Annotated in this window: 49 protein-coding genes (1 of these 49 only partly in view); 33 read left to right on the forward strand and 16 right to left on the reverse strand. The window is 65.3% G+C overall.

Features of this window, described 5'->3' with window-relative positions; genetic code table 11:
* Positions 1 to 158: 158 nt before the first annotated feature.
* Positions 159 to 419 carry a nucleotidyltransferase family protein gene (locus KBZ22_RS05925; protein WP_255021395.1) on the reverse strand — a complete coding sequence of 87 codons (261 nt, stop codon included), beginning with the start codon at positions 417 to 419 and terminating at the stop codon, positions 159 to 161.
* A gap of 666 nt (positions 420 to 1,085) precedes the next feature.
* Between KBZ22_RS05925 and KBZ22_RS05930 the strand changes: the two genes are divergently transcribed.
* From KBZ22_RS05930 to KBZ22_RS05940, 3 genes are read left to right on the forward strand one after another with little or no spacing between them, the layout of a single operon-like run.
* Positions 1,086 to 2,213, forward strand: coding sequence for a polysaccharide biosynthesis/export family protein (locus KBZ22_RS05930; protein WP_255021396.1), 1,128 nt, complete (start codon positions 1,086 to 1,088; stop codon positions 2,211 to 2,213).
* On the forward strand, positions 2,213 to 3,910 hold the full coding sequence (locus KBZ22_RS05935) for a Wzz/FepE/Etk N-terminal domain-containing protein (RefSeq protein ID WP_255021397.1): 1,698 nt from the start codon (positions 2,213 to 2,215) through the stop codon (positions 3,908 to 3,910). Before KBZ22_RS05930 ends, KBZ22_RS05935 begins: the two co-directional genes overlap by 1 nt.
* Positions 3,903 to 5,846, forward strand: coding sequence for a hypothetical protein (locus tag KBZ22_RS05940; RefSeq protein WP_255021398.1), 1,944 nt, complete (start codon positions 3,903 to 3,905; stop codon positions 5,844 to 5,846). The genes KBZ22_RS05935 and KBZ22_RS05940 overlap by 8 nt, the downstream gene beginning before the upstream one ends.
* Here the strand turns inward: KBZ22_RS05940 and KBZ22_RS05945 are convergent.
* Together KBZ22_RS05945 and KBZ22_RS05950 are read right to left on the reverse strand one after the other, a co-directional pair.
* Positions 5,836 to 7,236, reverse strand: a complete 1,401-nt coding sequence (locus tag KBZ22_RS05945) for a cytochrome P450 (protein WP_255021399.1) — start codon at positions 7,234 to 7,236, stop codon at positions 5,836 to 5,838. The two genes, KBZ22_RS05940 and KBZ22_RS05945, sit on opposite strands and share 11 nt — an antisense overlap.
* The gene (locus tag KBZ22_RS05950; protein ID WP_255021400.1) at positions 7,233 to 8,414 is read right to left on the reverse strand and encodes a hypothetical protein; all 1,182 of its coding nucleotides are present in this window, start codon (positions 8,412 to 8,414) and stop codon (positions 7,233 to 7,235) included. Before KBZ22_RS05950 ends, KBZ22_RS05945 begins: the two co-directional genes overlap by 4 nt.
* Positions 8,415 to 8,462: 48 nt before the next feature.
* Here KBZ22_RS05950 and KBZ22_RS05955 point away from each other — a divergent pair, with 48 nt between their 5' ends.
* On the forward strand, positions 8,463 to 8,966 hold the full coding sequence (locus KBZ22_RS05955; protein WP_254998546.1) for an SRPBCC family protein: 504 nt from the start codon (positions 8,463 to 8,465) through the stop codon (positions 8,964 to 8,966).
* Here the strand turns inward: KBZ22_RS05955 and KBZ22_RS05960 are convergent.
* From KBZ22_RS05960 to KBZ22_RS05975, 4 genes are read right to left on the reverse strand one after another with little or no spacing between them, the layout of a single operon-like run.
* Complete coding sequence (locus KBZ22_RS05960; protein WP_255021401.1) at positions 8,947 to 10,176, reverse strand: glycosyltransferase family 2 protein; 1,230 nt, start codon at positions 10,174 to 10,176, stop codon at positions 8,947 to 8,949. The genes KBZ22_RS05955 and KBZ22_RS05960 overlap by 20 nt on opposite strands.
* Before the next feature lie 10 nt (positions 10,177 to 10,186).
* Entirely contained in the window at positions 10,187 to 17,569 is a 7,383-nt protein-coding gene (locus tag KBZ22_RS05965) for a type I polyketide synthase (protein WP_255021402.1), read from the reverse strand.
* Positions 17,570 to 17,588: 19 nt separating this feature from the next.
* Positions 17,589 to 18,698 (reverse strand): MGDG synthase family glycosyltransferase, encoded by a 1,110-nt coding sequence (locus KBZ22_RS05970; RefSeq protein WP_255021403.1) that lies wholly within the window; start codon positions 18,696 to 18,698, stop codon positions 17,589 to 17,591.
* Between the two features lie 2 nt (positions 18,699 to 18,700).
* Entirely contained in the window at positions 18,701 to 19,960 is a 1,260-nt protein-coding gene (locus KBZ22_RS05975; RefSeq protein ID WP_255021404.1) for an MFS transporter, read from the reverse strand.
* 157 nt (positions 19,961 to 20,117) lie between these two features.
* Between KBZ22_RS05975 and KBZ22_RS05980 the strand changes: the two genes are divergently transcribed.
* Complete coding sequence (locus KBZ22_RS05980; protein ID WP_255021405.1) at positions 20,118 to 20,558, forward strand: hypothetical protein; 441 nt, start codon at positions 20,118 to 20,120, stop codon at positions 20,556 to 20,558.
* A 44-nt stretch (positions 20,559 to 20,602) separates the two neighbouring features.
* Here KBZ22_RS05980 and KBZ22_RS05985 read toward each other — a convergent pair whose 3' ends face one another.
* A complete protein-coding gene (locus KBZ22_RS05985; protein ID WP_255021406.1) occupies positions 20,603 to 21,451 on the reverse strand; it encodes a carbohydrate ABC transporter permease in 849 nt (282 codons plus the stop codon).
* A 174-nt stretch (positions 21,452 to 21,625) separates the two neighbouring features.
* Positions 21,626 to 23,269: a 2-isopropylmalate synthase gene (locus KBZ22_RS05990; protein ID WP_255021407.1), complete on the reverse strand. Its 1,644-nt coding sequence runs from the start codon at positions 23,267 to 23,269 to the stop codon at positions 21,626 to 21,628.
* An 86-nt stretch (positions 23,270 to 23,355) separates the two neighbouring features.
* On the opposite strand from KBZ22_RS05990, the gene KBZ22_RS05995 reads away from it, so the two are divergent.
* On the forward strand, positions 23,356 to 24,930 hold the full coding sequence (locus KBZ22_RS05995) for a glycoside hydrolase family 57 protein (RefSeq protein ID WP_255021408.1): 1,575 nt from the start codon (positions 23,356 to 23,358) through the stop codon (positions 24,928 to 24,930).
* 8 nt (positions 24,931 to 24,938) lie between these two features.
* Here the strand turns inward: KBZ22_RS05995 and crtL are convergent, their stop codons facing one another.
* Positions 24,939 to 26,216: a lycopene beta cyclase gene (gene crtL, locus KBZ22_RS06000; protein ID WP_255021504.1), complete on the reverse strand. Its 1,278-nt coding sequence runs from the start codon at positions 26,214 to 26,216 to the stop codon at positions 24,939 to 24,941.
* A gap of 43 nt (positions 26,217 to 26,259) precedes the next feature.
* Positions 26,260 to 28,959: a DNA gyrase subunit A gene (gene gyrA / locus KBZ22_RS06005; RefSeq protein WP_255021409.1), complete on the reverse strand. Its 2,700-nt coding sequence runs from the start codon at positions 28,957 to 28,959 to the stop codon at positions 26,260 to 26,262.
* Between the two features lie 47 nt (positions 28,960 to 29,006).
* On the opposite strand from gyrA, the gene KBZ22_RS06010 reads away from it, so the two are divergent.
* The 7 genes from KBZ22_RS06010 to rsmD all read left to right on the forward strand — a co-directional run bounded on the left by KBZ22_RS06010 (position 29,007) and on the right by rsmD (position 34,803).
* Positions 29,007 to 30,167 carry a homocysteine biosynthesis protein gene (locus KBZ22_RS06010; protein WP_255021410.1) on the forward strand — a complete coding sequence of 387 codons (1,161 nt, stop codon included), beginning with the start codon at positions 29,007 to 29,009 and terminating at the stop codon, positions 30,165 to 30,167.
* Positions 30,168 to 30,234: 67 nt separating this feature from the next.
* Positions 30,235 to 30,768, forward strand: coding sequence for a CAAD domain-containing protein (locus tag KBZ22_RS06015; protein ID WP_255021411.1), 534 nt, complete (start codon positions 30,235 to 30,237; stop codon positions 30,766 to 30,768).
* A 65-nt stretch (positions 30,769 to 30,833) separates the two neighbouring features.
* Positions 30,834 to 31,997, forward strand: coding sequence for a GuaB3 family IMP dehydrogenase-related protein (locus KBZ22_RS06020; RefSeq protein ID WP_255021505.1), 1,164 nt, complete (start codon positions 30,834 to 30,836; stop codon positions 31,995 to 31,997).
* Between the two features lie 211 nt (positions 31,998 to 32,208).
* A complete protein-coding gene (trxA, locus tag KBZ22_RS06025; protein WP_106501486.1) occupies positions 32,209 to 32,532 on the forward strand; it encodes a thioredoxin in 324 nt (107 codons plus the stop codon).
* 53 nt (positions 32,533 to 32,585) lie between these two features.
* Complete coding sequence (locus KBZ22_RS06030) at positions 32,586 to 33,620, forward strand: LOG family protein (RefSeq protein WP_255021412.1); 1,035 nt, start codon at positions 32,586 to 32,588, stop codon at positions 33,618 to 33,620.
* Positions 33,617 to 34,240 carry an imidazole glycerol phosphate synthase subunit HisH gene (gene hisH, locus KBZ22_RS06035; protein ID WP_255021413.1) on the forward strand — a complete coding sequence of 208 codons (624 nt, stop codon included), beginning with the start codon at positions 33,617 to 33,619 and terminating at the stop codon, positions 34,238 to 34,240. Before KBZ22_RS06030 ends, hisH begins: the two co-directional genes overlap by 4 nt.
* Positions 34,237 to 34,803: a 16S rRNA (guanine(966)-N(2))-methyltransferase RsmD gene (gene rsmD / locus KBZ22_RS06040; RefSeq protein WP_255021414.1), complete on the forward strand. Its 567-nt coding sequence runs from the start codon at positions 34,237 to 34,239 to the stop codon at positions 34,801 to 34,803. The genes hisH and rsmD overlap by 4 nt, the downstream gene beginning before the upstream one ends.
* Positions 34,804 to 34,830: 27 nt before the next feature.
* On the opposite strand, the gene petG is transcribed toward rsmD, so the two are convergent.
* A complete protein-coding gene (petG, locus tag KBZ22_RS06045; protein WP_094559756.1) occupies positions 34,831 to 34,941 on the reverse strand; it encodes a cytochrome b6-f complex subunit V in 111 nt (36 codons plus the stop codon).
* A gap of 75 nt (positions 34,942 to 35,016) precedes the next feature.
* Here petG and KBZ22_RS06050 point away from each other — a divergent pair, with 75 nt between their 5' ends.
* The 17 genes from KBZ22_RS06050 to KBZ22_RS06130 all read left to right on the forward strand — a co-directional run bounded on the left by KBZ22_RS06050 (position 35,017) and on the right by KBZ22_RS06130 (position 49,316).
* On the forward strand, positions 35,017 to 35,403 hold the full coding sequence (locus KBZ22_RS06050; protein WP_396094758.1) for a c-type cytochrome: 387 nt from the start codon (positions 35,017 to 35,019) through the stop codon (positions 35,401 to 35,403).
* On the forward strand, positions 35,400 to 36,149 hold the full coding sequence (locus tag KBZ22_RS06055) for an RNA methyltransferase (protein ID WP_255021415.1): 750 nt from the start codon (positions 35,400 to 35,402) through the stop codon (positions 36,147 to 36,149). The genes KBZ22_RS06050 and KBZ22_RS06055 overlap by 4 nt, the downstream gene beginning before the upstream one ends.
* A gap of 105 nt (positions 36,150 to 36,254) precedes the next feature.
* Positions 36,255 to 37,235 carry a serine hydrolase gene (locus tag KBZ22_RS06060; RefSeq protein ID WP_255021506.1) on the forward strand — a complete coding sequence of 327 codons (981 nt, stop codon included), beginning with the start codon at positions 36,255 to 36,257 and terminating at the stop codon, positions 37,233 to 37,235.
* Positions 37,232 to 38,695: a DUF3370 domain-containing protein gene (locus tag KBZ22_RS06065; protein WP_255021416.1), complete on the forward strand. Its 1,464-nt coding sequence runs from the start codon at positions 37,232 to 37,234 to the stop codon at positions 38,693 to 38,695. Before KBZ22_RS06060 ends, KBZ22_RS06065 begins: the two co-directional genes overlap by 4 nt.
* Positions 38,692 to 39,780, forward strand: coding sequence for a magnesium chelatase ATPase subunit I (bchI, locus tag KBZ22_RS06070; RefSeq protein WP_255021417.1), 1,089 nt, complete (start codon positions 38,692 to 38,694; stop codon positions 39,778 to 39,780). The genes KBZ22_RS06065 and bchI overlap by 4 nt, the downstream gene beginning before the upstream one ends.
* Positions 39,781 to 39,788: 8 nt before the next feature.
* Complete coding sequence (locus KBZ22_RS06075) at positions 39,789 to 40,412, forward strand: hypothetical protein (protein ID WP_255021418.1); 624 nt, start codon at positions 39,789 to 39,791, stop codon at positions 40,410 to 40,412.
* 56 nt (positions 40,413 to 40,468) lie between these two features.
* Entirely contained in the window at positions 40,469 to 41,260 is a 792-nt protein-coding gene (locus KBZ22_RS06080; protein WP_255021419.1) for a phosphatase PAP2 family protein, read from the forward strand.
* Positions 41,261 to 41,263: 3 nt separating this feature from the next.
* On the forward strand, positions 41,264 to 41,737 hold the full coding sequence (gene ruvC, locus KBZ22_RS06085) for a crossover junction endodeoxyribonuclease RuvC (protein WP_254935977.1): 474 nt from the start codon (positions 41,264 to 41,266) through the stop codon (positions 41,735 to 41,737).
* Entirely contained in the window at positions 41,734 to 42,318 is a 585-nt protein-coding gene (locus KBZ22_RS06090) for a 5-formyltetrahydrofolate cyclo-ligase (RefSeq protein ID WP_255021420.1), read from the forward strand. The genes ruvC and KBZ22_RS06090 overlap by 4 nt, the downstream gene beginning before the upstream one ends.
* Positions 42,319 to 42,432: 114 nt before the next feature.
* Positions 42,433 to 42,609, forward strand: a complete 177-nt coding sequence (locus tag KBZ22_RS06095; protein WP_255021421.1) for a hypothetical protein — start codon at positions 42,433 to 42,435, stop codon at positions 42,607 to 42,609.
* A 7-nt stretch (positions 42,610 to 42,616) separates the two neighbouring features.
* Positions 42,617 to 43,072 (forward strand): hypothetical protein, encoded by a 456-nt coding sequence (locus tag KBZ22_RS06100; RefSeq protein ID WP_254942488.1) that lies wholly within the window; start codon positions 42,617 to 42,619, stop codon positions 43,070 to 43,072.
* Positions 43,072 to 43,503 carry a SufE family protein gene (locus KBZ22_RS06105; RefSeq protein ID WP_254942489.1) on the forward strand — a complete coding sequence of 144 codons (432 nt, stop codon included), beginning with the start codon at positions 43,072 to 43,074 and terminating at the stop codon, positions 43,501 to 43,503. Before KBZ22_RS06100 ends, KBZ22_RS06105 begins: the two co-directional genes overlap by 1 nt.
* A 48-nt stretch (positions 43,504 to 43,551) precedes the next feature.
* Positions 43,552 to 44,865: a homoserine dehydrogenase gene (locus tag KBZ22_RS06110; RefSeq protein ID WP_255021422.1), complete on the forward strand. Its 1,314-nt coding sequence runs from the start codon at positions 43,552 to 43,554 to the stop codon at positions 44,863 to 44,865.
* 260 nt (positions 44,866 to 45,125) lie between these two features.
* On the forward strand, positions 45,126 to 45,350 hold the full coding sequence (locus tag KBZ22_RS06115) for a hypothetical protein (protein ID WP_254942491.1): 225 nt from the start codon (positions 45,126 to 45,128) through the stop codon (positions 45,348 to 45,350).
* Between the two features lie 25 nt (positions 45,351 to 45,375).
* On the forward strand, positions 45,376 to 46,998 hold the full coding sequence (locus tag KBZ22_RS06120) for an ABC transporter substrate-binding protein (protein ID WP_255021423.1): 1,623 nt from the start codon (positions 45,376 to 45,378) through the stop codon (positions 46,996 to 46,998).
* On the forward strand, positions 46,995 to 48,026 hold the full coding sequence (locus KBZ22_RS06125; protein WP_255021424.1) for an ABC transporter permease: 1,032 nt from the start codon (positions 46,995 to 46,997) through the stop codon (positions 48,024 to 48,026). Before KBZ22_RS06120 ends, KBZ22_RS06125 begins: the two co-directional genes overlap by 4 nt.
* Before the next feature lie 123 nt (positions 48,027 to 48,149).
* A complete protein-coding gene (locus tag KBZ22_RS06130; protein ID WP_255021425.1) occupies positions 48,150 to 49,316 on the forward strand; it encodes an ATP-binding protein in 1,167 nt (388 codons plus the stop codon).
* 3 nt (positions 49,317 to 49,319) lie between these two features.
* On the opposite strand, the gene KBZ22_RS06135 is transcribed toward KBZ22_RS06130, so the two are convergent.
* A complete protein-coding gene (locus KBZ22_RS06135) occupies positions 49,320 to 50,918 on the reverse strand; it encodes an alpha/beta hydrolase (RefSeq protein WP_255021426.1) in 1,599 nt (532 codons plus the stop codon).
* Between the two features lie 71 nt (positions 50,919 to 50,989).
* Between KBZ22_RS06135 and KBZ22_RS06140 the strand changes: the two genes are divergently transcribed.
* Positions 50,990 to 52,270, forward strand: a complete 1,281-nt coding sequence (locus KBZ22_RS06140; protein ID WP_255021427.1) for an MFS transporter — start codon at positions 50,990 to 50,992, stop codon at positions 52,268 to 52,270.
* A gap of 110 nt (positions 52,271 to 52,380) precedes the next feature.
* On the opposite strand, the gene KBZ22_RS06145 is transcribed toward KBZ22_RS06140, so the two are convergent.
* Positions 52,381 to 52,590, reverse strand: a complete 210-nt coding sequence (locus tag KBZ22_RS06145) for a hypothetical protein (RefSeq protein WP_255021428.1) — start codon at positions 52,588 to 52,590, stop codon at positions 52,381 to 52,383.
* Positions 52,591 to 52,651: 61 nt separating this feature from the next.
* Positions 52,652 to 53,743 (reverse strand): redox-regulated ATPase YchF, encoded by a 1,092-nt coding sequence (gene ychF / locus KBZ22_RS06150; RefSeq protein ID WP_254942497.1) that lies wholly within the window; start codon positions 53,741 to 53,743, stop codon positions 52,652 to 52,654.
* A gap of 85 nt (positions 53,744 to 53,828) precedes the next feature.
* Between ychF and KBZ22_RS06155 the strand changes: the two genes are divergently transcribed.
* Positions 53,829 to 54,953 carry an efflux RND transporter periplasmic adaptor subunit gene (locus KBZ22_RS06155; protein ID WP_396111756.1) on the forward strand — a complete coding sequence of 375 codons (1,125 nt, stop codon included), beginning with the start codon at positions 53,829 to 53,831 and terminating at the stop codon, positions 54,951 to 54,953.
* A 22-nt stretch (positions 54,954 to 54,975) separates the two neighbouring features.
* Here KBZ22_RS06155 and wecB read toward each other — a convergent pair whose 3' ends face one another.
* Positions 54,976 to 56,085, reverse strand: a complete 1,110-nt coding sequence (wecB, locus tag KBZ22_RS06160; protein WP_255021429.1) for a non-hydrolyzing UDP-N-acetylglucosamine 2-epimerase — start codon at positions 56,083 to 56,085, stop codon at positions 54,976 to 54,978.
* A 105-nt stretch (positions 56,086 to 56,190) separates the two neighbouring features.
* On the opposite strand from wecB, the gene KBZ22_RS06165 reads away from it, so the two are divergent.
* Positions 56,191 to 57,279 carry the 5' portion of a type IV pilus twitching motility protein PilT gene (locus tag KBZ22_RS06165; RefSeq protein WP_255021430.1) on the forward strand. The gene runs 108 nt beyond the window's last position, so the window shows 1,089 of its 1,197 coding nt (coding positions 1-1,089); its start codon is at positions 56,191 to 56,193; its stop codon lies beyond the right edge, outside the window.

The following is a 57,279-nucleotide window of genomic DNA, read 5'->3' on the forward strand; positions in this document are numbered from 1 at the left end:
GAATAGGCTCAAAGCTACTCTCAAAGAGTAAGAAGAAGGTAAATTAGAGCTGGATCACCCAGAAATCCACCTATCTGCAAAATTGCTCTGTGCTGCCAGCGTGAAACCCTCGTTGACCAGAGCTTCCTTAGAAAGACGGCCTCGGCGGCAACCGGTCGTCATGGCTTGGTCCAGAGGCAGCGGCCCATCCGCTGCACATGCTCTTCCAACTCGGCGGGCAGCACATGACGCAGCACCAGATCCACCTGCCAGGGCAGGCAGAGATCATCCACGGCGTTCATCAGCCGCAGACGATCGCTGTGGTTCAGCTGCGGGGCCTCTAGGCAGAGATCAAGATCAGACCCTGGCTGCTCACGCCCCATCGCCCGCGAACCAAACAGCCAGATGCACTGCACCTGCGGCTGTGCTGGGATGTTCATGGTGCTTCCTCCTCAACCCGTTGCTCCAGCCTGCTGCGCAGCTGCTGAAAACAGGGCAATAGGTGTATTCAAAGGCCTTGATCAGACCCAGCTGCTCGCGTTCATTCAACGCCGGAGGCTCCAGGAAATCCTCCAGGAGCTCCAGGGCTTTGCGGTAGTTGCTGAAGCGCTGTTGCCAGCGGATGTCTTCTGCCATTAGCTCACAACCAAGTGGTTGCAGGTCATCGGCTGGGGGAACGCGCTTGACCTGGAAACGGTGGTGGCGTTGGCCATGCTATTTCGCTCTAAAACACCCTTAGAGGTTCTGTATAGAGCGTACGGAAGCCTTAACTGTGCTTGGGGGCTCGTGCTCATCGCAGCGCCAACCTCATCAAGCGCCAGCCATAGATATACCTATGGCGTATGAACGCAGAAGGGAAGGGAGCAGAACTCAACCTTCTCGCCTCGGCTAGCCAAAGATCGCACAGCAACAGAGCCCGATCTCGTCTTGTGAGTATGTGTCTAATTCACAGGTTAAGACCTGTTCTCACCTCCCACCCGTCCCAGTCATCACAGCGGCACTGCTGCAGCAAATCTGCCCGCTCCGTTAGATAAGGTCGGAGTTACGAGTGATGTTCCATTCCGGTGCAAGCGTTGCAACGACGAGTTTGGTGGGTGGGAACAGCCGTGGCAGTGGCTGTTCTGGGCCTGCAACCCTGCCTGGCCAACACCCCAACCCCGGCGGCCGCCAGCCGCAGCCGCGTCGTATACGACAGCTACATCCTTGGCCCGGGCGACACCCTGCAGATCGAGCTGCTCGACATCCCCGAGCTCAGCGGCACCGTGTCGATAGGCCCAGATGGCACTCTCTACCTTCCCCGCCTGCGCGCCCTCTATGTAGAAGGGCTCACGGTGGAGGAGCTGCGCTACTTCCTCACCGAGCAGTTCAAGCGCTACGTGCGCCAGCCCGAGATCTACATCCGCCCGGTGGGCTTCCGCCCGATCCGCATCTACGTGGGCGGCGAGGTGAAGCGGCCGGGGTACTACACCCTCAGTGGCGCCCAGGAGCTGGGAAGTGTGTCCAGCGAAGCTGATGCGGCGATCCGTGCCAGCGGCGGCGATCAGCTCAACAGCAGGCCCGACAGCACTTCCTCGCCAGGTTCGGGCACCAGTAGCTCTGGCGCCGGCGGGATCACTACCTTCGGGGCCCTGTTCCCCACCGTGTTCGACGCGATCCGCACCGCCCAGGGGATCACCCCCTACTCCAACCTGGCAGAGGTGCAGGTGACCCGCCGCCAGCCCGTGAGTGCCGGCGGCGGCAAGATCCGCACCCAGCTCAATTTCCTCAGCCTGATCACCGAGGGTGATGAATCCCAGAACATCCGCCTCTTCGACGGCGACGTGGTGAGCGTGGCCAAAAGCCCTGTGGTGCTGCGCGAGCAGCTGCTCAAGGCAGGGCAAACCAACCTCAGCCCCCAGTTCATCCAGGTGTACGTGAGCGGCCGGGTCAAGACCCCCGGTGGCATCACCCTGCCCCAGGCTTCAGCCCTCAACCAGGCCCTAAACCTTGCTGGCGGCCCCTCCCTGCTGCGCGGCAAGGTGGAATTCATCCGCTTCACCCGAGAAGGTGAACTGGATCGTCGCCTGTTCACCTACAACCCCAACGCCGCCAGCGACTCGGCGGCCAATCCGATCCTGATGGCTGGCGACATCATTCGAGTTCAGGATTCAGCCCTGTCAGCCAGTATTGGGGTTATGAACGAGCTCACAGGCCCCTTCGTGGGGGTGTACTCGGTGTACAGCCTGTTCCGCTGATGAGCCCTTCCCTGCCCCAGCCGGCTCCAGCCGACGACGTGATCGACCTCGGCCAGATCGCCGCCTCCCTGCGGCGCCGCTGGCGCCTGATCGCCCAGGTGGCCGGCGGCACCCTGCTGCTCTCCGCTGTGATCACCCTGCTGCAGAAGCCGGTGTGGGAAGGGGAATTCCAGATCGTGCTGGCCGATCCCGAGAAGAAACAGGGCGGAGGGGCATCCCAACTGCTGGCCCAGAATCCGGCCCTGGCTTCCCTGATCGGCACCGGAGGTGGCGGCAAGGACAGCCTCGAAACCGAGGTGAAGATCCTCGAGAGTCCCTCGGTGCTCAAGCCGGTGTTCGACTTCGTCAAAACCAGCAAGCAGCGGGCCGGTGAAAACGTTGACCGGCTGCGCTACGCCGACTGGCTCAAGGACGACCTCGAGATCAAGCTCGAGAAGGGCACCTCCGTGCTCAACCTCGCCTACCGCGACACCAACAAGCCCCTGGTGCTGCCGGTGATCGATCGCATCTCCAAGGCCTACCAGGATTACTCCGGGCGCGACCGCGAGCGCGGTCTGGTGCGCGGCGTGGCCTACCTCGACCAGCAGATCGAGGTGTACCGACTCCGGGCCGTGGCCTCCCTGCGCGCTGCCCAGCGGTACGCCATCGAACAAGACCTCACCGCCCTCAAGGGTGGAGGCAAAGGGGACGAAGAGGTGGTTAATTCCCTCAACATCGAAGCCATTCGGGTGCAGGCCGCCAATGAGATCCGCAATATCAATGAACAACTCAAACAACTGAGATCCCTTGGCAGCGACCCAAACACCGTCATGTTCCAGGGCCTGCTGATTCCCGAGCTCGCCGCCCAAGGGCTTCCCCAGCGCCTCAACGCGATCGATAACCAGCTGGCTTTCCTGCGCTCAAAGTTCACTGAAAGAGAGGATTCGATCAGGACACTCAAACAGGAGCGGAGCCTGCTGATCGGCCTGCTGAAAACCAAAGCATTTGGCTTCCTAGACGCCAAGCGCAGTGCCGCCCAGGCCCGCCTCGCCGCCGCCGATCGCCCCAAGGGAGTGCTGATTCGCTACCGCGAACTGCTGCGGGTGGCCGCCCGCGATGAGGCCACCCTCAACAAGCTGGAAGACGAGCGCCGGGTGCTGGCCCTCGAGCAGGCCCGCAAACCCGACCCCTGGCAGCTGATCTCCACCCCCACCCTGCTCGACAAGCCCGTCTCCCCCAGCAAGGGCCGCAACCTGGCCCTAGGGCTCCTGGCCGGCCTAGTGCTCGGCTCCGGCGCCGCCCTGGTGGCCGAGCGCCGCAGCGGCCGGGTGTTCGCCAGCGACGAGCTGCAGGCCGCCCTGCCGGGTCCCCTGCTGGCCCGCCTCGATCCCGCCGCGCCTGAAAGTTGGGCCGCCACCCTGGCCCTGCTGGCTTCAGGCCCCCTGGCCGGGTCGTCCACCGTTGCCATGATCCCGGTGAACGGCCAAGGCGAACCTGAGCTGGCTGAGGCGTTGCAGCAGGTGCTCCAGCAGGCCACCCCCGGCGCCCAGGTGCTCTGCACCAGTGATCTGGTGGCCGCCGGCACCTGCCAGGCCCAGCTGCTGGTGGCCCGGCCTGGCGCCATCACCCGCCCCCAGCTCGACGCCCTAGGCCAGCAGCTCCAACTCCAAGGCCGGCCCTCCCTGGGCTGGCTGCTGCTCCAGAGCACTGATGCCTAGGCCTCTGGCCAAGCTGCTGCCCGTCGCCGCGGCCCTGCTCAGCCTGAGCTCCAGCAGCTTGGGGGAGCCCAGCTGGGCCCAGCCCCAGTGGCAGCCCCTGGCACCCGCCCCCGGCAGCGACGCCGCCAGCCCCCAGGGCTGGAACCCCGTGCCACCGACTACCGATCCTGGCCTGCCCGGTGCCAGCTGGCAGCCGTTGCCCCCCGGCGATCCCGGCAGCAGCACACAGCCCCAATGGGCTCCTGTGCCTGAAGGTGATCCCTCCCTGGCGCCGCCACCCGAGGCCAGCACCTCAGCCAGTGCCCCAGCTAGCGCCGCGGAAGCCGAGGCCGTGTTCGCCGGCCTGCTGCCCAACCGGGCCGACTACCTGCCCATGCTGCGCCTGGGCCCCCTGCCCACCGCCTGGTTCCTGGATGAAAGCCTGGCCCAGCTCAGCTTCCAGCAGGTGAGCCCCGGCGATGGTGGTGCCGCAGGCGGCAGCGGCAACCAGAACTACGGCTTCCGCGCCGATGTGGGCCTCTCCAGAGCGCTGCTGCTGTCGCTCACCTACACCTACGCCGACGACCCCCTCTACGCCGCCATCCCCAGCCGGCCCAGCCAGCCAGCCAACTACTGGAATGCCGCCGGCGCCAGCCTGCGCGGCCGCCTCGCCGGGGGCCCCAACTGGCAGCTCGCCGCCGAAGGAGCCCTAGAACTCTTCACCGTGGGCAGCGGCTGCGGCGGCACCGTGAGCTGCGATGGGCCCGGCACCCCGAACATCTTCAACGACTCCGGCCAGCTGGTGTTCACCCGCAACTGGGTGGGGGCCCTCTCCCTGCCCCTCACCTGGCAGGCCAGCCGCCAGCTGCAGCTCTCGCTGGTGCCGGCGGTGAGCTTCCTGCCCGACTCCCAGGGCTCCGGCCAGGGCGGTGCCGGGGAGTTTTACGGCACCACCATCAGCCTGGGCCTCGGCGCCAGCTACCGCCTCGGCAACCAGGTGCAGCTGTTCGCCTCGGGGCTGCTGCCCTTCGGGCCCGGCACCAATGCCTTTGACGGCGATCTGGTGTACTCCCGCGTGCCGATCCTCACCGCCGGCGCCAACATTGCGGTGAACCCCCGCATCGGCCTAGAAGCCAGCATCACCAACGGCTTTGGCCTCAGCCCGGCCACCGCCATCCTGGCCCTGCCCAGCGCGCCCACCGAGCCCATGCTCAATGGGCGCTTCACCTGGAATCCCGGCGCCATGGATTCCCCCAGCCCCCGCTATACCCGCCGCCAGGCCTCCCTGGCCCTCGGCGGCCTCAGCGTCAACACCGCCCTCACACCTGCCGATGGCACCACCCAGCTGTGGTTGAACGGCGACAGCCGCGGCAACCTCTTCGGCGGCGCCGGCTACTCAGTGTCCAACGACTTCCAGTTCCAGATCGCCGGCGGCCTGTTCAACGGCATCGAGCCACGCAACAGCTACGTGAACACCTTTGCCGGAAACGGTGGCCTCAACCTGCGCTTCGGCGGCAAGGCCATGGTGTTTCGGCCCAGCAAGAAGCTGCCCCTCTGGGCCGCCGGCCGCATCTCCGTTGGCCGCAACGAAGACGAGAGCAGCAAGCAGGGCTACCTCTTCTTTGAAACCATGAACACCTGGGAGGCCTCCCCAACGCTGGCCTTCCACCTCAACCCCAAGCTCGCCCTGAACGGCGACGGCACCAGTTGGGGCGTGGGCCTGGCCGCCAACCTGCAGCTGGGTCGCCGCTTTCAACTAATCCCAGAAATCAACCTTGTAGCAACCGATCTCGGCGGCGACAACGGCTCCAACGGCAGCCTGGCGCTGCGCTGGCTGGCCTCGGCATCCACCACCCTCGACGTCTACGTTTCCAATGCCGCCGGCCTCTACGACCTCGGCCAGCTGCTCGGCAACGACCAGGTGCGCGTGGGAGCCCGCCTGGCCTTCAGCTTCTAGCTCTCAAGCGCACCCGAATGCCGTTGCGGGAGCGCAGGGTGAGCCGCGCCACCAGCTCCGGCTCGTGCTCAGGATCGGGCAGCACCTCAAAGCGGCGCACCAGCTCGGCCAGCACCAGCAGGGCTTCCTGCTGGGCAAAAGCCGCTCCCGGGCACTTGCGCGGCCCCAGGCCGTAGGGCAAAAAGGCATCGCGGGCCCAGCGCCGATCGTCTGCATTGGCATCACTCAGGAAGCGCTCAGGCCTAAAGGCGTTGGGCTCGCTCCAGTGCTGCTCGTGGCGCTGGATTACCCAGGGGGAGATCGTCACCAAGGCCCGCATCGGGCAGCGGCTGCCCGCCAGCTCGGTGTTGGCCTGAGACTCGCGGCTGAAAAAACTTAGCGGTGGGTATAAACGCAGGGTTTCATTAAAAATTGCGGCCCCGTAGGAGAGCTGGCGCAGATCCTCAAAGCCCAACGGTCGATCCGGCGCGCCGGCCCGGGAGCCCAACACCTCCAGCACCTCAGCGCGCAGGCGCTGCTGCACCTCGGGGAAACAGCCCAGCAGATACACCGCCATGCCCAGGGCACTGGCGGAGGTTTCGTGGCCCGCCAAAAACAGAACACACACCTGATCGAGCAACTGCTCGCGGCTGAAGCAGGCACCAGTTTCCGGATCGCGGGCTTCGATCAGAGCAGCCAGCAGGTCGCCAGGAGTGTGGGCAGCGGGGGCGTTCAAGCGGGCATCGATCGCAGCGGCAAGCCAGGCGCGGATCGGGGCGGCATCCCTGGCTAGGTAGCCCTGCAGGCGCCGGCGCGGCAACCGCAGCAAGCGCAGCATCAGCGCCCGACCAGCGCGCTTCTGGTAGCGAGTGAAGGCCGCAAAAATCGCCTCAGCCTCCGCCCCTTCCAGCGACCGAGACAAAATTGTCCGCACGATCACATCGGCTGTCACCAGGGTCATCTCGGCATCGGCATCCACCGAGCGGCCAGCCACCAGATCACCAGCCACCTGGGCCTCCAGCCGCGCCAAACTTGCCTGACAAGCTGCTGCCATCTGAGGCATGACCCGCTGCAGCTGGGCCATTTGGAAGGCCTGGTCCAGGAGCCGGCGCTGCTGGGCCCACTCCTCGCCGTTCACCGCAAAGATTCCCCGACCGATCAGGGGCTCCAGGATCCAGAGCATGTAGGGATGCTTGGGGAAAGCCTCCACCTCGCTCACCATCACCTGGCGCACTGCCGCCGGCTCGTTCACCAGCAACAGGTTCAGGCCCATGAATCGCAACGCCCCCACCGGAATGCGGAAGTCCCATTCATTGAGCAGGCCAAACCAGGAATAAAGGCCCCGGCGGATGCGCCGCAGAAAATTCGGCGTGTAGGGCTCTGGCGGCGGATAGACGGGCTCTTGGGTCATGGCGCCAGCAGCTGCTCGATCAGATCAAAGCCACCGCTGCGCCCTGGCTCCGCGGTGCGCAGGTACTCAAAGTGCAAATCAAATTGGTGGCTGAGCAGATCAACCAGTCTGCTGAGGCCCTGGCGCTGGGCCAGGGGGATTAGCCGCAGCTCCGGGTAGGCCTCGGGGCCCTGGCGGGCCACGCCGCAGCTGAGGTAAGGGTCAACCGCCGCGAAGCAGAGGTAGTCGTCGCGGGAGGTGATATCAAGCCAAGGCAGCCGCGGTTCCTCTGCTATCAGAGCCAGATCGTCATGAAAGGCGCGGGCCTTGCCATGCACAGCCAGGTTGGCCAGGTTCTGGCCCAGGCTGAGCAACTGCAACCGCCCGGCCAGCTGCCGGTCCACACCCTGGCGGCGCAGTTCTGCAGCCAGCATCGCCATCACGAAGGAGCCGCTGCTGTGGCCTACCAACAGCACCTCAGCAGCAGGATCACTGGCCTCCAGCTCGCCGATTCGCTGAGCCAGCTCCGCCACCCGGCGCCGCAGATCGCCGTCACGCGCCTGACCCAGCCGGTGGGTGAAGCGAATTGAGCGAAACAACCACACCACGCCGAGGTGGTTGGCCAAGCGCCAGGCCAGCACGCAGCCGGAAAGCACGACAACCAGCTGCAGGAGCAACAGCAAGCTGGCTGGCAGCAGCTGCAAATAGCTCAATATTCCCAAAAAACTGCAGGCAATAAGCAGTACCAGCAGCGTTGTGCCCACGTAGAGGACTGGATAGAGGCCACACAAGGCCACCTGCTCCGACAAGCGGCGCATCTTTAAATATCCACCAGCAAAGACGTACCAGCTATAGATGCTGATGCCATCGCGCAAAAGCACCAGTGGATTCTTGGGCCAATGGGCCCGGGCGATGTCGTCCCAGTGCAGGAAACAGAAATCCAGCCGTAAGGCCAAATCTTCCTGCACCTGCCAACTGCTGATCAGGTGGTCCTGCTTTTGGCCACGACGGTGGCTTGTCTTCAAGCAACGGCCGCTCCAATGCTTGAGCTGACGCACCTGCTCGCCAAACATGCGGTAGTAAAAACTGGCCCCGCGGGGATCGAAGCCACTTAAAAAGTAGACGCGCCGACGGGGGCCATCCTGGTCAAGAATGTCGGAACCGCTCCTAATGCCGTGCTCGCAACTTTTCTGCCGCAACGACTCTGTCTCCCGTTCGCACTGGCATTAGTAGCATCTCAGCAGGCAATGCCGATACTTGCCTCACCCGCTGCTCGAGTCAACCTGAAGGGAAGCCAGGGAAATTACACCGCATCCGTCATGGTGCCGGTGTCAGCCCAGCAAGCCTGGAGCGTGCTCTCCAACTACGAATCCATGCCAGGGCTGATGCCCGACATCCAGCAGACCAAGGTACTGAGCCGCTCGGGACGCCATATTGAACTCTCGCAAACTTACAAAGCCCCATACACCTTTGGGCTGAGCATTAAGGCAAACCTCCAGGTGCAAGAGACTCCTCCCACCAAGATGAGTTACTCCCTGATCCGCGGCGACCGCATCAAGCAATTAAGCGGTAACTGGACGATTACCCCGGTCAAAGGCGGCGTGCTGCTGAAGCACCAGCTGCAGGTGGTGCCCCAAATTCCCGGCTTCCTGCTGGGCACCTACTACGAACTCACCGAAACCAACCTGCGCCAATCGATGCAAATCCTGGCCAAGGCGATGATTAATAGCGTCAACCGCGCACCCTCCTAACCCCGCGCCCCAGCACCTCGTAGTGCACTCCGCGCCACTCCACCCTCCTAGCCAGGGAGGCCCGCAGGGTGGCCAGGCCATATACCCACTGGGCCAGGGGCAGCCAGCGCAACAACTGCCAGGCGTGGGCGAGATCTTGCCGGGGAAGCTCTCTCCCTAGAGGGCGCAGCGACCGGCAGGCCACCGACTCGATCAACAGCAGCAGGGCAACACAGCCCAGCTCGTAGGCCAGCAGGGCAGCCAACAATCCGGCTGCCGCAGACCAGAGACCCAAACAAAGAGCCACCAGCAGCGCCGCCAGCACAGCTAGCAGCAGCAGCCAGCTACCCAAGCCATGCAGTGCCACTAGGGGCCAGGCGGGGTGGTGCAGCCGCGCCGTTAATAGCTGGCGGCTGATCCAGCGCCGCAGCGGCCGCAGGCCAATGCTGTCGTCGCGGTCGAGGGCGATCAACTCCGGCCGGAATTCGTAGCGCCAGCCGCAGCGGGCCAGCGGGGCGGGCAAGGCCGTGTCCTCACAGAGGCTGGTGGCAAGCGCCGCTCGCCAACCACTGGGCTCGATTAATTCGCGTCGCACCGCCAGCGATCCCCCCCAGGGGATGCCCAGCAGGGTCATCAGCACCAGGGCGCCGCCGTTCCAGATCGCCCGCACCAGCCCGGGGCCACTGCCCTGCTCCGGGGCATACCAGCGGTTGCCCGACACCGCCCCGACGCCATCCTGGCCGCAGCCCGCCGCCAGGGCCGCCAGCCAACCGGGCGCCACCACCGCATCGGCATCCACCAGGGCCACGAGCTCGGTGGCTGCGTCTAGCTCGCCGAAGGCCTGGCGCAGCGAGGCGCTTTTGAGCGAGCCCTGGGCCGGCCGGGCCGCCAGGGGGGTGAGCCGGGCCGCCTGCCAGCCAGCCTGGCCCGCCGCCTCCAGCCGGGCGATCGTTTGCTGGGCTAGGGGCCAGGCCGGATCCTGGCGGGAATCGACCACCACCAACAGTCGCCAGGGGCCCGGGTAGGTCTGGCCCGCCAGAGCCATGAGGGCAGCAGCCAGGCTGGGGTCGGCTCCCCGCAGGCACAACACCACTTCGGCCGCCGGCGCTGGCTGGGCCAGGCCGGGGAGCCGCCGCAGCCGCCGCCGCACCACCACCGCGAAGGCGAGCGTGAGCAGCAGCTGCAAGCCGAGGGTGGCCAGCAGGGCGCCGGCTAGAAGCGCTGCGATCACAGACAATTGATCACAGCGAGGCCATGCCGGTGATCAGGCTGCGGGCATAGGGGCCGATCAGTTCCTCGAAGCCCGGGCAGCGCACGCCATGGGCCGCCAGAGACGCCACGGTGGCCAGGCAGCTGGGCCGGGCCCGCACCCCGGCCTGATTGAGCTCGGGGTAGGTGAGCTGCTCGTCGCCCCAGCGCCGCACGAAGAAGGCGCGAATGCCGTGCAGGGGGTTGGCCGGATCAGCATCGATCGCCTCCAGCCAGCGCTCCATCGACACCAGCTCCAGCGGTGCCCCCCGCTCGATCAGTTTGCCAAGCAGATCGGCCAGCAGCATCGGCTGGGGGTGTTGCAAGTGCACGTTGCGGCCCACCGCTTCCGTCGTCCAGGCCAGAGCCGTAACCGCATCGGCCACGTAGTCCACCGGCACCAGATCCAGCTCCCAGGGCAGATCGGGCGCCATACCCAGAGCTAGGCAACCCCGCAGCAGCCGGTGCAGCAGGTCGTCCTGGTGCCAAGCGCCTGTCTTGGAATGGCCCCCAATTAGGGGCGGGCGATACACCGTGACCGGCAACCCGGCAGCCCCAGCGGCCAGCACCAGCCGCTCACTCACCCATTTGGTTTGGGAGTAGCCCACATGGATGCCGCGCCACCCCGACACGTCGTCGCTTTCCAGCACCGCCCGGTTGCGGTAGGCGGCCGCCTCAAAGACCGCCACGCTGGAGATCAGCTGCACGGGCAGGGAGCCGATGGCGGCCGGATGCACCGCCAGGTCGAGCACCGTCTTGGTGCCGCCCACATTGGCCGCCTCCAGTTGGCTGTAGGGGGCCATCTGGCTGAGCTGGGCACCGTTGTGCAGGATGCCCCCTAGGCCTTGAGCCAGCTGAGCAAAGCCATGCTCCGAGAGACCGAAGCGGGGCTTGGCCAGATCGCCGGGCACTGCTATCAGACGTTCGCTCCAGCTGTCCTGCCAGAGACCGTAGTGATCAAGGTTGGCGCGAATCCGCTTCAGCCCCTGGGAGGGATCGCTGGCCCGCACCAGGCACCGCACCCGCACTTGATCCCAGCGCTGCAGCTGGCCCGCCAGCAGGTATGCACCCAGGAAGCCGGAAGCGCCCGTAACCAAAATCGCCTCCCCTGGGCCTGCTGCTGCGGAGGAGGTAGTGGTGGAGACCGCTGGCAAGCTCCAGTGAGATGCCAACTGGGCTTCCCGGCCCAAATCCAACACCCGCTCTGCCCCAGCCTGGGGATCTACCAGAGCCTCTAGCAATACCGCCGCCAGGGCTTCGATCGTGGGATCGCCAGCGAGGGATTCAAGCTCCAACTTCACCCCCAGGTCCCGCTGGATCCCTGCAGCCAGCTCCACAGCCATGAGCGAATCGAGGCCGATGTGGAACAGGGAATCACCGGAATCAAGACTGCGCCCATCCTCCAGCCCCATCACAATCGCCAAGCGCTGTTGCAGCAGCGCAACCACCAGCGCCGGGCGCTGGTCAGAGTCGGCCTCGGCAAGCTGGCGGCGCAGGATCTCACCCTCGCCCCCTTGATCGCCGCGGCCGTCAACATCAAGCAGCGGTTGCAGCATGGCCGCCTGACGGTTACCAAGCTGGGCTGCCAACTTCGGCCAATCATTATTGAGCACGGCTACGCAACCAGACCTGCCCCGCTCCAACAGCAATCCCAGGGCCCCAAATGCCTGAGGAGGTGGAAGCAGACCAACCCCCAGGGCGGCAAAGCGGCGCTCAAGACCCTCCGCCATACCGGCCCCACCCCAAGGCCCCCACTGCACCGAGAGCAGAGGCCAGTCGTTTGCAGCGGCAGCCAAGCCGTCGAGAGCGCCATTGGCCATGGCATAGCTGGTTTGCCCGGGGGATCCGAGCAGAGCGGCCATCGATGAAAAGGCCACTCCAAACTCCGGCTGGCAGTTGGCCAGCCGGCAGGCCAACTCCAGCTTCTGCCAGCCAGCCAATTTGGGCGCAATCACCGCCGCCTGGCGAGCGGGGGTCTGCCCCTCCAGAAGACCGTCATCCAAATGCCCGGCGGCATGGAATAAGCCGGCCAAGGGTTGGCCCCGCAGAGCCTCGGCTAACCGCTCTACCGGATCGGCAGCCAGATCGAAGGCGACCACTTCGCAGCCAACCCCTTGGGCCTGCAAGCGCTCCACCAGGGTGGGGTCAGGTGTGCGTCCTAAGAGCAGAAGGGAACGAGCACCTTGCTCAGCCAACCAGAAACAGAGCTGCTGGCCGATTGCACCGAAAGCCCCCGTCACCAAATAACAAGCCTCAGGGCGGATCGCCCAGGCAGCCGGCCGCTCTGGCTGGGTGATCACGACCTTGCCCACGTGCCGGGCCTGGGCCATAAGCCGAAACGCCTCCACGCCGCGCTCGATCGGAAACGCCTGCAGCGTGATGGGGGCGTAGCGGCCGGCCTCAAGATCGGCCAGCAGCTCCAGCAATAAGCCGCGCACAAGGCCGGGGTCGGCAGCGGCCACCTCCAGCAGATCGAAGGGCAGGTAGCTGCTGTCGGGCCGGCGGCGGAGGGCCTCCTCCCGACTCCAAATCTCAATTTTGCCAAGCTCCACAAAACGGCCGCCGTCAGCCAGGGCAGCAAAACTTGCCTCCACCCAGTCACCCTTGAGGCTGTTGAGCACCACATCCACTCCCCGACCCCCTGTGACGGCCAGCACCTGCTCGGCAAAGTCGAGGCTGCGGGAATCAAACACAGCCTCAACCCCCTGCTGCAGCAGACCCGCCTGCTTAGCCGCACTGGCGGTAGCGAACACCCGCGCACCGCAGCGTCGGGCCACCTGCAGGGCCGCCTGACCAACCCCCCCAGCGGCCGCATGGATCAGCACAGTGTCACCAGGGAGCAGCTGGGCCAGGGTCTGGAGGCCGTAGATAGCTGTGAGGAAAGCCGTGCTGACGCTGGCCCCCAGGGCCGGATCGAGCGCCGGTGGCAGTGGCACACAAAGGGCGGCGCGGCAGACAACGTGGCTAGCCAGGCTGCCCACCGCCAAGGCGGCCAGCAGCCGCTCACCCACCAGCCCCGGATCCACACCAGGGCCAACGGCCACCACCCGACCCACACATTCGCCGCCATAGGGCATGCGGGCATCAGCATCCATGCCAAGTTCACGGCTGTAGCCCGCCAGCAGTCCCAGAGCGTTCAACACATCGCGGAAATTGAGGCCCGTGGCCTCTACCGCCAGTTCCAGTTCCCCGGGGCCAGGCGACCGCCTCTCCAGGGGCACTGCCCGCAGCGTCTCCAGGCTGCCCAACGAACCGCTTTCCAAGCGGAAGGGGGCATCGGCCAGGGGCTTAAGACGCTGCACCCAGGCCCTGCCATCACGCCAGGCCAGCAAAGGTTCGCGCTCACCTAGCGCAAACAGGGCTGACCAATCGGCAGCAGCTGGCGGGCTGCCTTCTTGAATAAGAAGCACTGTCCAACCCAGGGCGGTCTGTTCAAGCGCAGCCGAACGCCCAAACGCTGCCAAGCCGGCAGCGAGAGGCCCCTCTCCCTGCAGCACAAGCCAAACAGGCCGGGGCGGGACGGCTGCCAGCTGCTGGGCCCAAAGCAGCATTTGGGCTGCCAACGCCTCCAACTCACAGGCAGGCTTAGTGAGATCAGGCCAGAGCAAAAGCGGCCCTACTCCTGGGGGGATCACCTCACCTTCAGCAAGTCTCAGCGGTGCGGGGCCTGGCAGCGGCTGTGAATTGGAGTTCGTTGCCTCCTGCCAATTTGTTTCCAGCAACCAGTTCTGCGCGCCTGGCTGGGGGTTAGCCGCCGGCAGGGGAAACAACCACTCCATCGCCTGCCTAGGCAGACGCCGCAGCCGGAAGCCCCGAATCCAGCCCAAGGGAGCGCCGTCCTCATGGAGCACGAGGTCAGCGAGAACGAAGGCCGGCTCCTGACTCGGCTGAAGCCGCACCTGACATTGCAAACGATCAGGTAGGGGCAAGGCCGCCAGCCAAAGCTGCTCCAGCCCCACGGGGAGAAGCAGCTGGCCTTCCCGGGCCGCTGGATCCAGGAGCACAGCCACAGCCTGGAAACAACTGTCGAGTAGCCCCCGGTCCTGGCCCCTCTCCGGTCGCTCCAGCTCAGCCCAGGCTTGCCCTTCCGCCAGCTTGAGTTGCCGCAGGCCGCGATAAGTAGGGCCGTACTCCAGACCCACCTGCGCCAAGGCTTCGTAGAAGCTATCAAGCTCCACCTCTTGCACCGAGTCCGGCGCCGGCGACAGGGCAAATGGCGGCTCTACCGGCAAGTCCCCAGCTAGGGAGACCTCGCCATGCCGCTGCCAGGGGGAGAGCTCGGCAGCATCGGGCCGGCTGTAGAAAGTCAATCCATCGGTGCACCAATGGCCCTGGAGCCAGGCCGCTGCACCTGGAGCGACCAACTTCAGCGGCTGATCCAGTTTCATCGAACCCAGCCTCAGGGGCTGCTCGGCCTGATCCAATAGCGCCAGTGCCGCCAAAATGAACCCCGCTGCCGGGAACACCGCCTGAGTGCGAATCAAGTGGTCGCTTAGGTCGGTTCCCTCACTACACAAACGCGTCTGGTGCACCTCCGTTTCGCCAGGCAGATCGATCCGAGTGAACCTTTCAGCAGCAGCAGAACGCGAACCACTGGAGGATGGCCTATCCACTCCAGGCTGGAAAACAGGGGCTTGAGGCGTGCTGTTTAAAGCCGTGATCCCCAAATGGTCGAGCCAGAAGCCACCTGGAGCTGGGCCCTCTCCCTGGCGGCTCCACCAATGGCGCTGCCTCTCAAAGGGGTAGCCGGGCAGGGTGATGCGGAGGGCAGGGAAGGGGCGATGGAATCCGGCCCAGTCAATGCCGTAGCCATCGCGCCAGAGGCCACCGAGGCTCGTGAAAAGCACCTGCCAGTCAGACTTTCCCTGCTCCAGGGAAGGCCAGTGGGTGAGGGATTGATCCTGAGTGCATTGACGCGCCATGCCAATGAGCGTGGGGCGAGCACCAATCTCAAGAAACACCTGGGCACCTTGTGAGACAAGGGTGTCAATACCTTGGGCAAATTGCACAGGGCTGAGTATTTGGTCACACCAGTAGTCCGGCTGGGCAATCTCCGCGCCAGCTAGCAAACCAGTGAGGTTGCTCACCAGCGGCTTACTGGGGGGCGCATAGCTGAGCTGGCGCAGTTCGAGCTCGAAGGCCTCAAGCATCGGAGCCATTGCCCGGGTATGAAAGGCATGGGAAACAGACAGCTGACGGGCGTTGCAGCCAACTGCATCAGCATCCGCCAGCAGCTGCCGCAGGGCAGCGCTGGGTCCAGCCACCACCGTGTTTAACGGGCCGTTGTAAGCAGCCACCCCCAACTCTGGGTGGCGCGCTAGCAAGGCTTGGACCTGGTCAAGCGGAGCCAGCAAAGCCACCATCCCGCCCCCTGAAGGCAAAGCCTGCATTAGTCGGCCACGAGCCGACACCAGGCGACAGGCATCCTCCAGGGAAAAAACACCGGCCAAGTGCGCGGCGAGGACCTCGCCAATGCTGTGACCCATCAGCAGATCAGGTCGCACTCCCCAGCTTTGCCAGAGCTGGCTGAGGGCATAGCCCACCGCAAACAGAGCTGGCTGGGTAGCTCCGGTCTGATTAAGCAGGGCCGCAGCCTCGGCCTCATCCCCATCCCGGGGCGTCAAAAACTCGCGCAGGGGTTTATCTAGCTGTGGATCCAGCAGAACCGAAACCCTTTCAAAAGCCTCAAGGAAAGTGGGATGGGCCAGTAGCTCTTGGCCCATGCCAAGGGCCTGAGAACCCTGCCCAGTAAATAGCCAAGCCAGCTTGCCAAGGCGCCTTGATGCGGTAGCGCAGTAGACGCCTTCAGGAAGAGGACGTCGGTCGCTTGCCAGGGATTGGAGCTGGGACACCAGATGATCCTTATCTCGAGCCAGAAAGACCGCCCGCCTTCGAAAGCCAGTGCGACCGAGGTTTGCGGAAGCGGCCAGATCGGTGAGCTTGATGTTGGGCTGCTCCTGCAACTGCTGAACTAACTCGAAGGCAATCCTGTTGAGAGCCTCAGGGGTACGAGCCGAAAGGGTGATTAGCTGCAGCGGCATGCGCGCGCCAAAGCGAATAGGCGCGCTCTGGCGGGGAGCATCTGCCAGCACGACGTGGGCATTGGTTCCACCGAAACCGAAGGAACTAACCCCCACCACCAAGGCTCGATCCTGATGGGGGAACGGCTCCAGTTCGGTCTGAACCTGCAACTTTAGGCCGGCAAAATCAATGGAAGGATTTGGGCGGAGGCAATGCAAGCTGGGGGGTAGTTGTCGCTTAGCTACGCAAAGGGCCGCCTTGATCAATCCGGTTATGCCAGCGGCAGTTTCCGAGTGACCAAGGTTGGTTTTCACCGAACCCACGCGGCAGGTCTCCCCCTCTGAACGCCCTTCGCCAAGCACGGTGCCGAGAGCCCGAAGTTCAATCGGATCTCCCTGGCGAGTGCCCGTACCGTGAGCCTCGACGTACTGGGTAGCCGATGGGTCAATGCCTGCCTTGTCAAAGGCCGCGCGCACGCAGGCGATCTGGGCCCGAGCATTGGGGGCAACCATGCCATTGCTGCGGCCATCAGAATTGACGGCTGAGCCATGGATAACCGCGTAGATCGAATCTCCTTCTGATTGGGCAGCGGCTAGGGGCTTGAGCAGCACCGCCCCGGCTCCCTCCGAACGCACATATCCGTCAGCACTGGCATCAAAACTCTTGCAACGCCCATCCGGCGCTAGCAGACCTGCCTTGCAAAAGCTCATCTGAATGCCGGGGTGAATCAACGCCTGCACACCACCGGCGAGGGCAGCCTCGGATTCGCCCCGCCAGATGCTTTCGCAGGCCAAGTGCACCGCTACCAGCGAGGAGGAGCAAGCGGTGTCGACAGTGAAGCTGGGGCCCTTGAAATCAAAGAAATACGAGAGACGGTTTGCAGCTATGCAGCCCGTATTACCTGGCAACACGAATGGCTCGTTGTCGGGAGTAATGAAGCGCTCCCGCGAAGCCCAAAGCAAGGAGCTGTAGTCGGAGCTGGAGATGCCCATAAACACCCCCACCGCTGAGCCGCGCACATGCTCGAGGGGCTTGCCTGCATCCTCGAGGGCCCGCCAAGCCACTTCAAGCAAAAGCCTCTGCTGGGGATCCATACACACCGCTTCCCTGGGCGTAATGCCGAAAAAGGCCGCATCGAACTGATCGATGCCCTCTACAAAACCGCCGTGGCGCACATGCTGAGTGAGCGGATGGCCAGGGTCAGGGTTGTAGTGGAGATCCAAATTCCAGCGGTCGGGGGGCACCTCTGTGATCGCCTCACGACCTTCCCTTAGAAATCGCCAAAAACTTTCAGGTGAATTGATACCCGCCGGAAGCCGGCATCCCATGCCCACGATTGCAATCGGCTCTGGCATGGGGCCTGTCAAATTCATCTCATTGTTGCTTAAGGGCTAAGCGCTCGAGGATTGTGACCGGATCGGCCGACAGGCGGTGCTGCTGATAGCGATGCCGTAGGGCCAAATACGCAGGTGGATTGGTCAGCCATTGGTGCACCAAGGTTGACAGCTCTTTAGGCCGTCTAATGGCAGACTCCAATTCTCGGGCATGGAAATACCGGGGGGCTAGCAATTCCTGAGGCATGGTTGTGCCGTAATGGTTAAAAACCAGTGGGCATCCCATAAACAGAGCCTCAGTGGCAGTTCGGGCACCTGGGCGGCTAACCATGGCCCAGGCGCGACGATAAAGATCAGCCATCGCCGCCGGTCCCTGATAGTCGAGCACCTGAACAGCCAGCGCTGGGTGCCGATCTACCCAGGCTTGCACTTCCTCCCGCACAATCTGTCGTCGGCCGCATAGGGCCGCCACCGTCAGCTGACCAGCAAACGGCAGTAGCTGCTCCAGCAGGGGGATATGGTTATTTGCGCCATTTGAGCCCGTGCCGAGCACCAACAGGGGCAGGCCTTCAGCAGCAGCAGGCGCCGGCCCACCATCGTGATAGTCCGGGTAAAGGAGGGGCCCAAGCAGCTCAACTGGAACCCCTGGACGTCGTCGCCGCACTTCCTTGACTACCTCCTCTGTAAGGGCCCAGAACAGATCGGTTCTGCGACTGAGCCAGTTGCGGCTAAAGCCAAAACCACCATCGAGCTCAGTGCAGCAAGTGATGCAACGAAGCTGGTTACCCAAAACCCTTTTAGCCAAATCGAAATGGCCACGATTGGTGTGAGGGTGGGTGGAGATCAGCACATCCGGGCGGAAGTCCAGAAGCTCACGAATCAAGTATCGGCGCCCGAATAGAACGGTACCTGGCTTGACCAGATCTTCCAGTTCCATAGCCCGCCAGTAGATCTGGTGCAGCCAGGGGCGTCGGCGTTGGATCCAGTTGTAGAGCTCTACGCCACCTCGATAGGTGCTACTCGAGCGCTCCAACACCTGATCGACACGCACTTCGATATTCGGCCGCTCACGCTCCAACCAATGCCGAATTGCCTCGGCGGCCGAGTCGTGAGCAGTGCCGCCACTGGATGTATAAATCAGAACTTTCATCACTATCTATTTTCATCCAGTTGAAGGCGTCCCAGCGGACGCCAGAGCCGCCAAAGAGGAATCAACAAAACCCAGCCAAGCAGGCCGATCGCCATCGCCGTCGGGCGCCCCGGGCCCCGGCCAAGAGCGTCCAGCAGCCAAGCGGGCCAGAAGCTCCCCCGGATCAGCGGGGATATCACCCCATCGGCCAGCAAGCTCATCCCCAGCAGAGCTCCTAGACGGGAGATCCACTCCAGGCCATAACGGCCGACAAACAGCCGCGGCTGTAAAGCCAAAGGCACCCAGCACAACCAAAGACTCTGGAGGGCGCCAAGAGCAACAGGAACCGCAGCAGCAAATAGGGCCACGGCCAAAAACCACACCCCCTGCCACTGCTGAAAGCACACCAGCCCAGCCCCGGTAAGTAGCACCGCCTGGAGCAGCAAGACGATGCGCAGCCAGTCCAGCCAATGGCAGCGAGGCACCCGGGCCCATAGCCAGAGCCCACCGGCATAGCCCAATCCGGCCAGGGCCAAAGCCAGGATCAGGCGTTTGGAGCCGCTTGCCGCCACCACCCAGGCAGGGAAAGCGATCTCCACGGCAGCAAACACTCCTACCACCACGCTATTGATCAATAACAGGGGGCGCCAGCGCCGATTGCTCCACAACTTGCTCAGGGCATGGCGCACCCCTAGCTGAGGGGAAGCCTCAAGACCAGCAGCCGTAGTGAGCTGGGCTGAAAACGACTGCGGCCAAGCCACCAGAAGCGTGCAGGCCGCAGCAATAAGTGACGTAAGGCTGTCAGTGACGAGTACACCAGGCAACCCGGCCGTCGCCGCCAGCACAGCGCCGAGTAGAGGAGCTGCCATCACCACAGCGCCATCCGACCCAGCGAAGAGCCCGCTGGCCGCTCCCAGCTGCTCTGTAGACACAAATCTGGCAAGTTGGCTGGACCAGGTCACCACCAGAGCCGCCTCTGCTGCCGCTGCCAGCCCAATGCAAAGCAACACCGGTAGCAAGGTGGCTGGACGCATCATCAAAGTGAAGGCCAGGCCCAAAGTGCAGGTGCTGCCGAGGCCGTTAGCGGCAAGCATCACCCGTCGTGGCGGCCAACGATCCAGTTGACGGCCCAGTAGCGAAAGGGATGCCAACTTGGCCAGCTGCACCACAACCGCCACCGCAGCAAAGGCACTCAGCTGGCCGTGCTGCTGGAACAGCCACAGCCCCAAGGCGTAAAGACTCACCTGAGTGCCGAGGTTTGAGAGCAGCTGGCCCGCCCACATGACCAGAAATGGCCTTGGCAGCGACCTAAGTTTTGAGCCAGCCACCAGCACAGTGAGCTCTCCTTTTCCAATACATTCACCCTCCCACAGGAGTTCACATCCCTGACAAAAGTCCTGCTTGCCGGCAGGATCGAAGCATCCTCGGCACCTTGCCTTGATGACCCCAGCCCCTGACCAAGCCGCGATCAGCACCGAAGCCAGCTCCAACGGCGCTTCCCTCGCCTGGGTGCCCTGGCTGCAGGCCGGCGTCACGGCAATGCTGGTGGTGCTTTTCTTTGTGATAGTTGGTAAATCCCGCCAGCAGAACGCCACCATCCGCCAGCTGCAGGAGCGGGTGCAGGGGTTGGAGAACAGCCGGGCCCTTGATCGCACCACTGGCCTGGAACAGCAGCTGCGCTCCACCGTGGAGCGGCTACAGGCGGTGGAGCGCAACGGCACCCGCATCGATGGGCTGAGCCGCGAAACCGCCAACCTGCGGGCCGAGCTCAGCAAGTTGCGCGCAGCCCGCCCCAGCGAAACGACTGACCCGAAAACCGATGAGCTGCCTTTGGGGGTGCCCCCCCTTCCGCCTGTGCGCCCCCCTGCAACTGCTAACTGATCAGGTTTTCAACCTTTCACTGGTTTTCAACCTTGGACTGGTTTTCAGCCTTTAACCGCATCGCCGGCGGCGCTGGGCAGGATGTAGCGCTGCAGGCCGATAAACACCACCAGCACCGGCAGGATCGAAATCACCGCTCCGGCTGCCACCAGTCGCCAGTCGAGCGAAAAGCTGCTGGCCAGCTGCTGCAGCCCAAGCGGCAGGGTGTAGAGCTCGGGTTCATCGAGGATCACCAGGGGCCAGAGAAAATCGCTCCAGGTGCCGATAAACACAAACATCGCCAGGGTGATCAGGTCGGCCCGGGCCGCTGGGATCATTACGTTCCACCACTCGCCCACCGGCGTGCAGCCATCGCAACGGGCCGCCTCCTCCAGCTCCACCGGCACCCCCAGGAAGCTCTGCCGCAGCAGGAAGATGCCAAAGGCGGTGGCCGCCTGGGGAATGATCAGGGCCCAAAGGGTGTTGCGCAGGCCGATCTGCACCATCAGCAGGTAGAGCGGAATCATCACCACCTGAAAGGGAATCAAAATCGTTGCCACCACCAGGGCAAGCACCAAGCCCCGGCCGCGAAAATTCATGCGGGCCAGGGGGTAGGCCGCCAGCGAGCAGAAGAGCACATTGGCCAGCACCGCCAGGCCACTCACAATCGTGCTGTTGAGCAAGTAGCTACCGATTGGATTGTCGGTAAAAAGGCGCCTGTAAGCCTCAAAGCTGGGCTGACTGGGCCAGAGGGCTGGCGGACTGGCGAAAATGTCCTCCGCCGGACCCTTGAGCGAGGTGCTCACCAGCCACAGCAGGGGCACCAGCATCGCCACGGCCACCAGCAGCAGCAAAATCAGCTGGGCGGCGGCACTGAGCCGTGAGCGGCGCGGTCCGGAGAGGGGCAGGCTCATGGCGGGGGGAGCTGAAGGGAATCAGATGACTCAGGGGGGCGGGCCTGGCCGGGCAGCAAGTGTTTTGGCACTTAGCTTAGTCTTGGCTTAGCTAATCAACAAAAACAACACACAGCCCAGGGCGAGATCCCAAACTGAAGCGCCACACCCACCCAGCTGCCTAAACCCACCTGCCTAAACCCTCGGCCGGTCGGCCAAGGGCAGGTCGCCCACTACGGGCAGCGGCGCCTTCTGGGGGTGCAGCGGCTGGTGACGCCCACCGGCTACCAACCTATTTAGGGCGTTCACGAAGGCTTGGGCGGCGGCCACCACGATGTCGGTGTCGGCTGAGTGGCCCGAATAGAGCACACCCTGGTGGCGCAGCCGGATCGTCACATCGCCCATGGCATCGATGCCTTCGGTCACCGATTTCACCGAAAATTCCACCAGCTCATTGGGCACCTGGGCCAGCCGATTGAGCGCCTGACACACCGCATCCACGGGCCCGGTGCCGATCGCCGCCTCGCTGAGCTCGGCGCCATCCGCCGTTACCAGGGTGACGGTGGCAGTGGGCTGCAAGCCAGTGCCACAGCTCACCTGCACGCTCTTAAGGGTGAAGCTGCCGCCATCCTGCTGCTGCACCTGCTCGCTCACAATCGCCTCGAGATCGCGGTCGCTGATCTCCCGCTTGCGATCCGCCAGCTCCTTGAAGCGCGCGAAGGCATCGTCGAGATCCTCACGCTCGAGCGTGTAGCCCAGCTCCTCGAGCCGGGCCCGGAAGGCGCTGCGGCCGCTCAGCTTGCCAAGGGAGATGCGGTTGTCGGCCAAACCGACCGTGCGGGCATCAATGATTTCGTAGGTGAGGCGGTTCTTGAGCACGCCGTCTTGGTGGATGCCACTCTCGTGAGCAAAGGCGTTGGCGCCCACGATCGCCTTATTGGGCTGCACCGCCATGCCGGTGAGATTGCTCACCAGCCGCGAGGTCTTGGTTATCTCCTCGGTGCGCACGCCCGTGAGCGGTTCGGTGCTCTCGGCCGGCCGCCCCAGGAAGGGGTTGAAGTAGCTGCGCCGCACGTGCAGGGCCATCACCAGCTCCTCGAGCGAGGCATTGCCAGCCCGCTCGCCGATGCCGTTGATCGTGCACTCCAGCTGGCGGGCGCCGTTTTTCACCGCCTCGAGGAAGTTGGCCACCGCCAGGCCCAGGTCGTTGTGGCCGTGCACCGAGATCACCGCCTGGTCGATGTTGGGCACCTGGGCATTGATACCGGCTATCAGCTCACCGAATTCCGCCGGGGTGGCGTAGCCCACGGTGTCGGGGATGTTGATCGTGGTGGCACCGGCGCTGATCGCCGCCTCGATCACCTGATGCATGAACTCCGGATCGCTGCGGCCGGCGTCTTCGCAGGAGAATTCAACATCGTCGACCAGCGAGCGGGCGTAGGCGACCATCTCGGCGGTGATCGCCAGCACCTCAGCGCGGCTCTTGCGCAGCTTGTGCTCGAGATGGATGTCGCTGGTAGCAATAAACGTGTGGATGCGCCGTTTAGCAGCGGGCGCCACCGCATCAGCGCAGGCCTTGATGTCGCCGGCGGCGGCCCGAGCCAGACCGCAGATCACCGGCCCATCGGGGGTGCCCACGGTTTCGGCAATGCGCTGCACGGCGTTGAAGTCGCCGGGGCTGGCAAAGGGGAAGCCGGCCTCGATGATGTCCACCCCCAGCCGGGCCAGCTGCTGGGCGATCGCCAGCTTCTCCTCGAGGTTCAGGCTGGCGCCAGGCGACTGCTCGCCATCGCGCAAGGTGGTATCGAAGATCAATACGCGGCCGGGATCGCGGGCCATAGGGGAGCCCCTCTAGGCGGAATGACTATGAGATAGCCCATTGTATGCGGGCACTACGCCTAGAGTGACGTGATCGCAGGATGGTTATGGCCGCAGGCGATCTGGCCCTAGTCCTCCACGCCCATCTTCCTTACGTGCGCTCCAGCGAACCCGGTTCGCTGGAAGAAGATTGGTATTTTCAGGCGCTCCAGGAGTGCTACCTGCCGCTACTGGCCGTGCTGGAGGCCGCCGCCGCTGACCGGCGCCAGCGCCCCCGGCTCACCCTCGGCCTCTCGCCCACCCTTCTTTCCCTGCTGGCCGATCCCCAGCTCAATGGCCGCTTCCTGGCCTGGATCGCCGTTCGCCAGGAGCTGCTGCTGCAAGCCCCGCAAGCCCTAGGCCCAGCCGCCAGCCACCTGGCAGCTCAACTGGAAGCGGTGGTGAGCCAGTGGCGTCAGACCAAAGGGCAACTGATCCCACGCTTCCGCAGGCTGCAGCAACAGGGGGTGCTCGATCTGATCACCTGCGGTGCCACCCATGGCTACCTGCCCCTTCTGCGCCAGGTGCCAGAGGCGGTGCGGGCCCAGCTGGTCACCGCAGTGCGCGAGCACGAACGCCTGCTGGGTGAGCGGCCCCTGGGCATCTGGCTGCCGGAATGCGCCTACTACGAAGGCCTCGACCAGCAGCTGGTGGGCTGCGGTCTGCGCTACTCGGTGCTTGATGCCCACGGCCTGCTGCACGCCCTGCCCCGCCCTCGCTATGGCGTATTCGCTCCGATCTGCTCGCCGGCCGGGGCCGCCTTCTTCGGCCGCGACAGCAGCGCCACCCTGCCGGTGTGGAGCGCCCGCGAGGGCTACCCCGGCGATGGCGCCTACCGCGAATTCCACCGCGACCTGGGCTGGGATCTGCCCGATAGCGAACTAGCCAGCCATGCCATCGCCAGCCGCCGGCCCCTCGGCCTGAAGCTGCACCGGGTCACGGCCCAGGGCTGCCCCCTCGAGCAGAAACAGCCCTACGAACCCGCAGTTGCGGCCGAGCGAATCGAAGAGCATGCCGCCACCTACCTGCAGGGCCGAGCCGAGGAGCTAGGCAGCCTGGCCCGCTCGATGGAGCGCCGGCCCCTACTGGTGGCCCCCTTCGATGCCGAGCTATTTGGCCACTGGTGGTTTGAGGGGCCCCAGTTTCTGGCGGCTCTATTCCGCCAGGCCGATGGGGCCGGCGTGCGCCTGGTCACCCTGCGGGAGGCCCTCGGCGGCAGCGACCCCCTGCAGGTATGCCGCCCCTCCCCCAGCAGCTGGGGCCAGGGGGGCTACCACGACTACTGGCTCAACGAGACCAACGCATGGGTGGTGGCCGAGTGGCAGAGGGCCTCCCAGGCCATGGTGGCTCGCGTGAGGCGCGGCGTTGGCAGCCCAGCCCAGCGGGACCTGCTCACCCAGGCGGGCCGGGAACTGTTGCTGGCCCAAAGCTCTGATTGGAGCTTCATTCTGCGGGCCGGCACCACCACCGGACTGGCCAAAGAAAGGATCGAGCGCCACCTGGATCGTTTCTGGCGCCTGCTGGATGCGATCGAAAACGGCACCGAGCTACCCGCCAAATGGCTCAAGGCAATAGCCATCGAAGACGGCCTATTCCCCCTGCTCAATGCGGCCGATTGGCTGCCAGCGCCGGTTCAGTCCTAGGAAAAAAGCTAGGGGTCCAGCATGCGCAAGCCCAGCTGCAACTCCCGGCCCCGCATGCCCATCAGGCCCCAGCGCACGCTCCAGGGTGCCGTGGCAAATAGGGCAACCATCGCCGCCAGCAGCTCGCCCAGGCTGAGCGTATTGGTCAAAAAGCCATACCACTGGGCGTTGGGAAGGGAAAAGAAGCTGGTGAAGTGACTGCGCAGCTGGGGCTCCGAGAAGCGCATCAATTTCTCCAGCCCAAATTGGTAGAGGGCGTGTTTACGGCGCAACTCCGGGGGCCAGAGCGCCTGCCAGCCAGCTGCGGCCAGCTCCGACGAAGTGGCGGCCGGTTCAGCCCGCAGCCGCGCCGCCACCGCCGCCGCCAGCACCGGCGCCCGGCGCAGCAGCGCCCCCACCATGTAGCCGGAGGCCGGATGCACCATCGCCGCAGCCCCACCAAAGGCCAGCACGGGCTGATCCAGATCCGGTAGCGGCAGGTTCATCGGAAACAGGCAAAACTCCTCGTGCTCCACCTGCTCGATCGCCACACCGCGATGGGCCAGCCGCCGCTCGAGGCGCTGCTTGAGCGTGGCGTAGGGCACCGGTGGCGCCAGGGCCAGGGAGGTCTCCTCCACAAAAAACCGTCCCTGGCCCAGATCCATCGCATAGAGAAAAGTGGGGGGCTCCTGCCGCTCCGCTTCGCTGAGGTGATCGGCGCGGTAATCCATCAGCACGAATTGCCCCGGCTGCACCGGCGGCGCCGTGAAGCGTCCCACCACGCCGTAGGCCGCCTGGCCCGCCACCGGCCCCCGCTCAGGCCGATGCACAAACACCGCCTTGTGGCCGCTGGCATCCACCACCAGCCGCGCCTCGATCAGCGCTAGATCGGCAGCACGAGCAGGGGCATAGCGCACCTGGCTGCGGCCGCTCCCATGGCTCAGCTCCTGTGCAAGCCCGCGCAGCCACTGCACGCCGGCGGCCTCGCAGCGCTCCAGCCAGAACTGCTGCAAGCGCGTTTTGTCGAACAGGCCGTAGTCGCGGCCGTGGCTGGTGGGGCTGTTGGCTGGATCGGCAGGGTCGCTGCTGCCGGAACCGAAGTAACTGCAGCTGTCGCTCCAGCGGTGCCCCAGCAGGTGGCCCAGGCCGAGGCCATCCACCTCGTCTCCCCAAATCCCGTAGGTGTTGGGCCAGGGGTCGCGGCAATCCTCCGGGGAGAGCACCACCACCTTCAGTCCCTCGGCCCCAAGGGCAGCCGCTATGGCCAGGCCCGCGGGCCCGGCTCCGATCACCAGCACATCAATCAGGCCCCCTGCAGCAGACCCCGGGTCCGAAGCGGCAGCCACCGAATCAGGCCTCAGTGCTTGGGTTCTCCTCTGCTACTAAATCCTCTGCTACTAATTCCTCTTGTGTTAATGCAGCCTTTTCAGTTAATGAAGCCCCTTCTGTTACTGAAACCTCTTCTACAGTTGCAGATTCCTCCTCCTCGGCAGCCGGCGGCACCAGCACCACTTCGCTGAGGCGATCGCGGGCATCGAGCTTCTGCAAGCGCACGCCCGTAGCCGCCCGCGACTGCTGCGGCACCGCATCGGCCTGGGTGCGCACGATCACCCCCTTCTCGCTCACCAGCAGCAGCTCCTCGCCAGCCCCGAGCACCTTGAGGCCCACCAGCACATCACTCTTATTGCGGAACTTGATCGCCCGCAGGCCCATGCCAGCGCGCTTCTGCAGGCGGAACTGATCCACCGGCACCCGCTTACCCAGGCCGCTGGCACTGGCCACCAGCACCCAAGGACCCTCGCTCGGCGCCACCTCCTCACTTTCATCGTCTTCGGCGCTGGCGGAGCTAGCCACCCGATCAGCGAGCTCGGCTGGCAGCACATCCATGCTCACCAGCTGGTCACCGGGGCGCAGGTTCATGGCCCGCACGCCGCGGGCGGTGCGGCCCAGGGGCCGCAACTCCTCGTCGTTGAGACGGAAGTGGATGGTCATGCCGTTGCGCGAGCCGATCAGGATGCTGTCGCCGGGCAGGGCCAAGCGCACCCAGGTGAGGGCATCCCCCTCGACCAGATCAATGGCGATCAAGCCATTGGAGCGGATGTTGGCAAAGGCCGATAGACGGGTGCGCTTAATCGTGCCGCCACTGGTAAGCATCACCAGCACACCGTCATCGGTGAATTCGCTCACCGCCAGCAGCGAGGTGATCTGCTCCTCGCGGGGAATCGGCAACATCTGCACAATCGGCGTGCCCTTGGCAGCGCGGCTGCAGATCGGCACCCGATAGGCCGGCACGGTGTAAACAACGCCGCGATCGGAGAACAGCAGCAGGTTGTCGTGGTCGTTGCAGCTGATGAACAGCCGCACCGCCTCCTCGCCCTGGGTTTTGGTGCCGGCCTTGCCGCGGGTGCCGCGGCTGGTGGCCTCAAATTCGCTCACCGGCATCCGCTTCAGATAGCCGTTTTCGGTGAGCAACACCACCGAACGCTCATTAGCGATCAGGTCGATGTCTTCGAGGCCGCCCTCGAGATCCAGAATCTCAGTGCGGCGGGGGGAGTGGTAACGAGTGCGAATCGCACCGAGCTCTTCGGTGATGATCGTGAGTACGCGCTCGCGATTGGCCAGGATGTCTTTGTAGTCGGCAATCTTGGCGACTAAATCCTCATGCTCAAGGCGGATCTTGTCGGCCTCGAGGGCCGTCAATCGCCGCAGCTGCATCTGCAGAATGGCGTCTGCCTGGATCTCACTGAGGCCATGGCGCTCCTGCAGCTGCACGCGGGCCGTGGCCGCATCGGAAGCAGCCCGAATCAGGGCAATGATCGGATCGAGTTGGTCTAGGGCCAGCAGCAGGCCCAGCAAAATGTGGTCGCGCTCCTCGGCTTTGCGCAGGAAGTAGCGGGTGCGGCGCTCGATCGTCTCGATGCGGAAGTCGAGAAACACCTGCAGCATCTTGCGCAGGGTGAGCAGCACCGGCTCCGACTTCACCAACGCCAGCATGTAGGCGCTGAAGTTGTTTTGCAGCGGCGTGAGCTTGAAAAGGTTGTTCAGCACCACCTGGGGGTAGGCATCACGACGCAATTCGATCACGATCCGCATGCCATCGCGGTCGGATTCATCGCGGATATCAGAGATCCCCTCCAGCTTCTTGTCGTTAACCAACTCGGCGATCCGCTCAATCAGCGAGGCCTTGTTGGTTTGGAAGGGCAATTCGGTGATGATCACCGCATCGCGGTCGGGGCGGCCCTTCACCTCCAGCGTTTCAATCGAGGCGACGCCCCGCATCGTCACTGAACCGCGGCCGGTGGTGTAGGTGTCACGGATACCGCGGCGACCCAGGATCTGGCCTCCCGTGGGGAAGTCGGGCCCCGGGATGATCGCCATCAACTGCAGATCGTCGATATCGGGGTTGGCGATCAGCGCCAGCGTGCCGTCGATCAGCTCAGTGAGGTTGTGGGGTGGGATGTTGGTCGCCATGCCCACGGCGATGCCGGTGGAGCCGTTGAGAAGCAGCTGCGGAATCCGCGCCGGCATCACGGTGGGCTCCTGCTGGGAGCCGTCAAAGTTGTCGGCGAAATCGACCGTTTCGGCTTCGATGTCGTCGAGCAGGCTGTCGGTGGTCAGCGCCTGCAACCGTGATTCGGTGTAACGCATGGCGGCCGGGGGGTCGCCGTCCACCGAGCCAAAGTTGCCATGCCCATTGACCAGGGGCATGCGCATGTTGAAGTCCTGGGCCATCCGCACCAAGGCGTCGTAGACGGCCGTATCGCCGTGGGGGTGGTACTTACCAAGCACCTCACCCACCACACGGGCGCATTTCCTGTAGGGCCGGTCGCTGGTGAGACCCAGCTCATACATGGCGTAAAGGATGCGCCGGTGCACCGGCTTGAGGCCATCGCGGGCATCGGGCAGGGCCCGACCCACGATCACGCTCATCGCATACTCCAAATAGGAGCGCGACATCTCGTTGCGCAGATCGGTCAGGATGATCCGCGAATCACCGTTGCCACCGGACTCCCCCGGAATATCAGCACCGGGTCCGCTGGGGTCCGCCATGGATGACCGTCTTTACCAGTGGTCAGTTTATCTAAAGCCCAGGGGGAATGCCCAAATCCGATCCATTCCCGCCACGCCAGGAGGCGGAGCTAAGGCTCAAGCAGCAACGGGGCCAGCTGCAGGTGCGCGCCGCCGCTGATTTTCGCAGCCTGGTGCTGCAAGCCGGGCTGGCCGAGGCCTACGCCAGCACTGATGTGGTGGTGGCAGCCGATGCGGGCTTCAGCGACCAGGCCAGCCTGCTCCTAAGCCTCGGCCCCACGGATCCACCGATCCGCCTGCGCGACGGCCAGCTGGCCGGAGTGGCGGGGTTGGCGGGCTGCGGCAGCGGCGAGCTGGTGCTGCCGATCGGCGGCGGCCTAGGCGATGCGATGGGCGGCGCCCAGCTGCTCGGCGCCCTGCTGCAGGGCCGGGCCCTGCCTTTCAACGCCAGCGGCGAGGCCACCGCCCTGCACCCCCGCCGGGAGCTGCACACGGAGCTGGGTCTGGAGCAGATCGGCGCTGGCCGGCTGCTGCTGCAGCGGGCCATCAGTGAAAACGGCGTAGTCGCCCTCAGCCAGGCGGAAGGGCCCTGCCCAAGCCCCTACGGCACCCTGCTGGGTCCAGCCGCCAACGCCCTTTATTCCTGCGGCGGCGCCGGCAGCATCGGCCTCACCATGCCGGGTTTGTCGCTGCTGGGGCCTGGCTCACCGGTGCTGGTAGGCGGCGCCATCGGCTGGGTGATAGGGGCTGGCAGCGGCCACCAGCCCGGTTGCCGGCGCCAGGCCAGCGGCCACGCCCGCACCCCCGGCGCGGCCGCCGCCGTGAGCGTGGATTTGCACGGACTGCGGCCCGAGTGGGTGCGCCCTTGTTTTTTTGAGGGCCATGGCAGCGCCCTACTAATTGCGATTGCGGCGCCGGTGCCCCTGATCAATGCCGAGGTAGCCCGCCAGGCCGCCGCTGGCCCCCAGGAGCTTGAGGCGCCCGTGCTCGACCTTTCGGTGCCGCGGCGGATCAAACCCAGCCTGGGCTCGGTGAGCTATGCCGAACTGCTCAGCGGCACGATCCAGGTGGCAGGCCGCTCGGTGGCCTGTGCGCCTTCCCACAGCCCGCGACTGGCCGCCGCCGCCAGCGAGGCGCTGGTAACAGCCCTGATCGACGGCAGCTTTCCCCTGCGCCTACCGGTCGTGCCGCTGAGCAGCCGCCCCAGCCTGCTGCCGATTGAGGCCTAGGGCTTGGAGTCTTGGCCAACCGCACCTAAGCTCGCTCAACATTCCAATCCCCGCCGCGCCGCCCGCCATGGCCGACGACACCATCACCAACCCCGACACCAACCCCGACGGAGCTGTTCAACAGCCAGTCGAACAGCCAGTCGAACAGCCAGTTGAACAGCCCGTTGAACAGGCGGTTGAACAGATCGTTGAACAGGCAGTTCAACTGCCCGCTCCAGAGGCGGCGCCCCCCGAGCCCAGCATTGCCGCCACCCTGGTGATTGAACCCGAGCCCCAAAGCGGCGAAGGTGGTGAGTGGGAGCTGCTGCTGGGCAAGCTGCGCCAGTGGCTCGATCAAAACGAGCTCAACAACCTGTGGGCCCAGGCCCGCAAACCGGTCACCATCCTTGCTGGCCTGGTGGGCCTGCTGCTGGTGGTGCGGGTCTACAGCGCCGTGCTGGGCGCCCTCGACAGCCTGCCCCTGGTGCCCGGCCTGCTCGAGCTAGCTGGGGTGGTGTGGGCGGTGCGCTACGGCATTCCCAAACTGCTGCGCAGCAGCGAGCGCGAACGGCTGCTGGGCGGTCTGAGCCAAAGCTGGAAAGCCTTCCGCGGCAAGGCCTGATCCCACCTTGCCCCGCGGCCTGCGGGCGGCTGGTTGATAGCTTGTCCCGAATTAGTTGGCTCCAGGTGGACATTCAGCTCGGTCGCTTCCGCACTGTGCGTCGTGCCTACGGCATCGACGAGATCGCCCTGGTGCCGGGTGGCCGCACGGTTGATCCAGCTATCACGGACAGCAGTTGGAGCCTCGGCGGCATCAGCCGCGAGATTCCGATCATCGCCAGTGCCATGGACGGGGTGGTCGATGTGGCCATGGCGGTGGAACTGAGCAAACAGGGAGCCCTAGGCGTTTTGAACCTGGAGGGCGTCCAGTGCCGCTACGACGACCCCAATCCCATCCTCGACCGCATCGCAGCGGTGGGCAAGGAGGAGTTCGTGCCCCTGATGCAGGAGCTCTACAGCCAGCCGGTGCGGGAAGACCTGATCCGTCAGCGGATTGCCGAGATCAAGCAGCAGGGCGGCATCGCGGCGGTGAGCGCCACTCCAGTGGCCGCCCTGCGATTCGGCAAGGCCATCGCCGAAGCCGGCGCCGACCTTTTCTTCGTGCAGGCAACGGTGGTCAGCACCGAGCACATCGGCCCTGAGGGCCAGGAGAGCCTCGATCTTGAGCACCTTTGCCGCACCTTCGGGGTGCCCGTGATCATTGGCAATTGCGTCACCTATGAGGTGGCACTGAAGTTGATGCGGGCCGGCGCCGCCGGCGTGATGGTGGGCATCGGCCCAGGTGCTGCCTGCACCAGCCGCGGTGTGCTGGGTATAGGCATTCCCCAAGCCACCTCAGTTTCCGACTGTGCCGCCGCCCGCGACGAATATTTCACCGAGAGCGGCCGCTACGTGCCGATCGTGGCCGATGGCGGCATCGTCAACGGCGGTGACATCTGCAAGTGCCTGGCCTGCGGCGCCGACGCCGTGATGATCGGCTCCCCCATTGCCCGCGCCAGCGAGGCCCCCGGCCGGGGCTTCCACTGGGGTATGGCCACCCCTAGCCCGGTGCTGCCCCGCGGCACCCGCATCAAAGTTGGCACCACCGGCAGCCTGGAAAAAATTCTGCGGGGTCCGGCCGGTCTCGATGACGGCACCCAGAACCTGCTGGGCTGCATTCGCACCTCGATGGGCACCCTCGGCGCCCGCACCATCAAAGACATGCAGAAAGTGGAGGTGGTGGTCGCCCCATCCCTGCTCACTGAGGGCAAGGTCTACCAAAAAGCCCAGCAGCTAGGCATGGGCAAATAGGCCAGGGCGGTTGTTTCTACAGGCGGGACAGACTGCAGCGTTAGCCTCAGTAGGTGCGAGCTTCGGCTCTCACACTCCTCACACCCTCCAGCCCGGCGCGTCCGGGCCTTTTGTCTTCTCCCTGCCCAGGCTCACCGGATCACGACCTGCAACGGTCGTGGGTAGGCCTTAAACAACCTTGCTAGATTCGCCAAACCCTGATCCTGCAAGGATGTCCAGCGCCGCTGCTGTCACTGATGCCTCCTTTGAGCAAGACGTGCTCAAAAGTGATTTGCCCGTGCTGATCGACTTCTGGGCCCCCTGGTGCGGCCCTTGCCGCATGGTGGCGCCAATCGTCGACGAAATCGCCACCGAATTCGAAGGCAAGATCAAAGTTTTCAAGCTAAACACCGACGAAAATCCCAACGTCGCCAGCCAGTACGGCATCCGCAGCATCCCCACCCTGATGATCTTCAAGGGGGGCCAAAAGGTCGACACGGTGGTTGGTGCCGTGCCTAAAACAACCCTGTCGTCCACAATTTCCAAGTACCTCTGAGCGCAGTTGAGCACCTAGTCCTGAGCGACCCATCCCATTTCGGCCAGAGCCCTTTGCAGGTTCTGGCCCATGAGCTCGAAAACCACCCCCAGCGGCATCTGATCGAGCGCTCCCTGGTTTCCCTGCTGCAGGTGGGTCGCCATGAGCATGGCCGGGATGAATGGCGGCTGATCAGTGGCGCGCTGGCCGACATCAGTGAGGCCCTTGAGGTCTTTCGCCCCCGCCGCCACACCCGCAAGATCACCGTCTTCGGTTCAGCTCGCACGGTGCAAAGCGACCCCAGCTACGCGTTGGCCAAAGAGCTGGCCCGCTATGCGGTGGCCGCTGGATTTGACGTAATGACCGGCGCCGGCGGCGGCATTATGGAGGCCGCCAACAGCGGTGCCGGCTGCGAGGCCAGCATCGGCCTCAACGTGGACCTGCCGTTTGAGCAGCACGCCAACCGCTTTGTGAGCAGCTGCGATGGCCGGCTGCTCCACTTCCGCTATTTCTTCACCCGCAAACTTTTCTTTTTGCGTGAGAGCGATGCCCTGGTGGTGATGCCAGGCGGCTTCGGCACCCTCGACGAGCTGTTCGAATCGCTCACCTTGATCCAAACCGGCCGCACCCCACCGATTCCCCTGGTGCTGCTTGCCCCTCCCGGCAACCCCTTTTGGAGCGGCTGGCAGCGGGATGTCAACCAGGGGTTGGCCGCCAGCGGCCTGATCTCCCCCGAAGACGGCGACATATTGAGGGAGGCCCACAGTGCCGAGGAGGCAGTGGCCCACATCAGCCGCTTCTATCGCCTGTTTCACTCCGCCAGGCTGGGCGACAACCGCATCGAGCTGCTCCTCAACTGCGCCCTGCAGCCAGATCAGCTAGCTGCGCTCAACCTGCAGTTCGATGATCTGGTGGATGAGGGTGTTATCCAGGCGAGCGAGACCGTCGACGATGCCGGTCTGCTGCGCCCCTGCCTGAATTTCCACTTCAATCGCCGCCGCATCGGCCGGCTCTACCAGCTGCTCGACACACTCAACGGGCTAGAGGTACCGCCAGAGCAGCTGCTTACGGAGCCCGGCCGCCGCCAACCCAGTTCTTCAGCCCCATGAGTCGCCTCGGCTTGATCGATTACGGCATGGGCAATCTGCACTCTGTGCAGCGGGCTTTCGAACGGCTTGGCGCAACGGTCCAGCCCGTTCAATGCGGCGCCGAAATGGAGGGCTGCAAGGCCCTGGTGCTGCCAGGGGTCGGAGCCTTTGATCCGGCGATGGAGCGCCTGCGCCAGGGTGGTCTGGCCGAGGCGATCACGGCCTGGTGCGATGCCGGCCGGCCCCTGCTGGGCATTTGCCTGGGGCTGCAGCTGCTGTTTGAGGCCAGTGACGAGGGCGAATCAACCGGCCTGGGCCTGCTCCAGGGGCGGGTGCGGGCCCTGCCCCGCCGGCCTGGCCACCCGATTCCGCACATGGGCTGGGAGCCCCTGGTGCCAGCAAACCCCAGTCCCCTGCTGCCGGCCGGCAGCCCGGAGAGCTGGGTGTATTTCGTGCACTCCTACGCCGCCGAGCCCAGTGATCCGGCCTGCAACACCGCCCTGGTGCGCTTCGCCGACACCGCTGTCACCGCCGCTGTCTGGCAGGGAGCCATTGGCGCTTGCCAGTTTCACCCGGAAAAATCAGGCCCCCACGGCGAGGCGATCCTGCGCCGCTGGCTGGCCTGGCTCGATGCCTTATGAGCCTGCGGCTTAGCGGGGGCCGGCGGCTGCAGAGTCCACCGGGCAGCATCGCCCGCCCCACCAGCTCCCGGGTGCGGCTGGCGGTAATGAACCTGCTGGCAGCCGAGCTGCCCGGCTGCGCCTGGCTGGATCTATGCAGCGGCAGCGGCGCTATGGCCTGCGAAGCCCTGCATCGGGGTGCCACCCGAGTTGTGGCGATCGAGCAGGACCGCCGCATCGCCGCAGTGACCCGCACCAATCTCGAAGCGGTGCATCAGGGGCTAGGTGACGCCGGCCGCCAAGCAAGCGCCTGGGCGGTGCACTGCCGCGAGGTGGGGCGTTGGCTGGCGGAGCCAAATCAACATGCAGCCTTTGATCTGATCTATGCCGACCCCCCCTACGCCGCAGACCTTTATGCCCAGATAGCCAGTGCTGTGCTGGCAGGAGGCTGGCTCAAGCCAGGCAGCACCTTGATCTGGGAATGCGCCAGCTCCAAGATGCCAGCGATTCCAGCCGGGTGGAGCAAGCGCGATGAACGGCGCTACGGCAGCACCAGCTTGCTGCTGCTGAAGCAAGTCCACTGAAGCGCCGTCTGAAGCTCAGACAAAAGCTCAGTCGAGCAGGGTGCCACGGCGATACTGGTTCCAGGCAGCTACAAACAAACCAGCCAGGGTCACGGGGATCAGACCGAGCACGATGCCGCAGAGCAGGGGTTCGATCATGGGAGCACTGACAAGGCGTTCAGGGCACAATTGTTCCACGCCCATCCCCCACACCGCGAGCGCCCCGCACCAACTGTGACCGGCCAACCCCTAAACCCAGATGCCGCTAAAGGGCGCCGCGGCCTAATCGCTGCCCTTGTGGGCATGGCGGCCGCGGCCTGCATCGTGGCGGTGTTGCTGGTGCTGCCTGCAGCCCAGGCCGATCCCTACAGCCGTCAGACCCTTGAGCTCAGCGGCTCCAGCGAGAAAGGCGGCCGGCTGTTTCGGCTCAATTGCGCCGGCTGCCACGGCATCGCCGCCCAAGGCCTGGTGGGCCCCAATCTCCACGGGGTCGCCGCCCGCAAGAGCTCCCGCCAGCTGATCCAGCAGGTGGTGAGTGGCCGCACGCCGCCGATGCCCCGCTTCCAACCGGAACCCCAGGCCATGGCGGACCTGCTGGCCTATCTGAACGGTCTTGTGTGAGCGGCGCCGCCCAGCTGGCCGTGGTGCTGGTGGAACCCTCCGGGCCGCTCAACGTCGGCAGCGTCGCTCGCCTCTGCGCCAACTTCGACGTCGGTGAGCTGCGCCTGGTGGCGCCCCGCTGCGACCACCTCGGCGAGGAGGCCCGGCGCATGGCCGTACACGGCGGCTGGCTGCTGGAGCAAGCCCGCCTGTTCCCCAGTCTCAGCGACGCACTGGCCGACTGCTGCCGGGTGGTGGCCACCAGCGGCCGGCGGTCCGGCGAGCCCCTACCCCTGCAAGCACCGGAGCCGGCCCTGCGCTGGCTGTCCCAGGCCAGGGGCCCCTGCGCCCTGGTGTTCGGCCGGGAGGATCGGGGCCTCAGCAACGACGAGCTGCTCCAGGCAGGCCAGCTGCTCACCCTGGGCAGCGGCGACGCCTATGCCTCCCTCAACCTCTCCCACGCTGCAGCCCTGGTGCTGCATAGCTGGCATTGCTTAGGGAGCGGCTTGGGAAGCAGCCCTGAGGTTGGCGCCCTGCCGGAGCCAAGCGACCGCCAGGCCCTCGAAGCGATGCTCGGCGATGCCGAGGCCCTGCTGCTCGACGTGGGCTTCCTCCATCCCCACACTGCCCACGCCCGCATGGCCAAGCTGCGGGGGCTGCTACAGCGGGCCCAAATCTCCACTGAAGAGGTGGCCCTAGTGCGCGGCATGGTGCGCCAGCTGCGCTGGGCCAGTGAGCGCGGGAGCAAACCTGGTCAGACCCCTTAACTTCAGGTCACTTCGTTGGAGTGGCCCGTGACCGCTGGCCGTCAGCCCCGTAGCCCCAAGAACCGTTGGGGAGGCCCCTTCCGGTTGGTGTTGCGCCTGGTGGTGATGGGAATCGGTCTGGGCGTGGTCACCGGCACCAGCCTCAAGCTGCTGGCCCCCCGCCTGGCCCAAGGCGCCAGCAAGGCCCCCAGCCTCGACCTCGGCGCAGCCCGCAACAGCAAGGGCCTCGATCCGGGGCAGTTCGAAGCCCGCACAGAGCTGGCAGCGGTGAGCAAGCGCTGGGGCGAGCTGGCAGCAGCCCAGAAAGGTCTCACCGCCAGCGCCTTCCTGCTGGTGCTCGACGACGGCCGCTTTGCCCAGCTGCAGCCCGACCTACCCCTACCGGCCGCCAGCTCAATCAAAACGCCGATCCTGCTGGCAGGCCTGGAAGACCTCGACAACGGCAAGTTGCGCTGGAACGAGCCCCTGCCCCTCACCAAAGAGGTGGTGGGCGGCGGAGCCGGCTGGATGGCCAACAAACCGGTGGGCACCCGCTTCCCGTTTTTTGAAGCAGCCACCGAAATGATCCGGGTGAGCGACAACAGCGCCACCAACCTGCTGATCAAGCGTCTAGGCGGCAAAACGACCCTCAATGAGCGTTTCACCGCCATGGGCCTGCCCTCAACGGCAGTCAATAACTGGCTGCCCGATCTCGAAGGCACCAACACCACCAGCAGCCGCGACCTGGCCAAGTCGATCGCCATGGTGGATATCGGCGAAAGCCTGAGTCCCCGGGCTCGGGACCTGTTTAGGGAAATCATGGGCAGCTCCCGCACCAACACCCTGATTCCCCTGGGCTTACTCCAGGGGCTCGGTAAAGATGCCGCCGACCCCGACAGCGAGCTGCTCAGTTTCGGCATCACCGTTTACAACAAAACTGGTGATATCGGCATTGCCTACGCCGATGCGGCCCTGATCCAGCTCCCCAACGGCCAGCGCGCCGTGGCGGCCTTCATGGTTAAAGGTCCGTTCAACGACCCCCGCTCCACCGATCTGATCCGCGCCATGGCAGCTGAAGTTGCAAAAACCCTGGTAGGCCGCAAATGAACCGCCCTCCCCTGCTCCAGGCCAGCTGGCTGCCCCTGCTGCTGCTAACCAGCCTGGCTGCCCCCGCCCTGAGCCAGACCCAATCCAACCCAGCGGCCCCGCTGCTACGCCCCCAGACCGTGGCGCCCTTGAGCGGCGGTCTGGATCGGCTGCTACTGGTAAACGACAACAACCCCGAGCTGATTCGCGCGCCCGGGATCCTGCTCTCCACTTTCCCCGGCGCCGGCCGCGGCGTGCCTGCAGCCCACCTGGATGTGGCGCTTAACGGCCGCTTTGATCTCTTCAGCCATCACGTGTATGCGGGCAAGCCGGAGAGCCTCGACTCCACCCTGTGGCTGGCGGTGCTGGCCGCTCCCCGCGGCCCCGGCCCCGTAACCCTGAAGCTGCTGGCTGGCTCAACGGCCCTCTCTCAAGCGGTGGATCCAGGCCAGGCCGGCGCCCCCTTCCTGCCCCTGCCAGCCCTGATGGTTCAGGGCACTACGCCGGTGTGGGCTGGCCCCGGCAGCCGGGTGGCCACCGAATTGCTGGCCCGCCAGCGCAGCCCCGAGCTGCCCGCCAGCTGGACCCTGACCCCAGGCGCTCCTACCACCCTGATCGTGCTGCCCCTGCCGGTGCGGGGCCTCGATCCCCTGCTCAACGGCCGCAACCTGCAGCTGCGGCTGGAGAGCTCGGGCCCCGTGAGCCTGGCCACCCTGGCGGCCTTCGGCAGCGGCAATCAGCCGCCGGCCCCCTCCAGCTGGGCCGCCCTGCTGGAGGGAGACCTCAGCCCCCGGGAGCACAGCCCCACTCCCCGGGGCAGCAAGGGGGGCATGGTGTATTCGCGGGTGAGTGGGGTGCAGGTGGGCAGCACCTGGCGCAGCCGCCTCAGCGATCCGGGCAAAAATTGGTTGAGCGTGAGCCGGGCGCCGATCTCCTGGCCGATCAGCAGCCTGGAGCGCGGCACTCTCGGCAGCGGCCAGGTGCAAACCGCCGAGCTGCAGGCCTTCTACCCAGGCACAGCCTGGGCCGCCCACGGCAACTACGGCGTCGAATACGACCTCAGCATCCCCCTGCGCAACGACACGACCAAGCCGGTGACCCTGCAGCTGGCCCTGGAATCGCCGCTCAAGGGCGATGCCGCCATTGGTGGCTTGCGCTTCAAAAGCATTGGCGGCATCGCTAGTGGCAGCCGGCCGGTGATGTTCCGCGGCACGGTGGAGGTGACGGGCCTTGATGGCGCCAGCGCGGGCAGCAGGCCCGTTGGCCGGCGCAGCTTCCATCTGGTGCAGCGTGCTGGTGAACCCAGCCCCGCCTTTGGCACCATCAGCCTGGCTCCAGGGGCCAGCCGCCAGCTGCAGGTGCGGCTGATCTATCCGGCCGATGCCACCCCGCCCCAGGTGCTCAGCCTGTTGCCGCTTCCAGATCCAGCTATGAACCCAGCTGTGAAACAATCCGAATCAACTCCAGCCAGCCGTCCGTGACGCCAGTTCGCAAGCGCAGGGTCTTCCCCTTCACCGCGATCGTCGGGCAGGAGGAGATGAAGCTGGCCCTGCTGCTCAACGTGATCGATCCGCGCATTGGCGGCGTGATGATCATGGGCGACCGGGGCACCGGCAAATCGACCACGATCCGGGCCCTGGCCGACCTACTGCCCGAAATCGATGTGGTGGCGGGCGACCCGTACAACAGCTCCCCCTTCGACCCAGACCTGCAGAGCACGGAGGTGCGCGCCCGCGCCGAGCAGGGTGAGGAGCTACCGGTGGAGCCCCGTCAGGTGCCGATGGTCGACCTGCCCCTAGGCGCCACGGAAGATCGCCTCTGCGGCACGATCGACATCGAAAAGGCCCTGAGTGAAGGCGTGCGGGCCTTTGAGCCCGGCCTGCTGGCCAAGGCCAACCGCGGCCTGCTCTATGTGGATGAGGTGAACCTGCTCGACGACCACCTGGTGGACGTGCTGCTGGATTCAGCCGCCTCCGGCTGGAACACGGTGGAGCGCGAAGGTGTGAGCGTGCGCCACCCGGCCCGCTTCGTGCTGATCGGCTCCGGCAACCCCGAGGAGGGGGAGCTGCGGCCCCAGCTGCTCGATCGCTTCGGGATGAGCGTGGAGGTGCGCACCGTGCGCGATCCAGAGCTGCGGGTGCAGGTGGTGGATCAGCGCACCGCCTTCGACAGTGATCCAGACGGCTTCAACAACGACGTTCAAACCACCCAGGACGCCCTGCAGGACCGGGTGATTGCGGCGCAGAAGCTGCTGAATCAAGTGGCGATCGACGCTGACCTACGCATTCGCATCTCGGCGGTGTGCGGCGAGCTGGATGTGGATGGCCTGCGCGGCGACATCGTCACCAATCGAGCCGCACGGGCCCTGGCCGCCTTCGAGGGTCGCACCGAAGTGGGCGAAGAAGACGTGGCTCGCGTCATGGCCTGCTGCCTGCGCCATCGCCTGCGCAAAGACCCGCTGGAAACGATCGACTCCGGCGACCGGGTGGTGAAGGTGTTCTGCAAGGTGTTCGAGCGGTCCGACAGCAGCGATCGCAGCGCCTTCGAGCTGGCGTTGGTGGGGTGAAGCACCCCATGGCCTCATCTGCTGACTGCATCGGCCGGGTGATGCTTTTCAGCGCCTGTCTCGGCCTGATGCCACTGGCCCCCTCCGCTCGGGCCACGCCCGAGCTGGTGGTGCTGATGCGGCATGGCCACAAAGGTCATGGGGGGTCCAATTACAACCTTTCGGCGCAGGGATTCGAGCGCGCTAATGCGCTGGCCTCGCTGCTGCCGCAATGTTTTGGGCGCCCCAGCCAGATCCGTAGCTTCTATCTCGATCCCATTTCCGGCAAGAACGCCCGCAGTTACCAGACGGCCGTGCCTCTAGCGGTTGCTACCGGCGTAGACATCGCCATCGACCTCGCCTCCCGCGAGGATTCTTTCCAGTCAGGACGCCAAATTCTCACCGATCCGAGCGTTGCCGGCGGCAAGGTGGTGCTGTTCTGGGAACACCGTCGCCTGCCGCAGCTCGCCGCAGGCCTGGGCTGGCCAGCGATGGCGCCGATCGCCGACGACGACTTCGACCAGCTGATTGTGCTGCGCTACCGGCCGTCCCTAATGCAGCCCGAGGTGCGGACCTACAGCCAGGCCCAGCTGCTAGATGGCCAGCAGCGCTGTGAACCACTCCTTGAGCCTCGTCGGCAACCGCGGAGCTGACTATCGCCGGCCCTGAAGTCCTCAGATCCTCAGATTCAGATATTGCCTCCCCCCAATTGTCAGCAACGATCACCGCCATGCCCACCTGTGCCAAACACCGTTCCACCACCCTGCGGCGATCTCAGTGGGTAGCTGGTCTGCTGGCCGCCCTAGCCCTGCAGCAAACATGCCTGGCCGCCCAAGCCGAACCGGCAGCAGCGGAGCTCAAACTCGACCAGCGCCGACTGGCCGCAATCGCTGGCCTCCCTCCAGCGCCCGGCAGTGCCGCGGAAGCCGCTGATCTGGCAATCCTGGAGTGGCTGCAGCGCTTCCGAAGCCCCGAGATCGTGGCCACCACCTGGCTGCTACTAGACCGCGACCTCAATGTCTTCAGCAGCGCTGTGGGCACTGAGCTCGGCAAGGCCACGCCAATGCTCAGCGCCGGCCTTCACGCGTTCATGGCGCCGGTGAACAGCGCCTATCGGGGAATCAAGCAACAACAGGGCCGCATCCGTCCTTACATCGCCCACCCTGGGCTCGAGCCCTGCCTGCCAAGGGAGAACACCGGCTCCTTTCCCTCTGGACACGCCGTGTGGTTCCGCAGCACAGCCGAGCTGCTCGCTGACCTACTTCCCGAGCGTCGCGAGCGCCTGCATCACGTAGGCCGCCAGGGTGGAGCCAACCGGGTGCTGTGCGGCGTGCATTACCCCTCAGATGTGGAGGCAGGCCAGCGCCTCGGTGCCGACGCCGCCCTTCAGATCATCGCCAGTCCCCAGTGGCGAGCCTTCCGGCAGGATCCGGCGCTACGGGCGGAGCTCGAATTGTTGCGGGCAGTTCCAGCCAAGGCCCTGCCGCCGATGCTGCGCTGAACCATGCGGATCCTCGGCATCGATCCCGGCCTGGCCCGCGTCGGCTACGGGATGATTGAGGTAGAGGAGCACCGCGGCGGCGCCCAGCACCTGCTCGACTGCGGCATCATCCGCACCGATCCTGGACGCAGCGATGGGGAACGGATGGTGGAGATCGCCCGCGACCTGCGGGTGCTGATCCGCACCTGGCAGCCCCAGCTGGCGGTGGTGGAAAAGTTTTTCTTCTACCGCTCCAGCACCACGATCTCGGTGGTACAGGCCCGCGGCGTGCTGATGATGACCCTGGCACGGCTCAAGGTGCCGGTGGTGGAGTTTCCGCCGATGCAGATCAAGCTGGCCCTCACCGGCCATGGCCACGCCCAGAAGGACGACGTGCTCGAGGCGGTGATGCGGGAGCTCAACCTCGACACCCCACCCCGCCCCGATGACGCCGCCGACGCCCTCGCCGCGGCCCTCACCGGCTGGTTTCAGCGATGAGTGCCAAAGCCAACCTGCGCCAGCAATTCCGGGCCCGGCGCCTGGCCCTGCTGCCGGAGGCCCAGCCCGCCATCGAGGCCCAGGCCCGGCGGCACTGTCCTGCTCTGGTGCCCCCCGGGCGCCATCTGGGCCTCTACTGGCCCCTGGCCGGCGAAGTCGACCTGCGCTCGCTGCAGGCCCTACTGCCCAACCAGCTGGCCCTGCCGGCCATCACCGCCGCCCCAGGCGATCCGGCGGCCCGGCTGGTGTACCGCCCTTGGCGGAGCGGCGACGCCCTGGAGCCCGATGGCTGCGGCATCCCCGCCCCAGCGGCCCGATCCGCAGCCCATGGCGACGGCGCGCTAGCCGCGGAGCAGCTGGGCTTGCTGTTGATTCCTGCCCTGGCCTGCGATGCGGCGGGCATCCGCCTGGGCTACGGCGGCGGCTGGTACGACCGGCTGCGGGCCGAGCCCACCTGGGCCCAAGTGCCGGCCCTGGCGGTGCTGCCCCGGGGCTGCCGGGTTGAGCGGCTGCCACGCGACCCCTGGGATGTGCCCCTGCATGGCTGGATCGATGAAGACGGCCTCGGGCTCCCTTCTTAAGGGAACTGTTCTTGTGGAAACTGTTCTTGACGGGACCATTCTTGACAATGCCTTTACACGGGACGCACTGCGAGCAGCTATTTGCCAGGATCAACGCATAGAACAGGCCACGCCTTGGATCTCAAAGCTTTTACTGCTCCCTGCGGCTACGCCTCGGTCCCAGAAAGGGTCTTGGCTGCCGAACTTCAGGAGCGCGGCCAAAGCCACGATGCCCTCTCGATGATGGTGAGCTCGATGGTGCGGATGGTGCAGGCCGGCAAAAGCAGCGATAGTCGTTGGCAAGCTTCCTGATTCAGCCATGAATCTGCGTGTAATTCCGGCCCTGCTGCTGCTTGCCAGCGCCGCCCCGGCCCATAGCCACGCGATTGAAAGCAGCCTGGAGCGCATAAGCAGCCTCACCGATCAACTGGTGCTCGACAGCCGTTTCGGCAATGGGGAACCCGCCGATGGTGCGGTGGTGCGGCTGGTGCCGCCCAACGGTGAACCGGTCGAAGTAGGTCGCACCGATGCCAGTGGTCAACTCCGCTTCCAGCTGCCTAGCAATGCAACCTCCGCCTGGGAGCTACAAGTAGACCGCGGCCCAGGCCACCGCGACTATCTCGAGCTACCAGGGGCAGCACCGGCGCTTTCAACGGGCTTCAACAGCTCCCGACCAGGGCAAGGAATCCGAACAGAGCTGGCACTGCTCGGCCTCAGCGGCGCAGCAGGCGCCCTGGTTGGGGCCCTGAGCTGGCGCCGCGGCGGCCGGCGCTGATGAGCATTGCCCCCAGCGGCAGTCCGGCCCTAGACCGCATGGTGGAGCGACTCGCCAGCACCAGCGATCCCCGCCGCCGCTACGAATACGTGCTTTGGCTGGCCAAAAAGCTCGAGCCCCTGCCCGATGAATTTCGCCACGACGCCTTCAAGGTGAAGGGCTGCGTTTCGCAGGTATTTGTGGTGGCGGAGTTAGTCGATGGCGCCCTGCACTGGCGCGGTGACTCCGACGCCGCCATCACCAAGGGACTGCTGGCCCTGCTGATTGAAGGGCTAGAAGGGCTGACGCCGCAGCAGGCCACCGCCATCGATCCGGCCTTCATCGCCGCCACCGGCCTGCAGGCCAGCCTGACTCCCTCAAGGGCCAACGGCTTTCTCAACATCCTGCGGCTGATGCAGGCCCAGGCCCAGTCCTTGGCGGCCACCACCTAGGCCAAGCCAGTTGATTTCTAGGATCGACAAATTGATACCCCCCAACGAATGACCATCGGCATCGGCTTGCTCGGGCTCGGCACGGTGGGGGCTGGTGTGGCAGCCATCCTGGCGACCCCGGCCGGCCGCCACCCGCTGGTGGGCGAACTCGAATTGCGGCGGGTGGCCGTGCGCGACCTGAACCGGCCTCGCACGGTGGAATTGGCAGCCGAACTGCTAAGCACCGACCCAGAAGCCGTGGTCGACGACCCGGCGGTCGACATCGTGGTGGAGGTGATGGGTGGCCTGGAGCCGGCCCGCTCCCTGATCCTGCGGGCGATTGCAGCTGGCAAACCGGTAGTAACCGCCAACAAGGCCGTGATTGCGCGTTATGGCGAGGAGATCGCCGCCGCCGCCGCCCGCAGTGGGGTCTACGTGCTGATCGAAGCCGCCGTAGGTGGCGGCATCCCGATCATCGAGCCCCTAAAGCAGTCGCTGGGAGCCAACCGGATCCAGCGGGTGAGCGGCATCATCAACGGCACCACCAACTACATCCTCAGCCGCATGGCGGCTGAGGGGGCCGCCTACCCAGACGTGCTGGCCGACGCCCAGCGGCTGGGCTACGCCGAAGCCGACCCCGCTGCTGATGTGCAGGGGGGAGATGCAGCCGACAAGATCGCAATTTTGGCGGGCCTGGCCTACGGCGGTCCGGTGCCCCGCGAGGCCATCCCAATAGAGGGGATCGACCAGCTCGATGCCCGCGACATCGCCTACGCCGAGCAGCTTGGCTATGTGGTGAAGCTTTTGGCCGTGGCCCAGGCGATGCCAAGTGAGCAAGCCGTGCAGCTCCTCGATGTGCGCGTCCATCCCACCCTGCTGCCCAAGGCCCATCCGCTGGCCGGGGTGAACGGTGTCAACAACGCGATCCTGGTGGAGGGAGACCCCGTGGGCCAGGTGATGTTCTACGGGCCCGGGGCTGGAGCAGGACCCACCGCATCGGCGGTGGTGGCCGACATTCTCAACATCGCCGGCATCCGCCAGGCCACTGGCGGCAGGGGCACTCAGGCGCCCCTCGATCCCCTGCTGGCCGCCGGCAGCTGGCGCGACTGCCAGCTGGTCGAGAGTGCCGTAACCAGCCACCGCAACTACTTGCGGCTGCGCACCAGCGATCGGGCCGGCGTGATCGGTGCTATCGGCACCTGCTTTGGCGAAGCGGGGGTGTCTATTCAATCGATAGTGCAGTTCGAAACCCAGAGCGCCGGCGGCGCCGAAATCGTGGTGATCACCCACGAGGTTTGCGAAGCCAACTTCCGCCAGGCCCTAGCCGCAATCGAGGCCCTGACAGATGTTCAGGCCGTGGCCGCCTGCCTGCGCACCCTGTAGCAGCGGGCCTGATTGACTCCATCAGGTCTCCAAATCGCCATCAACTGGCCACTGGGCCCAGCGGCAGGCCACAGTGGGGGCATAAATCGAAATTAATTATTAAGACCCCAGCGGGGTCTGATCTGAAGGGGCCAGTGCTGCGGCAAGCCCTGTCGAGATCCCCACACTCAGGCCGATGTTTGTAGCGAGACGAACAGTGTCCAGCCCCTGTCCCCCGCAACATCTGCCCAGCAAGTACCAATCAGTTAGCACCTAACCCCATGACCGGCCCCACCTGCTCCAGTGCCCAGGCCTCGAGCACATTCAACCTTCACCAAGGCGCCTGCGTGCACCTTGAAAGCGATGAGCAGCTCTACCAAGTAATTGGCGTCGACGACCACCACGACCGCTGCTGGCTGCGCCGCTGGCCCCTGGCGCGCCAGGGATCGGAAGTGTTTGAAATTTCCCTGCAACAGGTGCGCCCTGCCTGGCCTCATCGGTCTTGAATGGCGTTGATTTGATGGCCGCCCCTTGCCCCGCGCTCCGCGGCTGACGCAAACCCTGGCAGCAGCCCTGCTGACCAGCGGCCTGGCAGCTGGCCTGACTCTCTCCGGCTGCCGGCCCAAGCACGAGGCGTCGGCCAACCGGCTGGTAGTTGCCAGCAAAAACCGCATCGACACGGTTGATCCAGGCGGCGCCTACACCTTCGGCGCCATGCAGCTGCTGAGCGCGATCGGCGATCCGCTCTATGCGGTCAATGCCGCTGGCCAGCTGGAGCCGCGTCTGGCAGTGGCGCTGCCCCAGCTGAGTGCCGACGGGCTCAAGGCCCAGGTGCAGCTGCGCCAGGGCGTGCGCTTTCACGACGGCACGCCGTTCAATGCCGCGGCCATGGTGTTCAGCCTGGAGCGCTTCCTAGCCATCGGCAAGCTCAGCTACCTGCTGGGCGATCGGGTAAGCGCCGCGCGGGCCGTGGGGCCCTACACAATCGAGCTGACGCTCAAGCGCCCCTTCAGCCCCCTGGCCGAGCTGCTCAGCGCCGTCAACCTGACGCCCCTCTCCCCCAGCGCCTACAAAAACCATCGCGATCGCTTCCTCAATGACCGCTTCGTGGGCACCGGGCCCTACCGGCTCAGCTTCTTCACAGGCCAGCAGCAACGCCTAGAGCCGTTTGCGGGGTATTGGGGGGCCAAACCCGCCAATGGCGGCATCGACCTGGTGTCGCTCAGTAATTCAACCGCCCTCTACGGCGCCCTACAGAGCGGCGAGGTGGATGTGCTGCTCTCGACCAGCCTCGAAATCGACCAGCAGGCCGCCTTGCAACGCCAGGCTGCAGCTGGCAGCCTGCAGGTGGGCAGCGGTCCGGCACTGGAGATCGGCTACCTCACCCTGCTCACCGACCAGCCGCCCCTCAACGATCCCCGGCTGCGCCAAGCAGTGGCCTATAGCCTCGATCGCAACACCATCAGCCGCCGGGTAACCCTGGGCCTGCGGCCGCCCCTGCGCGATCTGGTACCCCCCAGCCTCAAGGGCTCCGACCCCCAGGCCTGGCCCAGCTACAACCCAGCCAAGGCCCGCCAGCTCTACCGCCAGGCCGGTTACTGCCAGGGCAAGCGACTGGCCCTGCCGCTCACCTTCCGCTCCAACATCCCCGCCGACCGGATGTTTGCCCTCACCTGGCAGGCCCAGCTGCAGGAAGATCTGGGCGATTGCGTTGAGCTCGAGGTGACCGGCATGGAGGCCACCACCGCCTATCGCCAACTTGGGGAAGGGAGCTTCCCGCTAATCCTGCTGGAGTGGATGGGCGACTTTCCCGATGCCGACAACTACCTGGTGCCCTTGCTGGGCTGTGAGGAAGCCCAAGGGGAGCGCTGTCTCAAGGGGGCCAGCGCCGCCAGTGGCAGTTTCTGGGCCAAACCCGGCCTGCAACAAGACCTGGAGCGCAGTGCTTCCGTAGCCGGCCCCGCCCGCGCCGCCCTGTTGCGCCGCATCCAGCGCCAAACGGCAGCCGCCAACCCCTACCTACCGGTGTGGCTGGTGGCACCGCGGGCCTGGGCCCAGCCCAGCATCAGCCAGCCCCGTTTCGATGGCTCCGGCCGCCTATTGCTACAGGAATTGACCCGTAAGCAGACCCCCCAAGGGAGCACCAAACCATGAGCCGCCGCCGGGCCCTTTTGCGCTACCTGGCCGCCCGACTGGCGCTGGCGCCATTGATGTTGTGGCTGATCGCCAGCCTGGTTTTTCTGCTGCTGCGGCTGGCGCCTGGGGATCCGATCGACGCCCTGCTCGGCACCCGCGCTCCCGAAAGCGCCCGCGCTGCGCTGCGGGCCCAGCTGGGCTTGGATCAACCATTGCTGCACCAATACGGCAGCTTCCTGGGCAAATTGCTGCATGGCGACCTGGGCACCTCGCTCACCAACCAGGAACCGGTGACGGAAGTAATTCGACAAAGCCTGCCGGCCTCCCTGGAACTGGGGGTGGTAGCCCTGCTGCTGGCTGCCGTTGTGGGTCTAGCGGTGGGCTTTTCCGGCATTGCCCGCCCGGAAGGCAAGCTCGATCTAGCGGGCCGGCTCTACGGAATCGGCACCTATGCCCTACCGCCCTTCTGGGCCGCAATGGTTGTGCAGTTGGTGTTTGCGGTGTGGCTGGGCTGGCTGCCAGTGGGGGGGCGCTTCCCGCCCACCTTGCTGCCGCCCGAGGGCAGCGGCTTCTACCTATTTGACAGCCTGCGCAGTGGCCTGGCCACGGGCGAATGGCAGCAGCTGCTTGGGAGTGTGCGCCATCTGGTGCTGCCAGCGGCCACCCTGGGCCTATTGCTTAGCGGTATCTTCGCCAACTCGCTGCGACTCAATCTGCGCCGCAGCCTCGGCTCCGATTACGTGGAAGCAGCCCGCAGCCGCGGCCTGGGCGAGGCCCGGGTGGTGCTGCGCCACGCCCTGCCAAATGCCCTGCTGCCGGTGCTCACGATCACGGGCATCACGGTGGCGTCGCTGATCGGCGGAGCGCTGCTGATCGAGGTCACCTACTCCTGGCCCGGCATCGCCTTCCGGCTGCAGGAAGCGATCGGCCAGCGCGACTACCCGCTGGTGCAGGGCATCGTGGTGGTGGTGGCCGGCCTGGTGGTGCTGGTGACGGTGCTGGTGGATCTACTGGTGGCCGTGCTCGATCCGCGCATCAAGTTCTGAGGCTTGTCTCTGAGGCTCAACCCTGAGCCTTAAACCTGAGTCTTAAACTTGCAAAATCCTTGCAAATCGGGAGCCTTGCTCCTGAAATGCAAGGATAAATAGTGTGGAAAAGCAGAGGAACCTGTGCTGCAGCGGCAGAAGCTGGCCTTGGTGCGCGAGCGGCTGAATCAGTTTCCCGCCGTGGCTCTGCTGGGCCCCAGGCAGGTGGGCAAAACGACGCTCGCGGAACAGATCGCCGCTGATCAAACGAGTCTCTATCTCGATCTGGAATCGCCAGGCGATCGAGCCAGGCTGAGCGACCCCGAGCTGTATCTGAGCAGCCATGCCGACAAGCTGGTGATCCTGGATGAGGTGCAACGGCTGCCCGAGCTGTTTGCCGTGCTGCGGGGCCTTATCGACCAGGGCCGCCGCAGCGGCAGGCGGAGCCATCGCTTTCTGCTGCTGGGTTCCGCCTCCCTCGATCTGCTGCGCCAATCGAGCGAATCTCTGGCGGGACGCATCGCCTACCTGCAACTGGAGGGTTTCAACCTGCTGGAGGTGGGAGCACCGCAGCAGGAGCTGCTGTGGATTCGCGGCGGCTTTCCGGAGAGCTTTCTGGCCGGTGATGAACCCGGCAGCGTGATCTGGCGCAGCAACTTCATTCGTACCTACCTAGAGCGGGACATTCCCCAGCTCGGTGCTCGGATCCCAGCGGAAACCCTGCGGCGCTTCTGGACCATGCTGGCCCACGACCAGGGAGGCCTCCAAAACACCGCCCAGCTGGGCCGGGGGCTTGGAGTGGATGGCAAAACGGCCGCTCGCTACCTAGATCTGCTGGTTGACCTGCTGCTGGTGCGACGTCTGCCACCATTCCAAAGCAACACCGGCAAGCGGCTGGTGAAATCACCCAAGGTGTATGTGCGGGACAGTGGCGTGCTGCACACCCTGCTGGGCCTGGACAACCGGGAAGCGGTCCTGGGCCACCCGGTGGCCGGTGGCAGCTGGGAGGGCTTCGTGATCGAGCAGCTGCTCAGCGTCGCTCCCGAGCGCACACAGGCTTGCTTCTACCGCAGCGCTGCCGGAGCTGAAATGGACCTGGTGCTGGATCTGCCTGGGCCCGAGCGCTGGGCGATCGAGGTGAAACGCGGCCTGGCCGCGAAACCAGGCAAGGGGTTCCATCAGGCCCGGGCCGACCTGCAGCCGAAGCGGAGCTTCCTGGTTTACGCCGGTGACGAGCAATACGGCATCGGCGATGGAATCGAGAGGATCAACCCCAGCCAGCTCTGCACCTTGCTGCAGGCCAGCCGCTGAAGCTCACTCTGGCGGCAGCAACCCCTGCCAGCGGCGAGCCTGGTGGCGATCGAGCACATAGGCCCGGACGCCGTCCTGTTCGCGCCGCTGGGGGGAAAGCAGCAATGGGTGCTCAATGCCTTGCAGAAATTCGCTGGTGACGTTGAGCAGCAGCGCCTGCACCTTCAGGGGCTCGATGCCCACCAGCTCCTCACCGAGTCGAAACAACGCTTCCCCCCGGTTGTCGATACGCACCGGTGAGAAATGGCTGGCCCCCTCCACCAGCACCAGCCGGCTGTGGGGATGGGTAGCTCCAGCAAACACGGCCAGCTGCTCCTGCACCGGAGGCGTCACCAGATCGAGACTGCCGCCCACCAGCAGCACCGGCACGTTGAGGTCTTGCAGGCCGCGGTGGGGCCAAAGCAGGCTTCCGAAACCATTGAAGGCAACCACTCCCAGCAAGGGCGTGGCCTGGGACCGCAAGGGGCCTGCGCTGGCGTCGCCATCACCGGTGATCCGAGGCAGCTGGCACTGGAGCAGCCGCGACAGGTTGGTGAGCGGCAAGGACGCCAGGGCCAGCTCACAACGGCGACCAAGTCCCCGCTCCGGCACCAGGCCAGCCCCCATCAGCGCAGCCAGGCCACCAAGCGAGTGCCCCCCCAGCACCACTCCCTGCTCCCCCGCAGGCGCCGGGCCCAAAGCAGGCAGCTGACCCTCCCGCTGGGCCTCAAGCACGGCCTGCAGATCTGCCAGGCGCTGGGGCAGGGTTTCGGCCCCGGGCGGTGGGGCATCACCAAGCAGCGACGCCTGCAGTGCCTGCTGGTCGCTGCCGGGATGGACCACCACCAAGACGGGCCAACCCTGGTCGGCAAGAGCCGCCGCCAACCAGCTGAGCTGGTCGGCGCTGCCGCCCAGGCCCGGCATCAGCAGTAGCCAAGGGCCACGGCGGGCCTGCTGGGCAGGCCATAGCTCCAGAGGCAGGGACGCCACCCGATGGGGCACCGGCAACTGCAGGCGCTGGGGCTGGCGCCGCACGGCGCTCGTAAACCCCAAAGGACTGGAGCTACGCCGGGGCAGGGACAGCTGGCGCAACCGCTGGAGGGCAGTGTTTTGCCGCTTCAGCTGGCTGCGCCACTGTCCAGCCAGCTGAAGCGCCCCATCGAGGCGCAGGGTGACGCTGGCCACAGGCAGGGCCCGCAGCAGCTCCAGGGCGGAGACGCTGCTCTGCCGCTCCAGCAACTGACGCAGGCTGCTGAGCAGCAGCGGTGCCGTACTGCGGTCATCAGCACCGGTGGTGAGCAGGCTGCCGGCTTCTTTAAGCATCTGCTCACCGGTCCAGCTGTTGAGCAGCTGCAGCCCAAAGCTGCGATCCCGCAGCAGCGGCGCCTGCAGCAAGCGGACCAGGTCGCGGCGACTCTGGGAATCCAGCAGCATGAGCCACGCTTGCAGGCCATTCCCTTCCTGCTCGGGCTGGCGAGTCCAGGACTCCAGGGCCGCCAGGTCGATGGGCAGCGCCAGGCCATCGAGTTGCAGCACCAACTCTTCGGCAGCCCGAGCCGGCATGCAGCCCATGGCCAGAGCTCCGGTAAAGCAACACCAAAGGCGTAACGAACGGCGAGCCAAGGCCAAAGGCGAGGAGTTCTTATTCTCCCGCGCCAGGGCGCCAGACTCCCCTCACTTAGCTAACGGCCCGTTTGCGCCCCTTCCGTTCCGCCAGTGCGCCGCGGTCCGCCAGTCCGGCACGGTCCGGCTGGCTGGGCCAGTTTCCGGCGGCACTGCGCCAGGTGGCCCTAGTCCGACTGGTGGCTTCGTTTGGAGCCGGCGGGGTGCTGTACCTAACGCCGATCGTGTTCCACCAGGCGGCCTTCAGCGCCCAGTCGGTGACCCAAGGCTTGGCGCTGGCGGCGCTGGCGGGCACGGCGGGTCGTTTCTTGAGCGGCATGCTGCTGGATCGGGGGCTGGCCTGCTCGATACCGGTGCTACTGGCCGCCCTGGCAGCCCTGCTGGGGGATCTGCGGCTGTTTGGCACGGCCAGCTTCCCTGGCTACGTGCAGGGGCAATTGCTGATCGGCATCGCTGCCGGGCTCTACTGGCCGGCGGTTGAGCTGGCGGTACCCCTGGGCTGCCGCATGGGGCCTGCCCCGATTCCCACCGCCCGGGGCTATGCATTGGTACGCAGCGCCGATGCGGCTGGGATTGCGGCTGGAGCCCTGCTCGGGGCGCTGCTGGCCGCAGCCGGCCGGCTGCGGGGCATCTACCTGATCGACATCATCTGTCTGCTGGTGGTGGTAGTGCTGCTGCTCAGGCAGCCCCTGCAGCGGACTATCCCTACCAGCTTCGATCCAGCCGACCACACCCCCTGGCGCCAATGGTTGCCGCCACTGCTGCCGCTACTAGCGATCAGCCTGCTGGCCACCTCGCTGCCGGCACTGATGCAGAGCGCCCTGCCCCTGGACCTGGTGCGCGGCGGCCTGGAGCGGGCTGCCATGCCCGAAAGCCTGGGGGCACTGCTGGTTGGTCTGCAGCTGGGCGTGCTGGTGCTGATCCAGTGGCCGGTGGGTCAGGCCCTGGCCAAGCGTCCGATAGCGCAGGGGCTGGGGCTGAGCCTGGCCTGCTTTGCCATGGGCACGGTGCTGCTGGCCTTTTCAGCCCTAAGCAGCCAGGGGCTTTGGCTGGTGCTGCTGGCCCAGCTGCCCCTGGCCCTTGGGGCAGCTGCTTTCCTGCCGATTGCCACCGCAGCGGTGATCGAGCTCAGCCCCAGGGAGCACCAAGGCTTGGCCATGGCTCTTTTTTCCCAATGTTTTGCCCTGAGCGCTCTAGGGGCGCCACTGCTGGCCGGCTTAGCCCTCGATGCCCAAAGACACGCCGGTGGCTTCTGGATCGGCATGACCCTGCTATGCCTGGCTGGCCTCAACCTGGTGAAGCGGCTCAGGCCGAGGCCAGCTGCGGATTTTGGATCTGACGGGGTGAGCTGAAACACATGTCCAAAATCTGAAACCCCGTCCGAAATCTGAAACCCAGTCCGAAATCCGTACAGGCTGTGAAAGTTGTACGAGTTGTACTGATTAAGAGGAGGAGCCGAGCTTCAAGCTGAGGCCGGCGGTTCTTCGCGAGCGGTTGCCTTCTTAGCCACCCAGGCCTCGTGGGGTAGGGGCTCGGTTCCGTATTCCCAGTCGTCGTAGTCGGGATCGTTGCGGATCTTCTGGTGCAGCTCCTTCTGCACGTCAAAATCGTGGGGATGTCCAACATCCACGGCTTCTTCCGGCTGAGGGTTAGTTGGTTGGGGGGTAGTCATGGCTTATCTCTCAGCAAATCCATTCTGAAGCAGGTTCAGGCTCGGTGAAATGCCCCCAAGCTCACACGTTGAACAGAAACTCCATCACGTCGCCCTCAGCCACCACATATTCCTTGCCCTCAGCCCGCAGCCAGCCCTTGGTGCGAGCTTCCACCAGCGAGCCCGCCTCGAGGAGCTGCTTGTAGCCGATGGTTTGGGCGCGGATGAAGCCGCGCTCGAAGTCGGTGTGAATCACGCCAGCGGCCTGGGGGGCGGTCATGCCCGCCTGGATGGTCCAGGCGCGGGTTTCCTTCTCGCCGGTAGTGAAATAGGTGCGCAGCCCCAGCAGGTCGTAGGTGGCGCGGATCAAGCTCTGCAGGCCGCCCTCCCCTACCCCGAGACCCGCCAGGAATTCGGTGCGATCCTCCTCTGGCAGTTCGATTAGTTCAGCCTCCACCTGGGCTGAGATGCGCACCGTGCCCGCCCCTTCCTTAAGGGCCAGCGCTGCCACCTCCTCGCAGTAGGCGTTGCCGCTGGCCAGATCGTCTTCGCTGACGTTGGTGGCATAAATGATCGGCTTGGCGGTGAGCAGCCCCAGGGGCTTGAGCAGCGGGGCCTCCTCATCGCTAAGGGCCACATTGCGGGCCGCACCGCCGGCCTCCAGCTCCACCTGGATGCGCTCAAGGGCGGCATCTTCAAGCTGGGCCTCCTTGCTGGTGCGCACCTGCTTTTTGAGCCGCTCGCGTCGCTTCTCCACCTGGGAAAGATCGGCCAGGCCCAGCTCGAGATTGATCACCTCGGCATCGCGGGCCGGCCCCACCGAGCCACTCACATGGATCACGTCGTCGTTTTCGAAGCAGCGCACCACGTGGACGATTGCGTCCACCTCGCGGATGTTGGCCAGAAACTTGTTGCCAAGACCCTCTCCCTGGCTGGCCCCCTTCACCAGCCCGGCGATATCGACAAACTCCACCCGGGTGGCAATGATCTCCTTGCTGGAGCTGAGGGCAGCCAGCTGATCGAGCCTGGGGTCTGGCACGGAGACCACACCCGAATTCGGCTCAATCGTGCAGAACGGGTAGTTGGCGGCTTCGGCCTGGGCGTTGGCGACCAGGGCATTGAACAGGGTCGATTTGCCAACGTTGGGCAGACCGACGATTCCGGCTTTAAGCATGGCTGAAATCTACGGGCCGCAGGTCGAGGCGCCAGCAGCGAAAATAGAAGTCTCTGCCCCCAGCCCAATTTCCACCCCCACTGCAGTGCCGGTGATTTCCAGCTCGCCGCGCCGGCCCTGGCAGCGGCGGCGCCTTTGGGCCGCAGCCGCCGCAGGGCTTGTACTCGTAGCTGGCATAGGCCTCGTGCAGCGGCAGCGCGGCACCAACCGGGCCAATCTCGAGCCGTACACCGTTGTTGCAGCTGCGGGCAACCTGCCAGGGGTGGTGAGTGCCAGCGGCGAACTCGAGGCCGAAAAGCGCGTGAACGTCAGCCCCAAACGGCAGGGGGTGATCGAGGAGCTCTACGTGGAGGAGGGCAACCCGGTGGACCGCGGCCAGGCCCTAGCTCGCATGGATCAAGGCGACCTCGACGAGCGGCTCGCCGAGCTGCGGGCCCAGTTGCGCTCAGCCCAGGCCCAGCTGGCCCGCAGCCGCAGCGAGCTGGAGCGCAACGAGAGCCTCTACCGTCAAAACGCCATCAGCCTCAGTGACTTCAACAGCGTGCGCAGCACCTTCCTGGTGGACCAGGCGGCCATGCAGGCCAGCCGCCAACGGCTGCAGGCGCGCCAGGTAGAGCAAGCCGACCTCGTGGTGCGGGCGCCGTTCGATGGGGTGGTGACCCAGCGCTTCGCCGATCCTGGCGCCTTTGTGACACCCACCACCACCGCCTCGGCCACCGCCGGCGCCACCAGCTCCTCGATTGTGGAGCTAGCCCAGGGCCTGGAGGTGGTGGCCAAGGTGCCGGAAAGCGACATTGGCCGTGTGCAGCTGGGCCAGAGCGCCACGGTGCGGGTGGATGCCTTTCCCGATAAAAGCTTTGAAGCACGGGTCAAGCGCGTCACCCCCCGGGCCGTGAAGATCAACAACGTCACCTCCTTCGATGTGGTGTTGCGCTTAGTTGGCGAGCCCCCCCAGCTACGCATCGGCATGACCGCCGACGTCGGCTTCCAGACAGGTCAGGTGCAGGCCGACACCCTGGTGCCCACCGTGGCGATCGTCACCGAGGCGGGGCGGCCGGGCGTTCTGCTGGTGGGCAAGAAAAACCAGCCCACCTTCCAGCCGGTGGAGCTCGGCATCAGCAGCGGCAAGGACACCCAAATCCTCTCCGGGCTCAAAAGCGGCACCCGGGTGTTCATCGACCTGCCGCCCTGGGCCCAGAAACGCAAATGAAATGGGTGCCTGAGGAGAACCCTCAGGCAGCCAGGAAAGTGCGGGCAGCCTCCACGATCCGACCTGAAGCCTGGCCGTCGCCAAAGGGATTGTGGGCCCGGGCCATGGCCTCGTAGGCGGCCGGATCATCCAGCAGGTGGCTGGCCTCGGCCACGATGTCGGCGCTGTCGGTGCCGATCAGCTTGGCCGTGCCCGCCTCCACAGCCTCAGGGCGCTCCGTGGTGCGGCGCAGCACCAGCACCGGCTTACCCAGCGATGGCGCCTCCTCCTGCAGACCACCCGAATCGCTCAGCACCAAGGTGGCGCCGCGCATCGCCGCCACCAGCTGGTCGTAATCGAGGGGTTCCACCAGAAAGGCGCGGGGGTGGTCGCCGAGCAGGGCCTGCAGGGGCTCTCGCACGGTGGGATTGCGATGCAAGGGCAGCAGCAGAGCGGTATCGGGATAGCGCTCGAGCAGCTCACGGAAGCCGCGGCCTATGTCCTGTAGGCGCTCTCCCCAGTTTTCACGCCGGTGCACCGTGGCCAGGATCACCCGCTGCTTCTCAAAATCGAGGCCGGGCAGGGTGTACGGAGGCGCCTGCTCGGCCATCAACAGCAGGGCATCGATCACCGTGTTGCCGGTGGTCAGCACCGTGCCCACCACCCCTGAGGCCCGGCAATTAGCAGCCGAGAGGGCCGTGGGGGCGAAGTGCAGCTGGGCCAGCTGGGAGATCAGGCGCCGGTTGGCCTCCTCCGGGAAAGGATCGAGCAGGTTGTCGGTGCGCAGCCCGGCCTCCACATGGCCCACCGGGATCTGCTCGTAGAAGGCCGCTAGGGCCGAGGCAAAGGCGGTGGTGGTATCTCCCTGCACCAGCACCAGATCGGGCCGATGGTCGCCAAATTCCTGCTTCAGCCCCTGCAGCGCGCCGCAGGTGATGTGGGTGAGGGTCTGCTTGGGGGCCATCAGGGCCAGGTCGTGGTCGGCCGTCAGGCCAAACAAGCCCATCACCTGGCTCACCATCTCGCGGTGCTGGCCGGTGAGCACAACCCGAGTGCGGAAATCGTCGGCCTGCTGAAAGGCCCTGATCACCGGAGCCAGCTTGATGGCCTCCGGACGGGTGCCCAGCACGATCGTGACAAGGGGCTTGGACACCGAAGCGCTGCAGACCGTTTGATCCTACGAAGGTCGTCAGCAAAGGGTCCGGTGCTGACAGAAGCCGCAGCAGCAGCGAAGCTGGGCAAATATCGGTGACCGCAGATGACGACTTCACCCTTTCCTCCCTCTCCCCTTCCCCCGTCACCTTTCCCCCCAGCCGCAGCACCGCCAGCTGCGGCGCCCCCTGCCCCCACCCCAGACATTGGAACTGCCCCCAGCCGGGTAGATAACGGCAGCCAGCCCGACAGCCTCGAAGGCATCGTGCGCATCGCCAACGAAAGGGGCTACTCCGACGTGCACTTGGGAGTTGGAGAGGAACCCCGCTTCCGGGCCCGGGGGGAGATGGCTGGCACCGGTTGGCCCGTGACTGATGCGGCCACCTTCAGCGGCTGGATGAGAGAGATGCTCAGCCCCGTTGAAATCGACGCCTTCCAACGCGACAAGGAATTCGACGGCTCCCACGCCTTTTCCTTTGTGCGAGTGCGCATCAACCTGTTGGATTCGTTGCGGGGTCCGGCGATGGTGCTGCGGCTGATCCCCCAAAAGATCGCCACCATGGAAGATCTAAACCTGCCGCCAGTGCTCAAGGAGCTCGCGGCACGGCCCAAGGGAATGATCCTGGTTACGGGCCCCACCGGCTCCGGCAAGAGCACCACCCTTGCCGCGATGATCGACTGGATCAATCGCAACATGTGCCGCCATATTCTCACCATCGAAGATCCGGTCGAATTCGTACATGAAAGTCGCCAATCTTTGATTCGACACCGGGAGGTTGGTCAGCACACCAAGGTGTTCCACAACGCCCTGCGGGCAGCCCTTCGAGAGGACCCCGATGTAATCCTGATTGGGGAAATACGTGATCAAGAGACCCTGGCCACAGCCATCGAGGCCTCCCAGACAGGCCACTTGGTATTTGGCACCTTGCACACAAACTCCGCCGTCAAAACCGTAGAACGGGTGCTGGGCATGTATCCCCCTAGTGAACAGGACAGTGTTCGGCGTGCGGTTTCAGAATCACTGCTCGGCGTGATAGCCCAAGGACTCCTTAAAACAACCGACGGCAAACGGGCCGCTTATCACGACATTTTGATCAATACCGACGCCTGCAAGGACTACATCCAGCGAGGTGAACTCGATGAGATAGAGGAGATCATGAAGCGCAGCACTTTCGATGGCATGCAAACCGCAAAT

This window comes from Cyanobium sp. L1E-Cus, from assembly GCF_024345755.1.
In the GTDB taxonomy this organism is placed as follows: Bacteria; Cyanobacteriota; Cyanobacteriia; order PCC-6307; family Cyanobiaceae; genus Cyanobium_A; species Cyanobium_A usitatum.

What these genes read in the sequence shown, in the direction of transcription:
- KBZ22_RS05925 (WP_255021395.1), bottom strand. Translation starts at nt 419, where the DNA reads ATGAACATCCCAGCACAGCCGCAGGTGCAGTGCATCTGGCTGTTTGGT.
- KBZ22_RS05935 (WP_255021397.1), top strand. Translation starts at nt 2,213, where the DNA reads ATGAGCCCTTCCCTGCCCCAGCCGGCTCCAGCCGACGACGTGATCGAC.
- KBZ22_RS05940 (WP_255021398.1), top strand. Translation starts at nt 3,903, where the DNA reads ATGCCTAGGCCTCTGGCCAAGCTGCTGCCCGTCGCCGCGGCCCTGCTC.
- KBZ22_RS05945 (WP_255021399.1), bottom strand. Translation starts at nt 7,236, where the DNA reads ATGACCCAAGAGCCCGTCTATCCGCCGCCAGAGCCCTACACGCCGAAT.
- KBZ22_RS05955 (WP_254998546.1), top strand. Translation starts at nt 8,463, where the DNA reads ATGCCGATACTTGCCTCACCCGCTGCTCGAGTCAACCTGAAGGGAAGC.
- KBZ22_RS05965 (WP_255021402.1), bottom strand. Translation starts at nt 17,569, where the DNA reads ATGCCAGAGCCGATTGCAATCGTGGGCATGGGATGCCGGCTTCCGGCG.
- KBZ22_RS05970 (WP_255021403.1), bottom strand. Translation starts at nt 18,698, where the DNA reads ATGAAAGTTCTGATTTATACATCCAGTGGCGGCACTGCTCACGACTCG.
- KBZ22_RS05975 (WP_255021404.1), bottom strand. Translation starts at nt 19,960, where the DNA reads ATGTGGGCGGGCCAGCTGCTCTCAAACCTCGGCACTCAGGTGAGTCTT.
- KBZ22_RS05980 (WP_255021405.1), top strand. Translation starts at nt 20,118, where the DNA reads ATGACCCCAGCCCCTGACCAAGCCGCGATCAGCACCGAAGCCAGCTCC.
- KBZ22_RS05985 (WP_255021406.1), bottom strand. Translation starts at nt 21,451, where the DNA reads ATGAGCCTGCCCCTCTCCGGACCGCGCCGCTCACGGCTCAGTGCCGCC.
- KBZ22_RS05990 (WP_255021407.1), bottom strand. Translation starts at nt 23,269, where the DNA reads ATGGCCCGCGATCCCGGCCGCGTATTGATCTTCGATACCACCTTGCGC.
- KBZ22_RS05995 (WP_255021408.1), top strand. Translation starts at nt 23,356, where the DNA reads ATGGCCGCAGGCGATCTGGCCCTAGTCCTCCACGCCCATCTTCCTTAC.
- gyrA (WP_255021409.1), bottom strand. Translation starts at nt 28,959, where the DNA reads ATGGCGGACCCCAGCGGACCCGGTGCTGATATTCCGGGGGAGTCCGGT.
- KBZ22_RS06010 (WP_255021410.1), top strand. Translation starts at nt 29,007, where the DNA reads ATGCCCAAATCCGATCCATTCCCGCCACGCCAGGAGGCGGAGCTAAGG.
- KBZ22_RS06015 (WP_255021411.1), top strand. Translation starts at nt 30,235, where the DNA reads ATGGCCGACGACACCATCACCAACCCCGACACCAACCCCGACGGAGCT.
- trxA (WP_106501486.1), top strand. Translation starts at nt 32,209, where the DNA reads ATGTCCAGCGCCGCTGCTGTCACTGATGCCTCCTTTGAGCAAGACGTG.
- hisH (WP_255021413.1), top strand. Translation starts at nt 33,617, where the DNA reads ATGAGTCGCCTCGGCTTGATCGATTACGGCATGGGCAATCTGCACTCT.
- rsmD (WP_255021414.1), top strand. Translation starts at nt 34,237, where the DNA reads ATGAGCCTGCGGCTTAGCGGGGGCCGGCGGCTGCAGAGTCCACCGGGC.
- petG (WP_094559756.1), bottom strand. Translation starts at nt 34,941, where the DNA reads ATGATCGAACCCCTGCTCTGCGGCATCGTGCTCGGTCTGATCCCCGTG.
- KBZ22_RS06060 (WP_255021506.1), top strand. Translation starts at nt 36,255, where the DNA reads ATGGGAATCGGTCTGGGCGTGGTCACCGGCACCAGCCTCAAGCTGCTG.
- KBZ22_RS06065 (WP_255021416.1), top strand. Translation starts at nt 37,232, where the DNA reads ATGAACCGCCCTCCCCTGCTCCAGGCCAGCTGGCTGCCCCTGCTGCTG.
- KBZ22_RS06075 (WP_255021418.1), top strand. Translation starts at nt 39,789, where the DNA reads ATGGCCTCATCTGCTGACTGCATCGGCCGGGTGATGCTTTTCAGCGCC.
- ruvC (WP_254935977.1), top strand. Translation starts at nt 41,264, where the DNA reads ATGCGGATCCTCGGCATCGATCCCGGCCTGGCCCGCGTCGGCTACGGG.
- KBZ22_RS06090 (WP_255021420.1), top strand. Translation starts at nt 41,734, where the DNA reads ATGAGTGCCAAAGCCAACCTGCGCCAGCAATTCCGGGCCCGGCGCCTG.
- KBZ22_RS06100 (WP_254942488.1), top strand. Translation starts at nt 42,617, where the DNA reads ATGAATCTGCGTGTAATTCCGGCCCTGCTGCTGCTTGCCAGCGCCGCC.
- KBZ22_RS06105 (WP_254942489.1), top strand. Translation starts at nt 43,072, where the DNA reads ATGAGCATTGCCCCCAGCGGCAGTCCGGCCCTAGACCGCATGGTGGAG.
- KBZ22_RS06110 (WP_255021422.1), top strand. Translation starts at nt 43,552, where the DNA reads ATGACCATCGGCATCGGCTTGCTCGGGCTCGGCACGGTGGGGGCTGGT.
- KBZ22_RS06115 (WP_254942491.1), top strand. Translation starts at nt 45,126, where the DNA reads ATGACCGGCCCCACCTGCTCCAGTGCCCAGGCCTCGAGCACATTCAAC.
- KBZ22_RS06125 (WP_255021424.1), top strand. Translation starts at nt 46,995, where the DNA reads ATGAGCCGCCGCCGGGCCCTTTTGCGCTACCTGGCCGCCCGACTGGCG.
- KBZ22_RS06145 (WP_255021428.1), bottom strand. Translation starts at nt 52,590, where the DNA reads ATGACTACCCCCCAACCAACTAACCCTCAGCCGGAAGAAGCCGTGGAT.
- ychF (WP_254942497.1), bottom strand. Translation starts at nt 53,743, where the DNA reads ATGCTTAAAGCCGGAATCGTCGGTCTGCCCAACGTTGGCAAATCGACC.